Source organism: Janthinobacterium sp. GW822-FHT07A03 (assembly GCF_058798815.1).
The window spans coordinates 393,403-451,073 of sequence record NZ_JBXAKW010000004.1 but is presented as its reverse complement, the minus strand read 5'-3'; the positions used below and the strand labels follow the sequence as shown (position 1 = coordinate 451,073).

Annotated in this window: 33 protein-coding genes (2 of these 33 only partly in view); 25 read left to right on the top strand and 8 right to left on the bottom strand. The window is 61.7% G+C overall.

What is annotated here, in order from left to right:
• Together AC1RJW_RS14295 and AC1RJW_RS14290 are read left to right on the top strand one after the other, a co-directional pair.
• Window positions 1-2,414: the 3' portion of a TonB-dependent receptor gene (locus AC1RJW_RS14295; RefSeq protein ID WP_493045491.1), read on the top strand. The gene continues 457 nt to the left of window position 1, outside the view; the window shows 2,414 of its 2,871 coding nt (coding positions 458-2,871); its start codon lies beyond the left edge, outside the window; the stop codon is at window positions 2,412-2,414.
• Between the two features lie 742 nt (window positions 2,415-3,156).
• On the top strand, window positions 3,157-5,937 hold the full coding sequence (locus AC1RJW_RS14290; protein WP_493045490.1) for a TonB-dependent receptor plug domain-containing protein: 2,781 nt from the start codon (window positions 3,157-3,159) through the stop codon (window positions 5,935-5,937).
• Between the two features lie 109 nt (window positions 5,938-6,046).
• Here the strand turns inward: AC1RJW_RS14290 and AC1RJW_RS14285 are convergent, their stop codons facing one another.
• The gene (locus AC1RJW_RS14285; protein ID WP_493045489.1) at window positions 6,047-6,772 is read right to left on the bottom strand and encodes a 16S rRNA (uracil(1498)-N(3))-methyltransferase; all 726 of its coding nucleotides are present in this window, start codon (window positions 6,770-6,772) and stop codon (window positions 6,047-6,049) included.
• 188 nt (window positions 6,773-6,960) lie between these two features.
• Here AC1RJW_RS14285 and tkt point away from each other — a divergent pair, with 188 nt between their 5' ends.
• A complete protein-coding gene (gene tkt / locus AC1RJW_RS14280) occupies window positions 6,961-8,958 on the top strand; it encodes a transketolase (RefSeq protein WP_493045488.1) in 1,998 nt (665 codons plus the stop codon).
• A gap of 78 nt (window positions 8,959-9,036) precedes the next feature.
• A complete protein-coding gene (gene gap / locus AC1RJW_RS14275; RefSeq protein WP_010395244.1) occupies window positions 9,037-10,047 on the top strand; it encodes a type I glyceraldehyde-3-phosphate dehydrogenase in 1,011 nt (336 codons plus the stop codon).
• Window positions 10,048-10,228: 181 nt separating this feature from the next.
• Here gap and AC1RJW_RS14270 read toward each other — a convergent pair whose 3' ends face one another.
• The gene (locus AC1RJW_RS14270; RefSeq protein WP_493045487.1) at window positions 10,229-10,993 is read right to left on the bottom strand and encodes a YoaK family protein; all 765 of its coding nucleotides are present in this window, start codon (window positions 10,991-10,993) and stop codon (window positions 10,229-10,231) included.
• 13 nt (window positions 10,994-11,006) lie between these two features.
• Entirely contained in the window at window positions 11,007-13,760 is a 2,754-nt protein-coding gene (gene glnE, locus AC1RJW_RS14265) for a bifunctional [glutamate--ammonia ligase]-adenylyl-L-tyrosine phosphorylase/[glutamate--ammonia-ligase] adenylyltransferase (protein WP_493045486.1), read from the bottom strand.
• Between the two features lie 235 nt (window positions 13,761-13,995).
• Between glnE and AC1RJW_RS14260 the strand changes: the two genes are divergently transcribed.
• The 3 genes from AC1RJW_RS14260 to tldD all read left to right on the top strand — a co-directional run bounded on the left by AC1RJW_RS14260 (window position 13,996) and on the right by tldD (window position 20,654).
• On the top strand, window positions 13,996-18,192 hold the full coding sequence (locus tag AC1RJW_RS14260; RefSeq protein ID WP_493045485.1) for a YhdP family protein: 4,197 nt from the start codon (window positions 13,996-13,998) through the stop codon (window positions 18,190-18,192).
• A gap of 43 nt (window positions 18,193-18,235) precedes the next feature.
• Complete coding sequence (locus AC1RJW_RS14255; protein WP_493045484.1) at window positions 18,236-19,036, top strand: carbon-nitrogen hydrolase family protein; 801 nt, start codon at window positions 18,236-18,238, stop codon at window positions 19,034-19,036.
• A gap of 157 nt (window positions 19,037-19,193) precedes the next feature.
• Window positions 19,194-20,654: a metalloprotease TldD gene (gene tldD / locus AC1RJW_RS14250; RefSeq protein WP_493045483.1), complete on the top strand. Its 1,461-nt coding sequence runs from the start codon at window positions 19,194-19,196 to the stop codon at window positions 20,652-20,654.
• A 70-nt stretch (window positions 20,655-20,724) separates the two neighbouring features.
• On the opposite strand, the gene AC1RJW_RS14245 is transcribed toward tldD, so the two are convergent.
• Entirely contained in the window at window positions 20,725-23,571 is a 2,847-nt protein-coding gene (locus AC1RJW_RS14245; RefSeq protein WP_493045482.1) for a TonB-dependent receptor, read from the bottom strand.
• Window positions 23,572-24,081: 510 nt separating this feature from the next.
• Between AC1RJW_RS14245 and aroG the strand changes: the two genes are divergently transcribed.
• The gene (aroG, locus tag AC1RJW_RS14240; RefSeq protein WP_436524461.1) at window positions 24,082-25,146 is read left to right on the top strand and encodes a 3-deoxy-7-phosphoheptulonate synthase AroG; all 1,065 of its coding nucleotides are present in this window, start codon (window positions 24,082-24,084) and stop codon (window positions 25,144-25,146) included.
• An 84-nt stretch (window positions 25,147-25,230) separates the two neighbouring features.
• Here the strand turns inward: aroG and AC1RJW_RS14235 are convergent, their stop codons facing one another.
• From AC1RJW_RS14235 to AC1RJW_RS14220, 4 genes are all read right to left on the bottom strand, one after another.
• Window positions 25,231-27,777: a TonB-dependent receptor gene (locus tag AC1RJW_RS14235; RefSeq protein ID WP_326457494.1), complete on the bottom strand. Its 2,547-nt coding sequence runs from the start codon at window positions 27,775-27,777 to the stop codon at window positions 25,231-25,233.
• 462 nt (window positions 27,778-28,239) lie between these two features.
• A complete protein-coding gene (locus AC1RJW_RS14230; RefSeq protein WP_493045481.1) occupies window positions 28,240-30,909 on the bottom strand; it encodes a TonB-dependent receptor in 2,670 nt (889 codons plus the stop codon).
• 368 nt (window positions 30,910-31,277) lie between these two features.
• Window positions 31,278-34,058 (bottom strand): TonB-dependent receptor, encoded by a 2,781-nt coding sequence (locus tag AC1RJW_RS14225; protein WP_493045480.1) that lies wholly within the window; start codon window positions 34,056-34,058, stop codon window positions 31,278-31,280.
• A gap of 262 nt (window positions 34,059-34,320) precedes the next feature.
• On the bottom strand, window positions 34,321-34,563 hold the full coding sequence (locus tag AC1RJW_RS14220; RefSeq protein ID WP_493045479.1) for a hypothetical protein: 243 nt from the start codon (window positions 34,561-34,563) through the stop codon (window positions 34,321-34,323).
• A gap of 115 nt (window positions 34,564-34,678) precedes the next feature.
• Between AC1RJW_RS14220 and AC1RJW_RS14215 the strand changes: the two genes are divergently transcribed.
• From AC1RJW_RS14215 to AC1RJW_RS14135, 17 genes are all read left to right on the top strand, one after another.
• Window positions 34,679-36,517: an ABC transporter substrate-binding protein gene (locus AC1RJW_RS14215; protein WP_493045478.1), complete on the top strand. Its 1,839-nt coding sequence runs from the start codon at window positions 34,679-34,681 to the stop codon at window positions 36,515-36,517.
• Window positions 36,518-36,545: 28 nt separating this feature from the next.
• Entirely contained in the window at window positions 36,546-37,484 is a 939-nt protein-coding gene (locus AC1RJW_RS14210) for an ABC transporter permease (protein WP_070219240.1), read from the top strand.
• Between the two features lie 9 nt (window positions 37,485-37,493).
• Window positions 37,494-38,609 carry an ABC transporter permease gene (locus AC1RJW_RS14205; protein WP_493045477.1) on the top strand — a complete coding sequence of 372 codons (1,116 nt, stop codon included), beginning with the start codon at window positions 37,494-37,496 and terminating at the stop codon, window positions 38,607-38,609.
• Window positions 38,610-38,618: 9 nt separating this feature from the next.
• Window positions 38,619-40,310 (top strand): ABC transporter ATP-binding protein, encoded by a 1,692-nt coding sequence (locus AC1RJW_RS14200; protein ID WP_493045476.1) that lies wholly within the window; start codon window positions 38,619-38,621, stop codon window positions 40,308-40,310.
• 27 nt (window positions 40,311-40,337) lie between these two features.
• Window positions 40,338-41,300, top strand: coding sequence for a VTT domain-containing protein (locus AC1RJW_RS14195; protein ID WP_493045475.1), 963 nt, complete (start codon window positions 40,338-40,340; stop codon window positions 41,298-41,300).
• A 377-nt stretch (window positions 41,301-41,677) separates the two neighbouring features.
• Window positions 41,678-42,697 (top strand): glucokinase, encoded by a 1,020-nt coding sequence (locus tag AC1RJW_RS14190; RefSeq protein ID WP_493045474.1) that lies wholly within the window; start codon window positions 41,678-41,680, stop codon window positions 42,695-42,697.
• A 398-nt stretch (window positions 42,698-43,095) separates the two neighbouring features.
• Window positions 43,096-43,890 carry an SMC-Scp complex subunit ScpB gene (scpB, locus tag AC1RJW_RS14185; RefSeq protein WP_326457792.1) on the top strand — a complete coding sequence of 265 codons (795 nt, stop codon included), beginning with the start codon at window positions 43,096-43,098 and terminating at the stop codon, window positions 43,888-43,890.
• A complete protein-coding gene (rluB, locus tag AC1RJW_RS14180; protein WP_493045473.1) occupies window positions 43,883-45,955 on the top strand; it encodes a 23S rRNA pseudouridine(2605) synthase RluB in 2,073 nt (690 codons plus the stop codon). The genes scpB and rluB overlap by 8 nt, the downstream gene beginning before the upstream one ends.
• A gap of 345 nt (window positions 45,956-46,300) precedes the next feature.
• Window positions 46,301-46,789 (top strand): ribosome maturation factor RimP, encoded by a 489-nt coding sequence (rimP, locus tag AC1RJW_RS14175; protein WP_035828693.1) that lies wholly within the window; start codon window positions 46,301-46,303, stop codon window positions 46,787-46,789.
• Entirely contained in the window at window positions 46,786-48,351 is a 1,566-nt protein-coding gene (nusA, locus tag AC1RJW_RS14170; protein WP_034782529.1) for a transcription termination factor NusA, read from the top strand. Before rimP ends, nusA begins: the two co-directional genes overlap by 4 nt.
• Before the next feature lie 46 nt (window positions 48,352-48,397).
• The gene (gene infB, locus AC1RJW_RS14165; RefSeq protein ID WP_034760145.1) at window positions 48,398-51,256 is read left to right on the top strand and encodes a translation initiation factor IF-2; all 2,859 of its coding nucleotides are present in this window, start codon (window positions 48,398-48,400) and stop codon (window positions 51,254-51,256) included.
• 114 nt (window positions 51,257-51,370) lie between these two features.
• On the top strand, window positions 51,371-51,787 hold the full coding sequence (gene rbfA, locus AC1RJW_RS14160) for a 30S ribosome-binding factor RbfA (protein ID WP_152253626.1): 417 nt from the start codon (window positions 51,371-51,373) through the stop codon (window positions 51,785-51,787).
• A gap of 2 nt (window positions 51,788-51,789) precedes the next feature.
• The gene (gene truB / locus AC1RJW_RS14155; RefSeq protein ID WP_493045471.1) at window positions 51,790-52,725 is read left to right on the top strand and encodes a tRNA pseudouridine(55) synthase TruB; all 936 of its coding nucleotides are present in this window, start codon (window positions 51,790-51,792) and stop codon (window positions 52,723-52,725) included.
• Window positions 52,726-52,932: 207 nt separating this feature from the next.
• Window positions 52,933-54,765 (top strand): translational GTPase TypA, encoded by a 1,833-nt coding sequence (gene typA / locus AC1RJW_RS14150; RefSeq protein ID WP_076569139.1) that lies wholly within the window; start codon window positions 52,933-52,935, stop codon window positions 54,763-54,765.
• 162 nt (window positions 54,766-54,927) lie between these two features.
• The gene (gene dusA / locus AC1RJW_RS14145; protein WP_493045586.1) at window positions 54,928-55,878 is read left to right on the top strand and encodes a tRNA dihydrouridine(20/20a) synthase DusA; all 951 of its coding nucleotides are present in this window, start codon (window positions 54,928-54,930) and stop codon (window positions 55,876-55,878) included.
• On the top strand, window positions 55,878-56,342 hold the full coding sequence (locus AC1RJW_RS14140) for a hypothetical protein (protein WP_493045470.1): 465 nt from the start codon (window positions 55,878-55,880) through the stop codon (window positions 56,340-56,342). Before dusA ends, AC1RJW_RS14140 begins: the two co-directional genes overlap by 1 nt.
• Before the next feature lie 534 nt (window positions 56,343-56,876).
• On the top strand, window positions 56,877-57,671 hold the 5' end (the start) of the coding sequence (locus AC1RJW_RS14135; protein ID WP_493045585.1) for a methyl-accepting chemotaxis protein. Its footprint extends 951 nt past the window's final position; 795 of the gene's 1,746 nt are visible here — the first part of the coding sequence; its start codon is at window positions 56,877-56,879; its stop codon lies off the right edge, out of view.

Below are 57,671 nucleotides of genomic sequence, written 5' to 3'. Positions count from 1 at the left end.
TCGAGATCCTGAAGGCCGGCGCATCGTCGCTGTATGGCTCGGATGCCGTGGCCGGCGTGGTCAACATCAAATTGAAGAAAAGCTTCCAGGGCACCCGTTTCGCTGCTGAAGCCGGCAAGACTCAGCACGGCGGTGGCGCAACCCAGCGCGCGTCCCTGAGCACCGGCTTTGGTGATCTGGATACCGATGGTTACAACATCTTCGCTACTGCCGAGTGGCGCCATCAGGGCGCCATCAAGATCGCCGACCGCGCCAACAATGACTGGGCTAACCGCGACTGGCGTGGCCGTGGCGGTAACGACCTGACCCTGGGCGTGCCAACCGCGCTGAACAGCTTCCTGACGCAGGGCAGCTCGCCTTTCCTGTATAACCCGAGCGGTGCAGGCGGCGCCAACAATGCAGCCAACTTCACGTTCCTCGATGCGAACTGCAACTTCGCCAAGTACCGTGCAGGTCAGTGCGCAGTGACCGACAATTCGTCCTTCATCCAGCCACAAGTCGATAACATCAACGTTCTCGTTGGCGTGACCAAAAAGCTGGGCGGCGATTGGGAACTGGGCCTCAAAGGCTCGTTCTTCAAGCGCGACAGCACGAATAACCGCGGCGTGCCGCCGGTCTTCTCGACCGCCAGCTTCGCCGGCAACAACGCACTGAGCCCGGATGGCACCTTGCGTCCTGCCGTCGGCGCCATTTCGTCCACCACGTTCGCTCCTGGCGCTGCCGTCGGCGCAGGCATCACCAATACCTTGCCTGGCGCTGCCCGCCTGTACGGTTACATCCCGGGTACGGCTGCTTCGCAGACTTCGGCCAATACCGCCACGGCTACCCGCTTCGCGGCGGACCTGAGCGGCAGTGCTTTCGGCTGGGATATTCGCGCCGCTGGCGGCGTGACCGAGTCCAAGGTCGCCATCGACTACAGCGGTTACGTCGACCGCAACGCTTTGTACAATGCCCTGAAAGCTGGCACGTTCAACGTTCTTGGTGGCAACACGCCACAGCAGATCGCTGCCGTGTCGCCGACGTTCTCGAATACGAACGATTCGAAGCTGAACTACCTGGACGCGACGGCCAGCCGCGAACTGATGCAACTGGGCGCCGGTCCTCTGGTCCTGGCAGCTGGTTTGCACTATCACAAGCGTGAATGGAATGCACCACCGTCGTCGCTGACCGAAAACGGCCAGGTCGGCAGTACCTCGCCTTTCGTGTTCGGTTCGGAAACCAATACGGCGGTCTTCGCCGAGTTGCAGGCAACGCCGATCAAGAACGTGGAACTGGGCGTGTCCGGTCGTTATGACCACTTCGACACCTACGGCAATTCGTTCACCCCGGCCGCCAACATCAAGTGGACGCCGACGAAGCAGTTCGCCGTGCGCGGTAACTTCGCCCGCGGCTTCCGCGCGCCAAACCCGGCCGAGTCGGGCAGTGCCGGTTCGTTCTTCCAGTACCACGCGATCAAGGATCCGGTCCTGTGCCCAACCGGCAGCAAAACCGCCGTCGGCAGCGTGCCAGTTTTCTGTGCTTTCACTCCGGTGTTTGTCCAGCAAACTTCCAAGAATCTGTCGCCGGAAAAATCCAAGTCGTTTGACCTGGGTATCGTCCTGGCGCCGGTCCCTGGCCTGGGCGCAACGCTGGATTACTACAAGATCACGCTGAACAACCAGATCGTCAGCGCCGCAACCAGCGATCCTAACTACGTGCCGGCTTTCGTTCGCGGCGCGCCGGTCCAGATGGACACCGTGCAAGCCGATGGCACGACCAAGTCGGTGCTGTCGCCGGTTGGCCCGATCCTGTACGCAACGTCCGGTTACATCAATGCGGGTGAAACCACCACCAGCGGTATCGAAGCATCCGTCAACTACCGTTTCCGTCTGCCGGGTGAGCTGGGCACGCTGCGCGCCGATCTGAGCGCAGCGCATACCTTCGATTACACCCAGAGCGTGAATGGTGTCAGCTACCAGCTGGCCGGTACCCAGGGCCCGTCGGGCGTGGGCGGCGCAACGGGCAATCCGAAAGATCGCGCCCAGTTCTCGCTGAACTGGACCCGTGGTCCGCTGGACGTCACCGCGAGCATGAACTACACCAGTTCGTTCTCGACGCTGGATCCATCCGTGGATGCCACCAGCTGCGATTCGACCGGTGTCGACGCTGGCGGCCGCAACTACTTTGCCGGCCTGGTTCAGCCTAGCCAATACTGCCACGTACCTTCGTTCACCGTGACGAACCTGAACGTGCAGTACAAGCTGTCGCCGAACCTGACCCTGAAAGGTACGATCCTGAACGTGTTCGACAAGGCTCCACCTATCGACGTCGCTACCTACGGCAATTCGGGCGTGCAGACTTCGTACAACGCATCGCTGCATCAAGCGGGCGCTGTTGGCCGCTTCTTCAGCCTGGGACTGGCATACACGTTCTAATATAGTAAGGCGAACATCGCGGCAGCAATGCCGCTCCGTTCTTCGAAAGGGCGGGATGACTGAAAAGTCATCCCGCCCTTTTTTTGTTCGTATTTCTCCTTCGGCCATCCTCGCCATCTTGCCACCATGCGCGGACCGTCTCCTGGCCTCGTGTTCAGCCATGTCGCTGCAAGGTGGCCGTGCCTTGCCCCGCGTATCTGGCGTCGCCCGCTTGCGGCGGGCAGCCGATTTAACAATTCATCCTGCAAGCATTGATATTTGACGGAAAGCCGGGCAGGGACAGTATTTCATTTCGATAGTTTCCCTGTTATCCATTAAAAATATTGTTTTAAATCAATTCATTTCTTTTTTGCAATTGTCTTGGCGAGATTGCGATGCGCAAGACGGTGTCCCGTACCAGCGTTTTTCAGTGTCTTTTCATTGGAGAAATGGCCTTCGCCGGCCGCTGAAAAACGGCCGGAGCGACGTCGCTGCGGCAGGCCTGTGTTGTCCGCTCGAGGCGGCAGAAATAGCGAAGGAAAGACAAATATTGCCAAATTCCAATGTTAAAAAACAACAGAAAAAAAATATTTGACTGTTTTTTCTTCAATCCATTAAGGATTCGACTATGTTAATTGACAATATTTTTTCTGTTACAGATACTTACTTGTGTCAAAAATTTTGATACAAAAAAGTGCCACATGAGCTGCTGTGATCCAGTTGCCTGGTGTTCATTAAAATTACAAGTTGAGACTGCTAAAACATGATGCTGAGTAAACCAAAATTAAGCCCTATTAGTAAGGCGGTGTTTTTTGCTTTGAGCGCCATTGCTACCTCCGCCCACGCACAAAACACGGGAGCTGCCGCAGAGCCGGTGATGCAACGTGTGGAAGTGACTGGTTCGAACATCAAGCGCCTGGATAGCGAGACTGCCTCGCCGGTGACCGTATTGCGCCGCGATGAAATCAAGGCTACCGGCGCCAATACCGTGCGCCAGATTCTCGATACGCTGACCTCGTTCGACACGGGCGCGATCAAGGATGACGGCAACTCCACCAGTTTTGCGCGCGGTGCGTCCGGCGCATCGATGCGTGGCCTGGGCACCGGCGCCACCCTGGTGCTGGTCAATGGCCGTCGCGTTTCCAATTATCCGTTCGCCGATGGCGCCAAAGATACCTTTGTCAACCTCGATTCCATTCCTGCCGACGTGATCGACCGCGTCGAGGTGCTCAAGGACGGCGCTTCCGCGATCTACGGTTCCGATGCCCTGGCTGGCGTGATCAATATCATCACCCGCAAGAGCTTCCAGGGCGTCAGCACCAGCGCCAACTATCAGCAGGGCATCGACCCTAACATCGGCAAGCAAACGACGGTTGGCCTGCTGGCTGGCTATGGCGATCTGGAAAAAGACCGCTACAACGTTTTCTTCAACGTCGAAGGCTATAAGCGCGAAGGCTACAAGCTCAGCAAGGTGCTGCGCGAGTATCCTGAATGGCACAAAAAATATGTTTCTACCGCCTTCGGCGATCCCAGCCTGACTTCGTTCCCGGGCAACCTGAACGAAAGCGGCCGCAAGGTGCGTCAAGCGGTCAAGGGTTGTACCACTTTCAATGCTTCCGGCCTGTGCGTCAGTGATTTGAACGGCATTAACCCGGTGTCGGATGGCGCCGAACGCGTCAATCTGTACAGCGCATTGCACTTCAAGCTCAGCGACACCACGCGCGGTTTCGCCGAAGTGTCGTATTCGGATACCCGCACCGATTACTCGCCATTGCCATTCGGCATGGCTGCCGGTTCGCCGTGGACCTGGTTCGACGGCAACAAAAAGCAATCGCAAACCGTACAGAAGCCTAAATTGCCGGCCAATTCCGCCTACAATCCGTATAACTTCCCGGTTGGCCTCGACTATCGCTTCATGGATTCCAACCTGGATTGGAAATCGCCGGCAAAAGCGACGCAGTACCGCGTCATGGCTGGCCTGGAAGGCACGATCGGCACCTATGACTGGGAAGCCACCATCGGCCGTACCGGCGGCGAGGGTACGCTGCGCAACCGTGGCGCCCACCGTGACCGCCTGCCTGCCGCGATTGTCAGCGGCGAGTACAAGTTGGGTGGCGGCAACAGCGATGAATTGCTGAACCGCATGTTCCCAGTCGCCGGTACCGATTCCAACCTGTCGACCAACTTCGTCGACGCCAAGCTGACCGGTGACCTGATGGCCTTGCCTGGCGGTCAATTGGCGTTCGCTTTTGGCGCTGAATTGCGTCAAGAAAAGATGTACATCAAGTCGGTCGACAGCGTGATGAATGCCGAAATCATCAATACGGGTTCCCTGTGGATCGATGGTCAGCGCAACCTGAGCGCGGCCTACCTGGAACTGAACGCGCCCGTGCTGAAAGGCTTGGAGTTGAACGGTGCATTGCGCATGGACAAGGCGCCAGGCTTCTCGGCCCACGTGTCGCCTAAACTTGCTGCGCGCTGGACGGTATCGCCGAAGCTGATGTTGCGCGGTACGATAGCCGGTGGATTCCGCGCTCCGAATATCCCGGAAACACTGGGTAAAGTGGGCGTGACCGGTTTTTACAATGGCGAACTTGATCCAAAACGTTGCGATACCGCAACCGCGATCCGCGATATCCTGAAAAGAGGGAATGCCAACGACGTTTCCGATTCGGCTACCGCCTACAACTCGGGTTGCCTGGTATCGGTCCCTGCCATGATTTCGTCGAGCGCGACCTTGAAACCGGAAACCTCGCGCAGTCTGACGCTGGGCTTCGTGGCAGAACCGATCAAGAACGTCAGCGTCGCGGTCGACTACTTCAAGATCGAACGCCGGGACGAGATCTCCACGCGCGACGTCCCGTATGTGCTGGCCCGCGAAGATGTTCCCGGCTACGCTGAAAAATTGGCGCGTAATCCGATCAGCGACACCGATCGTCGTCTGGCAGCGCGTGCCAACGAACTGTCGCCAGGCGCGAACATTGCTTGGGGTGTTGGTACCATTCAATCGCTGTTCCTGGGCTATGAAAACTTCGGCAAGACCGATACCCAAGGCGTGGACATCGACGTGAACGGCCGTTTCTCCGCCGGCGAATATGGTACCGTGACGATGGGCCTGGCGACCACTGTCGCCCTGAAACTGCGTTACTGGGACATCGATGCCAACCAATACCGTCCAAACACCATCGGCTTGCGTGGCAACCCGCGTGTCGTGTCGGTATTCAGCACGGCATGGCGCAAAGGCCCGATCACGGCTGGCGTGCGCGTCAACTACAAGTCGGGAACGGCATTGAACAACAGCGAGACGGATGAAGGGCGCTGGGGCGAGGCTGGTTGCCGCGCTGCGTTGAAAACCGACGACCTGCCATGCCGCGTAGGAAGCGATGTGCGTACCGATCTGAACTTCGCGTACACGGGCTTCAAAAACCTGCGTTTGCTGGCGAATATCAACAACGTCTTCGATGAACAGCGTCCAATCAACGTGCGTGACGGCTACGTGCTGCGTCCACGCACCCTGAAACTGGGTGCCGAGTACACGTTCTGATTAGACAGGCTGGACGGCGCCAACACGGGCTGTCCAGCTGATCTGGCGTGACGTAGCTGCTACGCCGCGTCACTGGCGCAGTGCGGGAAACCGCACTGCGTTTTTTTATTTACATCCCGCCCCACAAGGCGCCCAGGGTGGCCAGCGCCGTCAGGCCTGCCGTTTCCGTGCGCAGGATGCGCGGGCCCATGGACAGGCCGATGGCGCCGGCGGCCAGGGCCGCCTTTTCTTCCGCGTCCGAAAATCCGCCTTCCGGCCCCACCATCACGGTGATCGCCTGCGGCGGCTGGTGACGCGCCCAGTCGGCCAGCGACTGCTCCGCGCGCGGTGTCAAGATGATGCGTTTATGCAAATCTTGCTGGCTGCTCCAGCTATTGAAGTCTTGCAACGGCGCCAGCTGCGCCAGGCGGTTGCGTCCGCATTGTTCCGATGCGGAAACGATGATCGCTTGCCAATGCGCAAGTTTCTTCTCGGCCCGTTCGCTTGACAGGCGCACCACGCAGCGCTGCGCCGCCAGCGGCACGATGCCGGCCGCGCCCAGCTCGATGGCTTTTTCGATGATCCAGTCCATTTTCGACGCTTCCGGCAACGCCTGCGCCAGGGTCACGGCATACGGCAGTTCCGCCTCGCGCGCCACGTGCGCCTGGATTTGCGCCGTCACGCTGCGCTTGGCGACCGCCACCAGGCTCGCCTGCACTTCGCCGCCTTCGCCATTGAACAGGGTGATGACGTCGCCCGGCGCCAGGCGCACGACCTGGATATGGTGGGCGACAGCCTCCGGCAGGGAGACGGTGGCGCCGGCGACGAGCGGCTGGGGGCAGAAAAAACGCGGCATGCAAATCCTCAACGGGGGGTAAGTGGGGTGGAAAGACGTCAAAGTATAGCCATTTGGCGGGCCAGTACGCCGTAATTCTAATTTGCGGCCCCCCCAGTCTGGTAAAATAGTTGACTACAGAAAGCAGCCGGCTTCCCTGTCCGCGCTGTTGCAAACGAATCCCAAACTCGCGACTGACCCACACCATCATGACAACTACGCTCCCGACTACCAAAATGGCCAATGCGATCCGCGCACTGGCAATGGACGCTGTACAAAAGGCCAACTCCGGCCATCCAGGCATGCCGATGGGCATGGCCGAGATCGCAGTTGCCCTGTGGAGTGGTCACTATCGCCACAATCCCGCGAACCCGAAATGGCAGAACCGCGACCGTTTCCTGTTGTCCAACGGCCACGGCTCGATGCTGCACTACGCGCTGCTGCACCTGACGGGCTACGACCTGTCGATGGAGGACATCAAGGCCTTCCGCCAGATGCATTCGAAAACCCCGGGCCACCCGGAAGTCGATGTCACGCCCGGCGTGGAAACGACCACCGGCCCGCTGGGCCAGGGTATCGCCAACGCCGTCGGCATGGCCCTGTCGGAGCAATTGCTGGCCGCTGAATTCAACAAGCCAGGCTACGACATCGTCAACCACTACACCTACGCCTTCGTCGGCGATGGTTGCCTGATGGAAGGTATTTCGCACGAAGTGTGCGCGCTGGCCGGCACCCTGGGCCTGAATAAACTGATCGCCCTGTACGATGACAACGGCATTTCCATCGACGGCAAGGTCGAAGGCTGGTTCACGGACGATACCCCGGCCCGCTTCGAAGCATACGGCTGGAACGTCATCCGTGCCGTCGACGGCCATGACGTGGCCGCCGTCGCTGCCGCCATCGCCGCCGCCAAGACGGCCAGCAAGCCAACCTTGATCTGCTGCAAGACCATCATCGGCAAGGGTTCGCCGAACCTGCAAGGCGGCGACAAGGTCCACGGCGCCGCGCTGGGCGACAAGGAAATCGCTGCCGTGCGCGAATACATCGGCTGGGATGCCGCACCGTTCGAGATGCCGGCCGACGTGTACGCTGCCTGGGATGCCAAGAAACAGGGCGCCCTGCTGGAAGCGGACTGGAACGAGCGCTTCGCCGCCTACACCCGCGAATTCCCGCAGCAAGCCGCTGAACTGACCCGCCGCATGCAAGGCGAACTGCCACAGGCATTCGAAGCGGCCCTGAGCGCCGCCATCGCGTCCTGCGTCGAGAAAAAAGAAAACATCGCTACCCGCAAGGCCAGCCAGAACGCCATCCAGGCACTGGCTTCGTCGCTACCGGAATTCCTGGGCGGCTCGGCCGACCTGACCGGTTCGAACCTGACCAACTGGAAAGAGTGCGTAGCCGTGCGTTCGGGCCAGCCTGGCAACCACATCAACTATGGCGTGCGCGAATTCGGCATGAGCGCCATCATGAACGGCATCACTCTGCACGGCGGCTACATCCCGTTCGGCGCCACGTTCCTGACGTTCTCCGACTACAGCCGCAATGCGCTGCGCATGGCCGCCCTGATGAAGCTGCGTTCGATCTTCGTGTTTACCCACGATTCGATCGGCCTGGGCGAAGACGGCCCGACGCATCAATCGGTCGAGCACGTCTCGTCGATGCGCTTGATCCCGAACCTGGACAACTGGCGTCCGTGCGACACCGTCGAGTCGGCTGCCGCCTGGGGCGCCGCCGTGCGCCGCAAGGATGGCCCGTCGACCCTGATCTTCTCGCGCCAGAACCTGCCGTACCAGGAGCGTAGCGCCGAACAGATCGAGAACATCTTCCGCGGCGGCTATGTGCTGAACGACGTGGCCGACGCCAAGGCGATCCTGATCGCCACCGGTTCCGAAGTGGAACTGGCTGTCGCCGCCGCCAGCGCGCTGGCCTCGGAAGGCATCAACGTGCGCGTCGTGTCGATGCCGTCGACCGACGTGTATGACCGCCAGGACGCCGCCTACAAGGCCAGCGTGCTGACGAAGGGCGTGCCGCGCGTGGCCATCGAAGCGGGCGTGACCAGCTTCTGGTACAAATACGTGGGCCTGGAAGGCGCCGTGGTCGGTATCGACACGTTCGGCGAATCGGCGCCGGCTGGCGTGCTGTTCAAGCATTTCGGCTTCACGGTCGAGAACGTCGTAGCCAAGGTTAAAGCCGTTATCGCTGGCTAATATTGATTTTGAGCAGACCCCGGCAAGGTAGTGCCGGGGGGCTGTGCTGATACCTTTTTTTTTAATCAGGAGCAGAGTATGACGATCAAAGTTGCAATCAACGGCTACGGCCGCATCGGCCGTAATGTGTTGCGCGCTTTCTACGAAGGCGGCAAGAAACAGGATATCCAGATCGTTGCCATCAACGACCTGGGCGATGCCAAATCGAACGCCCACCTGACCCGCTACGACACCGCACACGGCAAGTTCCCGGGCACGGTCACCGTCGAAGGCGACAACATGATCGTCAATGGCGATCCGATCCGCGTGTTCGCACAGCGCAACCCGGCTGAAATCCCATGGGGCGAGCTGGGCGTGGACGTCGTGCTGGAGTGCACGGGCTTCTTCACCACCAAAGAGAAAGCTTCGGCTCACTTGAAGGGCGGCGCGAAAAAAGTCATCATTTCGGCACCAGGCGGCAAGGACGTCGATGCGACCGTCGTGTTCGGCGTGAACCACTCGGTACTGAAATCGACCGACACCGTCATCTCGAACGCTTCGTGCACCACCAACTGCCTGGCACCGCTGGTCAAGCCGCTGAACGACGCCATCGGCATCGAAACGGGCCTGATGACCACCGTGCACGCCTACACCAACGACCAGGTGCTGTCCGACGTGATGCATGAAGACCTGCGCCGCGCCCGTTCGGCCACCATGAGCATGATCCCGACCAAGACGGGCGCCGCTGCCGCCGTGGGCCTGGTGCTGCCTGAGCTGAATGGCAAGCTGGACGGCTTCGCCATCCGCGTGCCGACGATCAACGTGTCGCTGGTCGACCTGTCCTTCATCGCCAAGCGCGACACCACGGTGGAAGAAGTCAACGCGCTGATGAAAGCAGCGTCGGAAGGCGCCCTGGAAGGCATCCTGACGTACCAGACCGAACCGCTGGTCTCGATCGACTTCAACCACAACCCGGCTTCGTCGAACTTCGATTCGACCCTGACCAAGGTCTCGGGCCGCCTGGTGAAAGTATCGTCGTGGTACGACAACGAGTGGGGTTTCTCGAACCGCATGCTCGACACCACCGTTGCACTGATGTCGGCCAAGTAATTTTGTGACCGCATAAGAAAAAACGCCCTTCGGGGCGTTTTTTTTCATTCGTGAATTAGCGACGCCTAACAAAACCGTAGCGAGCGGCAGTGATTTGTGGCCGAGAAGCGCAACCGTACTTTAGTACGGTGAGCATCGCCGGCCGCAAAGCGCGACGCGCAGTAGGTTTTGTTAGGTGTACCTACAGGCGGCGCCGGTAAAAGCGCCACAAGACGCGCAGGTCGCGCAGCACGGGCACGCCCGACAGTAAAGTCAGCACGCCGGCGAGGATGATGGTGGCGGCGGGAAAGCCGATGTGCTTGAAGGCCAATGCGCCGCTGACGCCGCCGATGAAGAAGCAGCTGATCAGCAGGCTGTGCGTTCGCAGCTTGCCCCGGTTGACCTTCACCACGCGGTCCGGCAACTCCCTGCGGTTGTAATACGCCATCTTGCCCAGTTCGATGCCGATGTCGGTCGACAGCCCCGTCACGTGCGTGGTGCGGATGACGGCGCCTGAAATCTTGGTGATGATGGCGTTTTGCAAACCCATGACAAAGCACAGCAGCAGGATGGTGACGGGGCCCAGCACGTCGGGCATGGCCGCCAGGTAATTGCCCGCCAGGCCGAACAGCAGCAATAGCGCCGCCTCCAGCAGCAGGCTGGCGGCGAACTGGCTGTGCAGCCGGCGGCGCTTGCCCCAGTTCACCATGATGGCCGTGACGGCCGCGCCGCTGACAAAGGCCAGCCAGGCGCCCAGCGCGGCTAGCGCCACGGTCACGTTGCCCAGCGCCAGGTCATCCGCCATGCCCGAGACGATGCCCGTCATGTGCGAGGTATAGCCGCCGATGGCGAGAAAGCCGCCCGCATTCACGGCGCCGGCCACCAGCGCCAGCACGCAGCCCAGCTGCAGATTGGCTTGCGTATCGCGCGCCGATCCGCTCAGGCGGGACAGGTAATGGAGCGGCATGCCCGGCCCGGCCTCAGGCTGCGGCGCCGAAGATGGCTTGCCACAGGCGCATGACATTGTCCGCATGCACGCGCACCCGTTCCGGTTCCACCCGGGCCAGGTCTTGCCCCTGCAGGCGCAGCTGGTGCTGCAGCTTGCGCAGTGCGCGGTAGGCGTCGGCGACCAGGGCGGCCAGCTGGGCGTCGATCAGTCCCAGTTCGCCGCACAGGCGCAGCAGGGCGATATTGCCCGAATTGGCCGTCAGCTGCGGATATTGCGCCGCATGCTGCAGCACCAGGTATTGCACCATGAATTCGATGTCGATCATGCCGCCCGGATCTTGTTTCAGATCAAAACTGCCGGGACGGGGCGGATGCGCGTCGAGCATTTTCTTGCGCATGGCCACCACTTCGCCCTTGAGCGGGCCGTTTTCCGGCCTTTCCTTGCGCAAGATCGTGTCGCGGATGCGCTCGAAATGCTTGCCGATGCTGACGTCGCCGGCGCAGAAACGTGCGCGCGTGAGCGCCTGGTGTTCCCATACCCAGGCCGCGCTGCCCTGGTAGCGTTCGAACGCCTGCACGCTGGAAACCAGCATGCCCGAGGCGCCGTCGGGACGCAGGGCGATGTCGATGTCGAACAGGATGCCGGCCGAAGTGTGCGAGGTCATCCAGGTGATGAAACGCTGCGCTAGCTTGGCGTACAGGCCGGGCGCGTCCTGGTCGTCGTCATCGAACAGGAAGATGACGTCGAGGTCCGAGACATAGCCCAGTTCCTTGCCGCCCAGCTTGCCATACGCGATGACGGCGAATTTCGGCACCTCGCGGTGGCGTGCAGGCAAGGTTTGCCAGACGGCTTGCACGGTGGCCGCGACGATGATGTCGGCTAGCTGCGACAGGTAATCGGCCAGCTTTTCCACGCTCAGGTCGCCTGCCAGGTCTTGCGCCAGGCACTGGAACAGCTGCGCGTGGTGCATTTCGCGCAGGATATCCATCTGCCGCTCCGTGTCGCCGGGGGCATCGTCGAGCTGGCGCTGCAGGTCCAGCGCCAGCGCGGCCGGATCGGGCACCGTGTTGCGGATGCGCTCGTCTAACAGTTCATCGAGCAAAATCGGGTGCTGCGTGAGGAAGGTGGCGGCCCAGCCGCTGGCGCACACCATGCGCACCACGCGCTCGAGCGTATGCGGGTATTCCGTCAGCAGCGACAGATAGGCCGAGCGCCGCGCGATGGCTTCCAGGAAATCGAGCAGCCGGCCCAGGGTGGCCAGCTGGCTGGCGTTGCCGTTGGAAACGGAGCAATCGGTGATCAGGGGCAGGGCGGAATTGACGAGGGCCACCAGGCGCGTGCGGCTCGCCTCGGGCAGGGACTGCAGCCGGGGCGCCTGCCACGTGGCCAGCAAACGGCGCGCGCAGGCGGTGGGCTCATGAAAACCCAGGGCGGCAAAGCGCGCCTCGATGGCTTCCTGCTGGTCCGAGGCGGCGCAGTCGTTCGAGGTTTGCGGGTCGATGCCCGTGTCGGCCGGCGGCGTGCCGCTGCTCTTGTCGCTGAACATTTCGTCAAATTGACCGGCGACAAACACGCGGTGCGCTTCCAGCTGGGCCAGCAGGGTGGGCGTGTCGGGCAAGCCCATCATCTGCGCCACGGTGAGACGGTCGGCCTCGTTGGCGGGCAGGGTGTGGGTTTGCGCATCGTCAAGATACTGCAGCCGGTGTTCCAGGTTGCGCAAGAAAGTGTAGGAAGCGAGCAGTTGTTCCACGATGGCCGGTTCCAGCAAGCCCTTGTCTGCCACCGTGCGCAGGGTGGCGCGCGTGGAACGCTCGCGCAGTTCAGCGTCGCGCCCGCCGCGTATCAATTGAAACACTTGCGCGAGGAATTCGATTTCGCGGATGCCGCCGCGGCCCAGCTTGACGTTGTTGCTGCGGTCCGGGTGCAGCCGCTCCTGGCGGTTGACCTCGGCACGGATCTGGCCGTGCATGGTGCGGATGGCGTCGATGACGCCGAAATCGAGGTAGCGGCGAAAGACGAAGGGCCGCACGATGGCGTCAAGCGCGGCGATATCCTCGGGCTTGCCCGTCACGGCGCGCGCCTTGACCCAGGCGTAGCGCTCCCATTCGCGGCCCTGCACGATCAGGTATTGCTCCACCATGCCCAGGCTGGCGGCCAGCGGACCCGAATTGCCGTTCGGGCGCAAGGCCATGTCCACGCGGAACGTAAAACCGTCCTGCGTGATCTCGGCCAGGGCAGCGATCAGTTTCTTGCCCATGCGAATGAAAAACTCGTGATTCGACAGGCTGCGCTGGCCCGGCTGGGTTGCTTGCGTGTCGCCATCTTCCGGGTAGACAAAGATCAGGTCGATATCCGACGAGACGTTCAGTTCGCCGCCGCCCTGCTTGCCCATCGCCAGCACCATCAAGGCCTGTTCCTCGCCCGATTCCTCGCCCACGGGCATGCCGTGCAGGGCCACCATCTCGGCCATGATGGCGTCCACATGCGTGCGGATGGCGAAATCGGCAAACTCCGTCATGGCCGTGACGACTTCGTTCAAGTCCGCCTGGCCGCCAAGATCGCGCGCGATCAGGCCGCACACGAGCAGGTTGCGCAGGCGGCGCATGGCCCGCTCGGGCGGCAGCGGCGGCGTGGCGGCGTTCGCCTGCCCGGCCAGCGCGGCGGCAAAGTCGAGCCCGTCCAGCGGCGCGCGCACCAGTTGCGCTACCTGCGCGGCGCGCTCGGGGGCGGCGTCCAGCCAGCGCTGGTAGAAACGGGAGGCGGAAATCAAAGGCTGTGTGCTCATGGTATCGGTAAGGGTCTCGTGGATGCTGCGTGCATGTTCTTGTTTAACTTGGCTGCGAACGGCGGGGGATGCGGTAAAATTGTGCCGCTGGCGCTAAGCCGCCGGCAGTGCGTGCTCTTCCGAACGATGGTAAGGGAGGCTTTGCTCAGACGCAAGCGCAAGGATGCAGGCGCGCACCACGAATGCAGACGATTTTTGCCATTATTTGACGCCGGGCCAGTTTATTAGCTTATTGATGCAAAAACCGCCAGAAGCAAGCGTGACAGAACATGTGCCATTGGCTCTGCGCTGGCAGCGGCTGCGTGCCGCCTATCGCATGGCCAACCTGGCCACCCACCATGTGCTGGGTTTTACCATCAAACTGGTGCTGCTCGCGTATTTTGCCTTCGCCGTGCTGTTTCTGTTCCTGCGCTACGCGATCCTGCCGAATATCGATTATTACAAAGGCGATATCGAGCGGGCGGCCAGCCGCGCGCTGGGCAACCCTGTCAGCATCGCGCGTATTTATGCCTCCTGGCATGGCGTGCGGCCCAATCTCTTCCTCGGCGACGTGACCCTGCGCGACCAGGCGGGCCGCCAGGCGCTGAGCCTGCCGAGCATATCGGCCACCGTGTCGTGGTGGAGCGTGCTCGGTTCCGTGCGCTTCACTACCCTGGAAATCACGCGGCCCGACCTGGACGTGCGGCGCAGCAAGGATGGCAAGCTGTACGTGGCCGGGGTATTGATCGACAGCACGCAAGGCAGCGATAGCAAGGGCGCCGACTGGCTGCTGTCGCAGCATGACGTCATCATCCGCGACGGCAAGGTGCGCTGGACGGACGAAGCGCGCGGCACGCCGGAGCTGGCTTTGTCCCAGGTCAATCTGCTGCTGCGCAACCGCTGGCGCAGCCACCGGCTGGGCCTGCAGGCCACGCCGCCCGCCAGCCTGGCCGCCCCCATCGATGTGCGCGCTCACTTCACGCATCCGCCTTTCAGCACGCGCATTTCCGATGTGTCGATGTGGAAGGGCGAGCTGTACGCGGACCTGAAAAACGCCGACCTGGCCGCCTGGCGCCGCTACCTCGATTACCCGTTCGAGCTGAGCCAGGGCAAGGGCGCCCTGCGCGCCTGGCTGAGCCTGGATCACGCGCGCCTGGCCGGTTTCACGGCCGACGTGGGCTTGACGGATGTGCAGGCGCAGCTGGGCGAGCATATCGCGCCGCTCGACTTGCTGTCGGTCAGCGGACGCATTTCGGCCAAAGAAGAACTGTCGGCGCAGGTGCCTGACGGCAAGCCAACCTTTGGCGCGAATGGCCATCAGGTGGAATTGACGAATTTCGCGGTGGAAACCCGCGATGGCCTCAGCCTGCCGCCCACGACCTTGTCCGAACGCTTTGTCGCCGCCACGAAGCGCAAGCCGGCGCGCACGGAAATCACGGCCAAGTCGCTCGATTTGCAAACCCTGGCCGCGCTGGCCGACAAATTGCCGCTGGGCGAGCAGCAGCGCCAGCGCCTCGACGCCCTGGCGCCGCGCGGGCGTTTGCAGGATTTTTCAGCGCAATGGGAAGGCGAGATGGCCACGCCCGCCAGCTACCGTCTGCGCGGCAAACTCATCGACCTGGGCCTGAATGCGCAGCCGGCGCGCCTGGCCGTGGCGAAGACGGCGAGCAGTCCCGCGCAGGCGGCCGCGCCCGCCATTCCCGGCTTCGATAAGCTCACCGGCAGCATCGACGCCAGCGACAAGGGCGGCACCATTGCCATCGACGCGCAGGACCTGGTGCTGCAATTGCCCACCTACTTGAGCGAACCGGCCTTGCCGTTCGAACAATTCGCCATGCAGGCCCGTTGGACGTTTGAAGCGGCCAATATGCTGCAAGTCGAACTGGACAAGCTTGATTTCAATCAGCAAGGCTTGCGCGTCGCCCTGCAAGGCACGCACCGTCTGCCGCTTGACGGCAAGAACCTGGGCCAGGTCGACTTGACGGGGACGATCGACAATTTCCAGATCAACACCATCGGCCGCTATCTGCCGCTGCAAACGCCCGAGCACCTGCGCCACTGGCTGACGGGCGCGCTGGAAGGCGGCATGGCGCACGATGTCAGCCTGCGCCTGCGCGGCGAGCTCGAACATTTCCCCTTCAAGGCCGACACGCCCGCCCAGCGCAACCGGGGCGATTTCCGTATCGCCGGCAAGCTCGAGAATGGCACCCTGAACTATGCACCCGGCGAATTCGCGGAAAGCGGCCCGCTGGCGGGCAAGGCGCCCCTGTGGCCGCAGGCGGAAAAGATCAAGGGCAGCTTCGTGTTCGAGCGGGCGCGCATGGAAATTCGCGGCGACACGGCCACCACGGGCGGCGTGGCCTTGACGAATGTCAAAGCCGTGATCCCCGATCTGACCGTCTTCGACACCTTGCTTGATATCGACGGCAACGCGGCCGGCCCGATGCAGGAATTCCTCAAGTATGTGACGGCCAGCCCCGTGCTGGGCTGGATCGAGCATTTTACGGATGAAACGACGGCGACGGGCAACGCCAAACTGGCCCTCAAATTGCACTTGCCGATCGAGCGCATGCTCGAGTCGACCGTGCAGGGCAGCCTGCAGCTGGCGGGCAACGACGTGGTGCTGTTCCACGACATGCCGCCCGTGCTGGGCACGCAGGGCAAGATCGAATTCAACGAAAAGGGCGTCAACCTGAATGGCTTGAACGGCAGTTTGCTGGGCGGCCCGCTGGCCATTTCGGGCGGCACGCAGCCGGACAGTTCCATCCAGGTGAAACTGGCCGGCAACATGACCATCGACGGCTTGCGCAAGACGTATCCGGCGCCCGTGCTGCAGCGCCTGGCGAAACACTTGAACGGCGGCGCGCGCTACAGCGGCCTGATCACGGCGCGCGACCACCAGGTAGTGGTCAATGTCGAGTCGCCGCTGACGGGCCTGGGCCTGGATTTCCCCGCTCCCCTGAAAAAGCCGGCCGGCGACAGCCTGCCCGTGAAATTCACCCTGACGGGCAATGCGGCCAACGGGGCGGGCCTGCGCACGGACGATATCCGCATCGCGCTGGGCTCAGGCATCGCTGCCCGCTACCAGCGCCAGAAGCAGGGCAAGGACGCCTGGCGCCTGGTGCGCGGCGGCATTGGCGTGAACGTGCCGGCACCCGAGCCCGATAGCGGCATGATGCTCAACGTGAATATGAAAACCCTGGACGTGGACAGCTGGATCGCCGCCGGCAGCGAGATCGCCGGCAGCGCCACGGCGCCAGCCGATGCGGGCGGCAGCGCCGACTACGATGCGCCCGATATCGCGCAATACGTGGTGCCGGACATGATGGCGGCGCGGGCCAGCGAACTGATGCTGGGCGAGCGCAAGCTGGAAAACGTGGTGGTCGGCGCCACGCACCAGAAGGATGTGTGGCAAGCCAATATTGATGCAAAACAAGTGTCGGGCTATGTGACGTGGCTGGAAACGCCGTCCGGCCTGGGCAAGATGACGGCGCGCCTGTCGTCGCTGATCATTCCGGAGTCGGCCGCCAACGACGTGAAGAATTTGCTGGAGGGAAAAAGCGGCGCCCAGTCGATTCCCTCGCTCGATATTGTTGCCGAGCAATTTGAACTGTTCAACAAGAAGATCGGCCGGCTGGAGTTGCAGGCGTATAACACCATGGCGGCGGGCGGGCGCGAATGGCGCGTGGGCAAGCTGCAATTGTCGAACCCCGATGGGGCGCTGAGCGGCAGCGGCAAATGGGTCATCAAGGATGGGCAAAGCACGACCAGCCTGCGTTTCGGCCTCGATATCGTCGACGCGGGCAAGCTGCTCGACCGCTTCGGCTTTGCCGACACGGTGCGCCGCGGCAAGGGCCGCCTGAGCGGCGACATCGCCTGGAACGGCTTGCCGTATTCGCTCGATATTCCCACCCTGTCGGGGCAGATCGAAATGAATGTGGAGTCGGGCCAGTTCCTCAAGCAGGACCCGGGCGCGGCCAAGCTGTTGGGCGTGCTCAGCCTGCAAGCCTTGCCCCGCTTGCTGAAACTCGATTTCCACGACGTGTTTTCCGAAGGCCTGGCCTTCGACGGCATCACGGCCAACGCCAGCATCAAGCGCGGCGTGGTGACCACCGACAACCTCAAGATGCATGGCGTGGCGGCCACCGTGCTGATGGATGGCACGGCCGATATCGCCAATGAAACGACGAATCTGCATGTGGTGGTGATCCCGGAATTTAACCTGGGCACGGGGCCGCTCGTGTACGCGCTGGCCGTCAATCCCGTCATCGGCCTGGGCAGTTTCCTGGCGCAATTGTTCCTGCGCGCCCCCGTGATGAAGGCGCTCACCTACCATATGCAGATCGCCGGCCCGTGGAAATCGCCCGTCGTGACCAAGCTCGATGGTGGTAAATTGGAACCTGTCGCCGCTCCTGCCGCTGCCGCGGCGGCGCAGGAGCCTGTCGCTAAATAAATGCCGCACAGTAAGCTGGCAGTGCGCTTGAAGGTAGAGGTGAATGATGCATACAGTTGCAGCAATACAAATGATTTCCTCGCCGTCCGTGGAAGACAACCTGGCCACGGCGCGCCGCCTGGTGGCGCAGGCCGCCGCCGCTGGCGCGCAGCTGGTGGTGCTGCCCGAGTACTGGGCCATCATGGGCAAGCAGGAAACGGACAAGCTGGCCCATGCGGAGCAGCCCGGCAGCGGCCCCATCCAGGATGGCATGGCGCAGATGGCGCGCCGGCACGGCATCTGGCTGATCGGCGGCACCTTGCCCCTGATTTCCGGCCAGGAAGGCAAGGTCTTGAACACCACGCTGGTGTACGACCCGCAAGGCGAGCCGGCCGGCCGCTACGACAAGATCCACCTGTTCGGCTTTACGCGCGGCACCGAGTCGTACAACGAATCGCGCACCATCGTGCCCGGTGCGCAGGTGCGCTCGATCGAGACGCCGTTCGGCCGGGTCGGCCTGTCCATCTGCTACGACCTGCGTTTCCCCGAGCTGTACCGCGCCATGGGCGATTGCGCGCTGATCGTCGTGCCGGCCGCGTTTACCCACACGACGGGCAGCGCCCACTGGGAAGTGCTGCTGCGCGCGCGCGCCATCGAAAACCAGTGCTATGTGCTGGCCTCGGCGCAGGGCGGCCTGCATCCGAACGGCCGCCGCACCTGGGGCCACAGCATGCTGATCGACCCGTGGGGCGAAGTGAAAGCCGTGTTGCCCGAAGGCGAGGGCGTGGTCAGCGGCGAGATCGACCTGGTGTTTTTGGCGGGCGTGCGCGAGTCCTTGCCAGCCCTGGCGCACCGCACTATGTGAGGATACCTGACATAAGCTACTGCGCGTCGCGCTTTGCGGCCTGCGATGCTCACCGTGCTCAAGCACGGCTGCGCTTCTCGGCCACAAATCACTGCCGCTCGCTACGCTTCTGTCAGGTACTGAGAATGAGTTGAATATAATGAGCGAGTGCAAAGCTATGAAGCCATTTGAACCGAATCTGTCCAGCCTTGCCGTGGCGCGCGATATCCTGCTCACGCCGTTCGGCCTGGACGAAGACAAGCTGTTGAAAGCCCTGGGCACGATGTTTACGCACAAGGTCGACTATGCAGACCTGTATTTCCAGTCGACCAAGAGCGAAGGCTGGAGCCTGGAAGAGGGCATCGTCAAGACGGGCAGTTTTTCCATCGACCAGGGCGTGGGCGTGCGCGCCGTGTCCGGCGACAAGACGGCCTTTGCGTATTCCGACGACATTTCCGAGCGGGCCCTGCTGGAAGCGGCGGCGGCCACGCGCACCATCGCGCGCGCCGGCGCCGGCAGAGTCAAGATCGCGGGCCGGATGCAGCCGCAGGGCGGGCGCTCGCTGTACCTGCCCAACGATCCGCTCGCCTCGCTCGATGCCACGGCCAAGGTGCAGCTGCTCGAACGCGTGGAAAAGATGGCGCGGGCGAAAGACCCCAGAGTGGTGCAAGTGATGGCGGGCCTGGCCGGCGAGTACGACGTGGTCCTGGTGCTGCGCAGCGACGGCGTGCTGGCGGCCGATATCCGCCCGCTGGTGCGCGTGTCGCTGACCGTGATCGCGGAACAGAATGGCCGCCGCGAAACGGGCTCGGCCGGTGGCGGCGGGCGTTTCAGCTATGACTATTTCAGCGATGCCGTGCTGGAACAATACGCGACGGACGCCGTCAATTCGGCGCTGGTGAACCTGGAAGCGCGCCCGGCGCCCGCCGGCCCCATGACCATCGTGCTGGGACCTGGCTGGCCCGGCATCCTGCTGCATGAGGCGATCGGCCATGGCCTGGAAGGCGATTTCAACCGCAAGGGTTCGTCCGCGTTTTCGGGGTGCATCGGCGAGCGCGTGGCCGCCAAAGGCGTCACCGTGGTCGATGACGGCACCCTGGCTGGCCGGCGCGGTTCGCTCAATATCGACGATGAGGGCAACCCGACGCAGTGCACGACCCTGATCGAGGATGGCATCCTGAAGGGGTACATCCAGGACACGATGAATGCGCGCCTGATGAAGATGCCCGTGACGGGCAATGCGCGGCGCGAATCGTTCGCCCACTTGCCCATGCCGCGCATGACGAATACATATATGCTGGGCGGCGACAAGGACCCGGGCGAAATCCTCGCTTCCGTGAAAAACGGCTTGTTTGCCGTCAACTTCGGCGGCGGCCAGGTCGACATTACGAACGGCAAGTTCGTCTTTTCGGCCAGCGAAGCGTACATGATCGAAAACGGCAAGCTCAGCTACCCGGTGAAGGGCGCGACCCTGATCGGCAACGGCCCGGACGTGCTCAACCGCGTCTCCATGATCGGCAACGACATGCGCCTCGACTCGGGCGTGGGCGTGTGCGGCAAGGAAGGCCAAAGCGTGCCCGTGGGTGTGGGACAGCCGACCCTGCGCCTCGATGGCATCACGGTCGGCGGCACGGCCTAGGTGCTTGAACGGGCGTTGCAGGCACCGGCGGTTCCTGCAACGCCCGACACGTCCGGCATGTTGACGAATATCAGAACTTGTATTTCACCCCCGCACTGATGAAGCGTCCCGCCGCGCCCGCGTAGTCGAGCGGGTTGTAGCCGGTCGCGCCATAGGTCAGGGGATCGAGCGGGGCGATCTTGTCGAACAGGTTTTGCACCGTGGCAAACACTTCCAGCTTGGGCGTGGCCAGCCAGCGGGCCGTCAGGTCCACCGTGGTGAACGAGGCGATGCGGCAGCCGCGCGGCGCGTCCGTGCCGTCGGCGAAATGCGTGGCGCAGCCGTCGGGATCATTCTTGAACAGCACGTTGTCGAGCGGCGCGCGGTAGTTGACGTTGGCCGTGACCCGCCAGTTCTGGCGTTCCCAGGTGGCGCCCAGGTTGATGCGGTCGTCCGGCGTGCCCATGCAGTTTGATACATCGCAATTGCCATGCGTACCGGCAAAATCGCGCTGCGTGCCATCCTGTTCCGTGCGCAGCCATTTGTACAGATGCGTCCACTTCAAATCGAAGGTCAGGCTGCCGTAGCCGCTGTCCAGGTTGAAGCGCTGGCGGGCGTCGATATCGATGCCGCGCACCGTCGTTTGCGCCGAATTCACATAGTTGGCCAGCACCGCCGTGATGGCGCCGGGATCGCCGGGAATGCCCGTGGCCGTGGACGGGTCGCGCGCCACATGGCCTTCCGCGATGGCGGTGTCCGTTTGCTCCTGGTTGATTTCATTCTTGCGGCGGATTTGCCACAGGTCTACGGAAATGCTGCTGCGTGGCAGCGGGTCCCACACGGCGCCCACGGAATAGCTGCGCGAACGCTCTGGCGACAAATTCGGATTGGGCGAGGTGATGACGGCGATGGAAGCCGGGTCGCAAGCGGCCTCCACGCCCAGTGCACAGCGCAGCGGGTCGCTGGCGGTGGCAAACGCGGCCAGGCCGCCGACGCCGTTTTCCGCCGCGCTGGGCGCGCGGAAGCCCTTGGCGAAGGTGCCGCGCAGGGCCAGTTCGCGCACGGGCGTCCATTTCACGCCCACTTTCGGCGTGTAGGAATTGCCCACGTCCGTGAAATGGTCGGCGCGCAGGGCGCCTGACAGCTCCACGGTTTTCAGCACGGGTGCCAGCACCTCGGCATAGATGGCCGAGGCGTTGCGGCTGCCCTTGTAGGCGGAATAGCCGAGGCCAATGATATTGCCCCGTTCCGTGCCCGTGGTGGGCTTGAGTTCCGTCGATTCGTGGCGGAATTCCGCGCCCACGGCCACGCCCAGGCCGCCGCCGTCCAGCTTGGCCACCTCGCGGCTGGCCTTGAAGTCGATCTGCGCGATATGCGTCTTGGCATCGTTCGAGATGCGCGGCGACAGGGCTGCGTACAGCTCGGGCGAATTGAGGCCCGCGTTTTCCGCGATGCGCCACAGGCTGCCGGCCGGCAGGGCCGCATGCGCGGGGTTCAGGCTGGCCGCCGCCACGTTGGCGGCAGTCGGGTTGAGCAGGGCGAAGGCGACGTCGCGCTGCAGATAGCCGTTCAAGTCGTTCGATACCTTGCTTTGCGAGTACAGCACGGCGCTGTCGATATCCCAGCCCGCCACGCTACCCTTGATGCCGGCCACGAAGCGCGTGAAGGTGGAGTCGACTTCCGACAGGCGCGGCCCCACGTCGGCCGCCAGGTAGCGCAGCCGCGCCGCCGTGCCGAAATACGGGTTGTCCGGGTGGGCGGCACCGAGCGACACGCCCGCATTGCTGACGGGGCCGCCCGGGTAGCCGACCGAACCGCTGACCGTCGAGGGCGTGGTGGCCGAGTTCGATTCGCTGTGATACAGGTTCAATTCGGCATACGTTTGCAGCGCCGGCGTCAGTTGCCAGGCGGCGCGGCCGAAGAAATTGATGTTCTTTTGCCTGGGCTGGATCTGGCCGTATTGCTGCGCGGCATCGGTCAGGCAGCCGCCGCCCGGGTCGCCCTGCGGATGCGTGGTGAAGTTGCCGCAGGCGGCGCCGGGGAAGGTGCGCGTAAAACCCACGCCGGCCAGGTTGCCGCGGTTGTAGTAGTCGAGCGTATCGGGATTGCGCACATTGCCGTTGACGGCGCTGCCGGCCGCGTTGTTGGTGGTGATGGCGCCCGCGCCGCTGAGGGTTTCCTGCGCGCTGAAGCCCAGGTCGCGCAAGTCGCTGCGGCCGACGGCGCCCCGTCCGGCCCGGTCGCGGTTCCAGATGGCGGCCTTTTCGCTGTATTCGAGGTTCAGCAGCACGTTGTAGCGGTCGCTGTCGATGTCGCCGAAGCCGTGCGTGATGGCGGCGCGCGCATCGCGCCCGTCCCACTCCTTCGTCTTGCCGTAATTGCCCTTGATGGCCGTGCCCTGGTAATCGCGCCGCAGGATCACGTTGACCACGCCGGCGATGGCGTCCGAACCGTAGATGGCCGAGGCGCCATCCTTGAGGATTTCCACCCGTTCCACCGCTTCCAGGGGAATGATGTTCAGGTCGGCGAACACTTTCTGGCCATCGTCGGCCAGGCCATACGGCGCCACGCGGCGCCCGTTCAGCAGCACCAGGGTCGAGGCCGTGCCCAGGCCCCGCAGCGACACGCCGGAAGCGCCGGCGGCAAAGCCGTTGCCAAAGGTGGTGGGTACGGAGCCCTGGTTGTCGACGGCCAGGGTCTGCAGCAGTTCGGCCACGCTGGATTTGCCCGATTTCTCAATGTCGGCCGCGTTCAGGGTTTGCACGGCGGACGCTGTTTCCGCCTGCGCGCGGCGGATGTTCGAGCCGGTGATTTCCACGCGGGCAATGGGGGTGGCGTCTTGCGCCAGAACGGGTAGGCTCAGCAATGCACTGGCCAGCGCCAGGCCCAGTCTGGGTGGTGAAAAGGCGGCGGATTGCAAGGATGGTGTAGGGATCATGCGGTTCTCCGGAAAGGTCAGGCAGTCAAAGGTCGTCGATACGTCCTTGAGTTTTGTCCGTGCGTCGATGCCGGGACTAGACCTGGATCAAGGAGTGTCCTGCTTGTCGTCGATAGAATGGCTGGCGTGGCGTGATTGCCACGACGGGCACAGCGGTGGCGCCCCGTATGCTGAGTCACGGCGAGATTCACAGCGCGCAACTTTTTATGCTTTTTGACGTATTTTTCAGTGCAAAAGGGCGGCGACATGCGGCTTTGCCGACAAATATGCTTGCCAACCCGCGTAATTTAGGTTTATAGTCGTTCATCACTTACGGATGACTCGCATGTTCGCTCGCCACTTTTTTACCGCTTATTTTTACTTTAGCAATTCCAACCCAAAGGCGGTGGAGTAGCGGTCGGTTCACGTAGCAGCAAAAAACGAGATCCCAGCAAATTCTAAAAAACCGCCACTGATGGCGGTTTTTTTTTACCCAGATGTTTTACCCTTCCTTAAATTTTGGAGAAAATGATGCCCCGCACCGATGATTTGCGTATTCGCGAAATGAAGGAATTGACCCCGCCGTCCCACCTGATCCGCGAATTCGCCTGCTCGGAGCAAGCCGAACAGACCGCCGCCAGCGCCCGCATTGCCCTGCACCGTATCCTGCACGGCCAGGACGACCGCCTGATGGTGGTGATCGGGCCTTGCTCGATCCACGATACCAAGGCGGCGATGGAGTATGCGCGCCTGCTGGTCAAGGAGCGCGCGCGTTTCGCGGGCGAACTGGAAATCGTCATGCGCGTCTACTTCGAGAAGCCGCGCACCACGGTGGGCTGGAAGGGCTTGATCAACGACCCGTACATGGACAACAGCTTCCGCATCAACGACGGCTTGCGCATGGCGCGTGAACTGTTGCGCGATATCAATGAGCTGGGTTTGCCGGCCGGTACCGAGTTCCTCGACGTTATCAGCCCGCAATACATCGCCGACCTGATCAGCTGGGGCGCCATCGGCGCGCGCACGACGGAATCGCAGGTGCACCGCGAGCTGGCGTCGGGACTGTCGTGCCCGGTCGGTTTCAAGAATGGCACGGACGGCAATGTCAAAATCGCCGTGGAAGCCATCAAGGCCGCCTCGCAGCCGCACCATTTCCTTTCCGTCACGAAGGGCGGCCACTCGGCCATCGTCTCGACCAACGGCAACGAGGATTGCCACATCATCTTGCGCGGCGGCAAAACGCCGAACTACGACGCGGCCAGCGTGGACGAGGCCTGCAAGGCCATTGCGGCACAGGGCTTGGCGGCGCGTTTGATGATCGACGCCTCGCATGCGAACAGCTCGAAGAAACCGGAAAACCAGATCCCCGTGTGCGCCGACATCGCCAGCCAGGTGGCCGGCGGCGACAGCCGCATCGTCGGCGTGATGGTGGAATCGCACCTGGTGGCAGGGCGCCAGGATTTGATCCCGGGCAAGGAATTGATCTACGGCCAATCCGTCACGGACGGCTGCATCGACTGGAGCGCCAGCGTGGCCGTGCTGGAAAACCTGGCGGCGGCCGTCAAGCAGCGCCGCTTGCAGGGCGACGCGGAATAAGGTAGCGCGCAGCATGAAAAAAAGCCCGGAAAGCTGAGCTTTCCGGGCTTTTCAGTTTTCAGCTGGTATCAGTTGCGCAGCAGCTTAGAACTTGTACGTGGCGCGCACGTAGAAAGTACGGCCCAGCGGATCGGCGTAACGCGGATCGTAGCCGGACTGGAAGGTGCCGATCTGGTTACTGAACGGTGGATCTTCGTTCAGCAGGTTTTTCACGCCCACGGTGACTTCGGTGTTCTTGAAGCCCGAGTACGCGCCCGACAGCGACCATACCGAGTAAGCCTTGACGCTTTGCTCGAATTGCGGATCGACATAGTTCTGGTCGCGGTAGCCGCTCATGTACTTGTTCGACAGCGTGGCGTTCCATTTGTCCAGATTCCATTGCAGGGAGGCATTATGTCTCCAGCGGAATACCGGTGCATTGTCGCCATACACGCCCACGTTTTGCACGAATTCGCCGCCGCGTTCGTTCTGGTACTCATACTTCTGTACCCAGGTGCCGTCGAAGTTGAACGTGAAGTTGCCATACTGGCTGCGTGGCAATTTCCAGTTCAGGCCCAGGTCGATGCCCGAGGTGTGCATTTCGCCCAGGTTGCCCAGGGTGGCCAGCACGTAATCGAGCTTGCCGTCAGCGGTGTAGATGAAGTTGCTTTGATACTTGGCATAGTTGTCGAACAGGGTCTGTTCGGCCACGGTGCCGATCTTGTCGCGCAGCTTGATCTGGAAGTAATCGAGCGAGACGGTCAGCGATTTCGTTGGCTCGATGACGATACCGGCGCTGAAGGTCTTCGATTTTTCCGGGCCGACGTCCGGATTGCCGCCCGAACGGATGTATTGCTGCGCGCCGCAGGCCACGTTGCTGTTGGCGCCAGGAATCGGTACGCCGCCTGGGCACAGGCGTGGATCGTCGTACTTGTTGGCCGTGAAAGTCTTGGTTTGCGGGCCATGCAGGTCATACAGCGTTGGCGCGCGGAAACCTGTGTTATAGGAGCTGCGCAGCAGCACCTGGCTCGTTGGCTGCCAGCGTACGCCGACTTTCGGGTTGAAGCTGCCGCCGACGTCGTTGTAGTGGTCATAACGGGCTGCCAGCGACAGTTCCAGGTCTTTCACGACAGGAATGCTCAGTTCCGAGAAGATGGCGGAGATGTTGCGGCTGCCCGACTGGTTCTGCGCTTCGGCGTAGCCGGAGCTCGATGCCTGGCCGGCCAGGTCGCGGTTCACGTTGTATTCGGCCTTGTCGTTGCGGAATTCCGTACCGACGGCGAAACCGACTGCGCCAGCCGGCAGGTTGAACAGCTCACGGCTGATCTTCGCATCGACCGCGGTGCTGGTCATCTTCGCGCTCAGGTATTCGCCTTTCAGGACGGAATCCTTCAGGTACGCTTCGCCGGCGGCGCTTTGGTCGCCGAACGGGTTCAGGATGCCATTGCCGATGCCGTCGATGATGCGCTGGTCATTCAGGTAGCCGCCCGTGAAGGCGCTGGTGGCCTTGCTGACGGAGTAGCTCAGGCCGACGTTGTAGTCCCACGCGCCCAGGACGCCTTCGGAAGCCAGTACCAGGCGGTCCGAGGTGCTGGTGTCGAAGCCGCTGCGCTGGCCCGACGCCACTGGACGCCAGCTGATGTCCAGCGGCTCGCCCGACAGGCCTGCCACGGCTGGCACGCCGCCGCTGCCGCCCGGGTAGTACGGCGAGCTCGACGACATGAGGATGCCGATGTTCGACATCGGCGGCGGCGAGATGCGCGCTTCGTTGGTGCTGCGCGAGTGCAGGTATTCGATGGTGGCCAGGTGATCCTGGTTCAGCTTGAAGCTGGCCTTGCCCAGGAAGGATTCCTGCTGGGTTTTCGGAATGGCCTGGATGAATGGCGTGACATCCATGGCGCAGGTGCTCTTGCCCGAGGTATTCTTGTACAGGTTTTCACCTACGCAACCGCCGGCGAAGGCCGGGTTGCCGATCAGGCCATTGCCCGTATCGTAGAAGTTGGCCGGGAAGGTGGTGCCGCTCAGGTTATCCACGCCCTTGCTCGGGATGTAGCCGCTCTTCGAGAAGGAGCGGTCGGCCGTGCTCAGCGCCGCCTGGCGATGCACGTCGACAACGCCGAAGACGTTGAAGCCATCCTTGTTCAGGTCGCCATAGCCGCCGGACAGGTTCAGGCGCGACTCGTCGCCGCCGCCCGCTTTCTGTGGCTCGTAATGTTCGACCGTGACGGAACCGCCTTTGACGGAACGCTTGGTGATGAAGTTGATCACGCCGCCGATGGCGTCCGTGCCGTAGATCGCGGAGGCGCCGTCACGCAGCACTTCGACACGTTCCAGGGCAGAAATAGGGATGATGTTCAGGTCGACGGACGAACCGTTGAACGGGTGGCTGGCGATGCGGCGGCCGTTCAGCAGGACCAGGGTCTTGTCGCCGCCGATGCCGCGCAGGTCGGCGACGGATTGGCCGCCCGTGCCCGAACCGACGGATTGCGAGCTGCTTTGCGAGCTCTGATTCATGGAAATGGTGGACAGGACTTCCTGCGCCGTCGTCAAGCCTTGCTTGGCGAAATCGTCAGCCTTGATCGAGGTGATCGGCAGCGCTGTCTCCGATGCCAGGCGCTTGATGCTCGAACCCGTGACTTCCACGCGTTGCATGGCGCCATCTGTTGTTTCTTGTGCATATGCGGCGTGCATGCCCAGGGCCAAACTGCCAGCAAACATCAGGCGCAGCGACCGCGATATTACATTTTCTATCATCATCTGAAATTCCTTGTTATTGTGATAAAGGCGGCAATTATTTTGAAATAACTTGTTGCTTACTAACAATTTATTTGCCTTTTTACAAATCCACCAATGAAAATTCTGTAAATTTTCTGGGCCCTCATCAAAACATTCATGATTCAGATTGTCAATTTCGCGCGGACTTTTTGGACGAAATGCAACATATTGCTATTTTTTTTGCATTACTTCAGGAATAAAATATCGCCAACCCTTGTCAGGCGCACTCATGCGCGTAAAATAAAACGGCGCACAGCATCGCTGCTGGCGCCGTCTTTCGTGCTGCAGGCAAACGCCTGTCAGCGCTGCCCCGTTGATCCCTGTTTCAGCCCCTCGCCCTTAAAACGTATAGCTGCCGCGCAAGTACCAGGCGCGTCCGAGCGGGTCCGTGTAGCGCGGGTCGTAGCCTTTCTGGAACAAGGTGCCCTGGTTCGAGAACGGCGGTTCCTTGTCGAACAGGTTTTTCACGCCGGCCGTCAGCAGCAAGCCTTTCCACGCGTAGCTGCCCGACACGTTCAGCAGGCTGTACGACGGCACATCGTGGCGGAACTGCGGATCGACCTGGTTCTGGTCCGTGTAGCCGGACTTGAACGATTGCGACACGGTGGCGCCCCAGTTGCCCATGCGCCAGTTCAGGGCCGCCGTATGTTTCCAGCGGAACACAGGATTGTTGTCCGCGTAGCGGCCCACGTTGGCGATGAATTCGCCGCCGCGCTCGTTCTGGTAGTCATACTTGTGCGTCCACGTGCCATCGACCGACACGCTGAAATCGCCATACGCGCCACGGCCCAGGCGCGCATTCAGGCTGACGTCGATGCCGTCGGTTTTCACTTCGCCGAGGTTGTCGTTCAAGTCCAGGATGGCGTAGGGCGAACCGTCGGGATTGCGCAGGAACAAGGCCTTGTATTTTTCGTAGTTGCCGAAGATGGATTGCTCGGGCAAGGACGAAATCTTGTCCTTCAGGTGGATGTTCCAGTAATCGATGGCAAGCGTGACTTCCTTGACGGGTTCGAGCACGAGGCCGAAGGCGAAGGTGGTGGATTTCTCCGGTTTCAGCTTTTCATTGCCGCCTTGCAGCTTGAATTGTTGCAGGTCGCAATCGCGCAGGGGATTGGCGCCCGGTTGCGGCACGCCGCCCGGGCAGAGGATGGGGTCGTCGTAGGAATCGTTGGTATCGTTCTTCGACGGCGGCGCATTCTTTTCAAACAGGGTGGGCGCGCGGAAACCCGTGCTGGCCGAGCCGCGCAGCACCAGCGCGCTGCTGGCCTGGTAGCGCAGGGCCAGCTTCGGATTGGTGGTGCTGCCCACGTCGCTGTAATGGTCGAAGCGGGCGGCCAGCTGAACTTCCAGGTCCTTGATCAGCGGCAAGTTAACTTCGCCGAAGACGGCCTGGATCGTGCGCGAGCCGCTCTTCGACAGCGAGCCGGACAGGCCGGAACTGGTGGCCTGGCTGGCGATATCGCGGTTGACGTTGAAGTCGGCTTTTTCACGCCGCAGTTCGCCGCCCAGTGCGATCGCCAGCGGGCCGCCGGCCAGCTGCATCAGCTCGCGGCTGCCCTTGACGTCGAAGCCCGTGGTGGTGACCTTGGCATTCTGTACCTCGCCGCGCAGGGCGGTGCTGTCCAGGTAAGCCTTGCCGGCCGCATCCTGCATGCCGAACGGGTTCAGGATGCCATTGAGCACGCCAGCGGCAAAGCCCGCATCCTGCACATAGCCGCCCGTAAATTTCTCGGACGATTTGCTGATGGCGTGGCTCAGGCCCGTCTTGTAGTCCCAGCCGGCCAGCTCGCCTTCGAGGGCCAGCACCAGGCGGTCCGCCTTGCCGTCCGAATCGATCTGCCGCTGGCCCGCTTCCACGGGACGCCAGTTGACGCTCAGCGGCTGTCCCGACAAGCCTGGCTGGGCCGGCACGCCGCCTGCATTGCCCGGATAATATTTGCTGGTATTGGGCAAGATCAAGCCCGTTTGCGGCGGCGGCGCCGTGCGTGCCTTCACCTTGTTTTCCGAATGCAGGTATTCCAGCGTCGCCAGGTGGCCGCCGCCCAGCTTGAAGGCGCCCTTGCCGAAGAAGGCCACTTGCTCCTGCGCCGGCAAGTCGTCGATCTGCCGCGTGTAGTCCTGGCGGCAGGTGCCGTTGGCCGCCGCCACTGACAGGGGCGGGTTGCAGCCCGTGGCCGCGTAGGGATTGCCGGCCAGGCCCGCGCCGCCGTTGGCCGCCGCATCGAAGTAGTTGCCGGGGAAGGTGGTGCCGCTGGTCAGCGACAGGCCCCGCTCGGGAATGATGCCCGTCTTGGAAAAATCGCGGTCCTGCGAGGTGAGCACATTTTGCTTGTGGTAGTCGACCACGCCGAAGATATTGTAGCCGTCGGTGTCGAGCTTGCCGAAGCCCGTCGACAGATTGATGCGGTGCTCGCCGCCGCCCTTGTGTTCGGGTGCGATGACCTCGGCGGTGATATTCGTGACGTTGACGGAGCGCTTGGTGATGAAGTTGATGACGCCGCCGATGGCGTCCGTGCCATAGATGGCCGAGGCGCCGTCGCGCAGCACTTCGACGCGCTCCAGGGCGGCGATGGGGATGATGTTCAGGTCGACGCTGGCGCCGTCATACGGATGGTTGGCGATGCGCCGGCCGTTGAGCAGCACCAGGGTCTTGTCGCCGCCCAGGCCGCGCAAGTCGGCGCTGGCCTGGCCGCCCGTGGGCAAGCCGCTGGTATTGCCGCCGACAGCATTGCCGCTGCCCATGCTGGAGGAATTCGAGGGTATCTTGCTGAGCACTTCCTGGGCCGTCGTCAGGCCCTGTTTGGCGAAATCCTCGGCCTTGAAGATGGACAGCGGCGTGGCCGTTTCCGAGACGAGGCGCTTGATGGAGGAACCGGTGACTTCGACGCGCTGCATGGTGCTCGTATCGCTGACTTCTTGTGCCAGCGCCTGCTGGCTGAACAGGCTGGCGGCAAGGCCGCCGGCGCAGATCAAACGGATGGAACGGGACAAGCGTGTTTCTCTGATCATGTTCAAGACTCCTGGAAAAGCGGTTGGCTAAAAGGGCAAGAACGGCCGCGCTGGTTGGCGCACCGAGAATATTAAAAAGTATTTATATCTTTTCAACCGAGCCACTGTAATGATCCGCAAAAGTCCTTGTCAACATGGCAAACGGCTTTGTGTGCTTAAACAACGTAGTGCGTCATTGGTACTGATTTAAAACAAAGAAGGTGCATTTTGTGCCGCATTGCTGAGGAAAACGGCCGTGCCCGATGGGGGCTTCGGGTACGCAAAATAAAACGCCCGCTGCAGTGCAACGGGCGTTGGCGTGGCTGGCATGGCGATAGTGACTCACGCCTGCCGGATGCGCAGGCTGCGCGTGGCAGCCTGCGCCGGGCTTAGAAGAACTTGTAGCTGGCGCCCAGTTTGAAGTAGCGGCCGATGGCGCCGCTGGCGTCCATCGGATTGTAGCTCATGCCGCCGTAGGTCAGCGGGTCGAGCGGCGCGATCTTGTCGGTCACGTTGTTGATCGAAGCAAACAGTTGCAGCTGTTTGTTGACGTTCCAGCGGCTCGACAGGTCGAGCGTGGTGAACGAAGCGAGCTTGCAACCGTTCGGCGCCGCGGTGCCGTCGGCCAGCTTGGACGCGCATGGCTTGCCTTCAAACAAGATGTTCTTCATGTCCGAACGGTAGTTCAGCACGCCGCTGACGTTCCAGTTGCCCAGGTCCCACGAGCCGGTGAGATTGATCTTGTCCTTCGGCGTGCCGGCGCAGTTTGAGGTATCGCAATTGCCATGCGTGCCGGCGAACTGGTAGCGCACGGTGGCCGACTCGGCCCGCACCCACGAAGCGATGTGGGTCCAGGTCAGGCCGAACGTGGCGCGGCCGTAGTCGCCCAGGCGCACGCGCTGCTTGACGTCCAGGTCGATACCCTTGATCTCCGTGTAGCTGGAGTTGCGGTACGGCGCCTTGGTAATCAGCAAGGTGCCCGTGTTCGGCACCACCACGCCATTGATGGTCAGGTTGTTGTCGGCGCGCACGGCCGTCGGCAGGGCGGCCGCTTCGTTATACGGCAGCGGGTTGATCTCGTTTTCGCGCTTGATCTTCCAGGCATCGAGCGACAGGCTGGTATCGTTGAACGGATCCCACACGAGGCCCAGGGTGTAGCCCTTGGACTTTTCCGGCTTCAGGCTCGGATCGCCGATCTTGACGGCCGCCACCTGCAGTTCGCAATCGCTGGCATTGGCGCCCGGCAAACGGGTGCCGCCGGGGCAGCGCACGGGATCGCTCACGGTCGAGGTACCCGTCGATTGCGAATTGGCATTGCTTTCCGCCGGTCCTGGCGCGCGGAAGCCTTCCGAATACGTGCCGCGCACGGCGAAGGTCTTCAGCGGCGTCCACTTGGCGCCCAGTTTTGGCGTGGTCGACGAGAAACGGTCATATTTGTCGTAACGCAAGGCGCCCGACAATTCCACCGTCTTGATGACGGGTGCCAGCACTTCGAAGAACACGGCCGAGACCTTGCTGTCGCCCTTCGCCGCCACATAGCTGGAGTTGATGGAACCGTCCTGCGTGCCCGACAGCGAAGGATTGTCGAGCTTGTCGCGGCGGTGTTCCGCGCCCACGGCCAGGCCCATGGCGCCGCCCGGCAACTGCATCAGCTCGCGCGATGCCTTGAAGTCGATGATGTCGAGCTTGGTGGTGGAATCGGAGGTGGCGTTCGTCACCATCGCCGCGTACAGCGAGGCGGGATTCTTGTTTGCCTGCGCGCCGATGTAGTACGGGAAATACTTGCTGTTCGGATTGCCCAGCGCATCCTTGACGACGGCCATGTTCAGCATGTTGCTGTAATCGAGGTGCAGCTTCGATTCCGAATGCGTATAGCCGGCATCGTAGTCCCAGCCCATGGCGTTGCCCTTGACGCCCAGCACGATGCGGTTGAACTCGTTGTTGGCCTGGCGCGTGCTGGCGCCCACGTCGAAGGCCTGGTAGCGCACGCGCACCGGCACGCCATACGGATTTTGCGGATGGTTGGCGGCCAGCACGATGGTGGTGCCGGCGCCGGAACCGTAGTTGACGACGCCAGTCGGGCTGGTGGCATTCGGCGGGAAGGCGATGGTCGGCGTGATCGAGGGCGGGATCAGGGTGAAGGCCGTATCGCGCTTCGAGTAGCCCGCTTCCGCATACACCTGGGTATCGGCATTGACTTGCCAGGTGCCGCGCGTGTACAGGTTGATCGATTCGATCTTCGGCTGCATCGAGCGGAACTGGTCGTGGTGCCACAGGCAGCCGCCCTTCGGATCTTGCGGCGAGGAAACGGACAAGCTGGAGCAGCCGGGCAGGGACACATAGTTGTTGGTGACGGGGTCGCGGATCAGGCCCGTCGGCGCGGCATTCGCATCGTTGTTGCCATTGATGTAGCCGCCGGCGAACTGGGTGTTGATCGCATAGCCATACGGTCGCAGGTCGGCCTTGCCTATCCATTTGCGGCCGGCGCGGTCATTGTTCATCAGCATGTCCGATTTGCTGTACTCGGCATTGAGGACGAAGTTGAATTTATCCGTATCCAGGTTGCCCTTGCCGAAGGTCAGCGAGGCGCGGTGCTGCTTGGCGTCGCTGTCGCCGGAGATGCCCGTGTCGCCTTTCAGGGTCAGGCCTTCGAAGTCCTTGCGCAGGATGATGTTGACCACGCCGGCGATGGCGTCCGCGCCGTAGGTCGACGAGGCGCCGTCCTTGAGGATTTCGATGCGCTCGACGATCTGCATCGGCACCGTGGACAGGTCGGTAAAGCTCTTCTGGCCGTCATCGGCGCGCGCGAACGGCGCCATGCGGCGGCCATTCAGCAAGACGAGGGTCGAGGTGGCGCCCAGGCCGCGCAGCGAGATGGCCGTGGAACCGGCGGCAAAGCCGTTGCCGAAACCCGTCGGCAGGGAGCCCGCGCCATCGGCGGTCAGGGTTTGCAGGTATTCGGCGACGGTAGCCTTGCCCGATTTCATCAAGTCGTCGCGGGTGATGACCTGTACCGGCGATGCGGTCTCGGCCGTGGCCCGTTTGATGCTCGAACCTGTAATTTCCACACGTTGTACATTGGCGTCCTGCGCCATTGCCGGCACAGCCATCATGCCCAGGCTGACCGCTGCTACGCTGCCCGAAAAAATCAGGCGTACGGAGCGGGACATAACTGTTTCCATCATCATTCTCGAAACTCCGAAAAAAGCGAGGTTGGCGTTTTTAAGGCACAACGTCGCTAGTCTAAAAAAGATTGCTGCGTCGGCAATCGCTGTGGGTCAAGCGGCAAATTGTGAATTGCCGCCACTGATAAGACCATTTGCCATGAAACATTGTCAACGCGCACATGTAACCTTTCAGCATGGAAACAACAGTGTTTTTTATAATGTTTGGATGTTTTTATATTGGCAATTATTTTAATGTTGCGCTGCGTTATGCGTTTTCTGCCGCCTGATCGAAAACCCGCTCATTCATGGACGTAAGGGTTTCTACCAATGCGCTTTTGCGCGGCATCGTCCAGGCGATGTTGCGATGCGGAAAATTTCGCCGGTGGTGCGGGTGGGTGTTGCTGCGCACGCCAGAAGTGCCGCGGCTTTTCGCCCGGCATGCAAAATATGCGTTATCGTTACGCGTTTTCCAGCTCGTCAATTCATCGGCGCGGCTGGTGGCGAACAAGGCATAGATCTTGCGAGGATGGACTGGTTTTGGCGGTGGAATCCTGTATCCCAGGGGGAAGCCAGTACAAGCGCACCAATACGGTGCGACAGATAATCGAGATGAAGGGTATTACATGAAGTCACCATGGATGCGGCGCATGGCGCTGCTCGCCTGCCTGGCCACCCTGCCGCTGGCGGCCGTTGCCATTGACGCCGCTCCCGCAGCTGCGCCCGTGAAAACCTTGCGCTATATCTTGCCGGCCGCCGAGACGGGCTTCGATCCGGCCACCGCGCGCGACCTGTATTCGAACCACATCACGCAGGCTGTCTTCGACACCCTGTACACCTATGATTATCTGGCGCGCCCCGTCAAGGTGGTGCCGGGCGCGGCGGCCGCCATGCCGGAAGTGTCCGCCGATGGCAAGACCTACACCATCCGCCTGAAAAAAGGCATCCTGTACACGCCGGACGCCGCGTTCGGCGGCAAGCGCCGCGAACTGACGATGGCCGACTATGTGTATTCGTGGAAGCGTTTGTTCGACCCGCGCCTGGCGTCGCCGCACAGCTGGCTGTTCGAAGGCAAGGTGGTGGGCCTGGACGACCTGGCGAAGGACGCGGCCAAGTCGAACAAGCTCGATTACAGCAAGAAGGTGGCGGGACTGGAAATCCTCGACCCGTACACCCTGCGCATCTCGCTGACCAAGACCGATTTCAATTTCCCCATGATTCTCGCCTACGTGCCGACGGCCGCCGTGGCGCGCGAAGTGGTGGACAAATACGGCGACGTGAAGGGCGAAGTGGGTTCGAATCCCGTCGGCACCGGCTATTACACCCTGGGCGAATGGACGCGCGGCAACCGCATCGTCCTGAACCGCAACCCGCAGCACTTGCCGGAAACGTGGAATTTCATGGCCGGCGACGACCCGGACGACCAGCGCATCGTGCGCCAGATGCAGGGCAAGCGCATTCCCGCCATCGACCGCATCGAAATTTCCGTGATGATCGAAGACCAGTCGCGCTGGCTGTCGTTCCAGAGCGGCGGCACGGACGTGTTCTGGCTCGATGGCCCGCTGGCGCCGAAGGCATTGCTGAACGGCAAGCTGCGTCCCGAGCTGGCGGAGAAGGGCGTGCAACTGTCGCGCCTGCTGGATCCCGAGATCAGCTATTACTACTGGAATATGGAAGATCCGACCCTCGGCGGCTTCAGCAAGGAAAAGATCGCCCTGCGCCGCGCCATTGCCATGGCGCACAATATTGATGAAGAAATCCGCATCATCTGGAATGGCCAGGCCAAGCGCCTCGACTATCCGATACCGCCCGGTGTCGTCGGCTACGACCCGCACTATAAATCCCTGCTGCAATACGATCCCGTGCTGGCGAACAAGCTGCTCGATAAATTCGGCTACAAGAAGGGCGCCGATGGCTGGCGTACCTTGCCGGATGGCAAACCGCTCTTGATCCGCTACGCTTCGCGCAACGAAGCCAACGGCGTGCTGCAGGCGGAAATGTGGCGCAAGACGTACAACTCGCTGGGCATCCGCATGGAAAACGACCGCATGATCTTTTCCGATATCTTGAAGACGGAAAAGCAGTGCAAGATGCAGACGCGCACGGCGCCGTGGCTGGCCGACTATCCGGACGGCGACAACTTCATGCAGCTGTTCTATGGCCCGAACACGCACCAGAACAACAACGGCTGCTACCAGGACCCCGAGTACGACAAATGGTACGCGGCCAGCCAGGCCATGCCGGCCAGCCCCGAGCGCGACGAGCTGTTCCACAAGATGGCGCGCCGCCTGGAAGTCAATGCGGGCGCCCTGATCGGCTACGCGCGCTACCGCAACATGCTGGCGCAAAAGTCGGTGCTGGGCTACAAGAAGCACCCGATCCTGTTCCAGGAATGGGCGTACATGGATATCGACAGCACGGGCGCGCCAGCGGCGCCAGCCTCTGCGGCCTCGGCCAATAAATAAGCGACGCTTATAACAACAAGGAATCATTATGTTTGCTTATATCCTGCGCCGCTTGTGGCAGATGCTGCCCACCATGCTGGGCGTCGTCCTGCTGGTGTTTATATTGTTTAACTGGGTGGGCGGCGACCCCGCCTACATCCTGGCCGGCAAGATGTCGAGTGCGGAAAGCATCGCCAACATCCGCCGCCAGCTGGGCGTCGACCAGCCGTATTACGTGCAGCTGTGGATCTTCATCAAGCAGATCGTCACCTTTGATTTCGGTCAAAGCTGGGCGACCGGCGAGTCCGTGTCGCACATCATCACCTCGCGCCTGGGGCCGTCGATGATGGTGCTGATCCCGCTGACCGTGCTGGAAACCTTCTTCGGCGTGGCGCTGGCGCTGGCCATCGCGTTCGTGCGCGGTTCGCTGACGGACCGCATGGTGATGATCGCCTGCACGGTGGGCATGTCGATTTCCATCCTCGTCTACATCATCGTCTTCCAGTACGGCTTTGCCTACAAGCTGGGCCTGTTCCCCGTGCAGGGCTGGGGCGACAGCTTCTGGGAAAACCTGCTGCGCTATTCGACCCTGCCGATTCTGATCGGCCTGGCCGTGTCCATCGCGCCGACCCTGCGCCTGTTCCGCACCTTCGTGCTGGACGAGGCCAACCAGGATTACGTGCGCACGGCACGCGCCAAGGGCTTGAAGGAAGGCCGCATCATGTGGGTCCACGTGCTGCGCAATGCCGGCATTCCCATCATTACCTATGTGATGTCGAACTTGCCGGCCCTGCTGATCGGCGCTTTCCTGCTGGAACGTTTCTTCGGCATCCCCGGCATCGGGCGTGAAGTGATCCTGGCCGTCGAGCGCAGCGACTTTCCGGTGATCAAGGCGATCACCGTGTATGTTGCCGCCGCCACCATGCTCTTCAACCTGCTCACCGACCTGCTGTACCAGGCGGTCGATCCTCGCGTACAACTGAAGTAGAAAGAGACGATGTCGAAACCTCATACATCGCCCGGCCTGTGGGCCCTGGCGTGGCGCCGTTTGCGCGGCGACAAGATTGCAATGGTATCGCTGGCCGTGGTCGGCGCATTTTTCCTGCTGGTGCTGGCGTCCGCCAGCGGCCTGGTGGCGGCGAACTGGGAAGACGAAGTGGCCGTCAGCTATGCGCCGCCCACGTTTGTCGGTGCCGACAAGGATGTGGCCGGCGCCGCCGACGGCGCCATTCCCCTGGCCGACGAGCGCAGCGCGCCGACACCCGTCAACGTGCTCGACCCGCTGGCCGACGATATCGCGGAACTGCGCGCGCAGATGGGCAGCAATCCATCTGCCGGCGTGGAGATGTACGGCGTCACCGACCCGCTGGCCGACGACTTGACGGCCTTGCGCGCCGGCATGGGCAAGACGAAGAAGCTGATCGCGCACAAGGCGGCAACCTTGCCGTTCGGCGCCGACAAGTGGGGCCACGACATCCTGCAGAAAACCATCAAGGGCGGCGAGACGTCGATCGTCGTGGGCCTGGTGGCAGCCTTGCTGGCCGTGGTGCTGGGCACCCTGTTTGGCGCCGTGTCCGGCTACTTCGGCGGCATCGTCGATGACTTTTTTAATTGGTTCTACAGCATCTTCACGTCGATTCCGTCGATCCTGATGATCTTGACGGTGGCGGCCGTGCTGCAGCAGAAGGGCGTGCTGACCATCGTGCTGATCCTCGGTTTGACGGGCTGGACGGGGCCGTACCGGCTCATACGCGCCGAATACATCAAGCACAAGGCGCGCGAATACGTGATGGCGGCCGACGCCATCGGCGCTTCGCACTGGCGCAAGATGTTCTCGCACATCTTCCCGAACGTGAGTCACGTTGCTCTGGTGCAAATGTCGATCCTCGTGGTGGGCTTCATCAAGGCGGAAGTGATCCTGAGTTTCCTCGGCTTTGGCGTGCCGGTGGGCACCGTTTCGTGGGGCAGCATGCTCAACGAGGCACAAAATGAACTGATCCTGGGCAAATGGTGGCAGCTGACAGCGGCCGCCACGGCGATGGCCGTGCTGGTGACGGCGTTCTCGCTGTTTACCGATGCCTTGCGCGATGCGCTCGACCCCAAAGTGAAATAGGAGTTGCTCATGGACCAGAATAACCTGTTGGAAGTGCGCGACCTGCGCGTCACCTTCCGCCTGGACAAGAAGACCACGTTCGAGGCCGTCAAGGGCATCTCGTTCAACGTGCCGCGCAACAGCACCGTCGCCCTGGTGGGCGAGTCGGGCAGCGGCAAGTCCGTCAGCTCCCTGGCCGTGATGGGCTTGTTGCCGCCGGATAACACCATCATCGATCCCGCATCGAGCATCCATTTCGGCGGGCGCGATTTGCTGCAATTGTCGATCGCCGAGCGCCGTACCATGTGCGGCAAGGATATCTCGATGATCTTCCAGGAACCGATGTCGTCGCTCAACCCCGTGTTCACGGTCGGCTTCCAGATCGCCGAAGTGTTGCGCCAGCACATGGGCATGAACCGCAAGCAGGCGCGCGCGCGCACCCTGGCATTGCTCGAGGAAGTGGGCATACCCGATCCCGCCACCAAGATCGACGCCTACCCGAGCCAGATGTCGGGCGGCCAGCAGCAGCGCGTGATGATCGCCATGGCGATCGCCTGCGAACCGAAACTGCTGATCGCGGACGAACCGACGACGGCGCTGGACGTGACGATCCAGAAGCAGATCATGGACCTGATCGCGGCGCTGCAAAAGAAACACCAGATGTCCGTGCTGTTCATTACCCACGACCTGGGCCTGGTGGGAGAGATCGCCGACCAGGTGATCGTTATGCGCCACGGCGAAGTGCGCGAAACGGGGGAAGTGCGGCAAGTATTTGAATCCCCGCAAGACAGCTACACCAAGGCGTTGCTGCATTGCCGCCCCTCGCTGGACGAGCGCCCGTGGCGCCTGCCCGTCATTGCCGACTACATGGAGGGCAAGGCCGGACCCGGCGTCGAGGTGAAGCAGCGCACGCGCGGCTACACGCCGGGCGACGAACCGGTGCTGGTGGTGAATAATCTCAGTAAAAGTTTTTATACGCGCGAGGGCCTGTTCGGCAAGCGCGAATTCCAGGCCGTCAAGGATGTGTCGTTTACTTTGCCGCGCGGAAAAACCCTGGGCGTGGTGGGCGAATCCGGCTCCGGCAAGACGACGGTGGGCCTCACCCTGCTGCGCCTGCACCAGGCGACGGGCGGCACCGCCATGTTCCACGGCAAGGATCTGATTGCCATGCCGAACAAGGAGTATTTGCCCTATAAACGCCGCATCCAGATCATCTTCCAGAATCCGTACGCCTCCTTGAATCCCCGCTTCACGGTGGGGCAGATTTTGCTCGAACCCATGCGCATCCACAAGATCGGCGCGACCGACCAGGAACGCATCGCCAAGGCCTATTGGCTGCTCGACAAGGTGGGATTGCCGGAACAGGCTTTCCACCGCTATCCGCACGAGTTTTCCGGTGGCCAACGCCAGCGTATCGCCATTGCCCGCTGCCTGACCATGCAGCCGGAAATTCTGGTCTGCGACGAATCCGTGTCGGCGCTGGACGTCTCGGTGCAGGCGCAAGTGCTCAACCTGCTGCAGGATTTGCAGGATGAATTCGGATTGTCCTACATCTTCATCTCGCACGATTTGTCCGTCGTCAAATACATCGCCGACCAGGTGATGGTGATGCACAAGGGGCAGGTGGTGGAGCTGGCCGATTCGGACGAGCTGTACCGCAATCCCGTGCATCCGTACACGCGCACCCTATTGAGTGCGATACCGAAGGGCGTGCAAATCTAAACACGCTTTTACGGTAAGATAGCGCCCATGCCCAACCTCATTTATCTGCTCGAACATTACGGTGTCCTGATTGTCTTTGGCATCGTGCTGGTGGAGCAGCTCGGCCTGCCGATTCCCGCCTTTCCCATCCTCGTGGTGGCGGGGGCGCTGGCCGTCGACGGCGACATGAATGGGGCGCTGGTGCTGGCTGCCGCGCTGGGCGCCTGCCTGATCAGCGACTTCACGTGGTTCCGCGCGGGCCGGCATTTCGGCAAGCGCATCCTGCGCCTGCTGTGCCGCATCTCGCTGTCGCCCGATTACTGCGTCAGCCAGACGGAAGACAAATTCAAGCGCTGGGGCCCGAAAGCCCTGATCGTGTCCAAGTTCGTGCCGGGATTCAATACCGTGGCCGCGCCCATGTCGGGCGCGCTGGGCACGCCGCCGCGCCTGTTCTTCCTGTACGCGGGCCTGGGCGCCTTGCTGTGGAGCGGCACGGGCATCGTCGTCGGCGTGATCTTTCACGCCAGCGTGCAGCAGGTGCTCGACTTGCTCAGCACCATGGGCAGCACGGCCTTGCTGATGCTGGCCGCCTTGCTGGGCTTGTTCCTGCTGTACAAATTCCTCGAACGCCGGCGTTTCCGCCAGGCCTTGCAGATCGAGCGCATCGGCATCGATGAATTGCTGGAACTCATCGAGCAGGGCGAGGAGCCGCTGATGGTCGACGCGCGCAGCGCCACGGCGCAGGCGCTGGAACCGGCCGTGCCGGGCGCCTTGTTCTTCAATGGCAAGGAACCCGTGCCCGCCATGATCGCCATGGACAAGGACCGCCACATCATCGTGTATTGCAGCTGTCCCAACGACGTGACGGCCGCGCAAGTGGCCAAGCTGCTGCACCAGCACGGCTTTCACCGGGCCAAGCCCCTGCATGGCGGCCTCGATGCGTGGAATGCCGCCTACCGCTCGGACCAGCCGGCGCCCGCCAGCCTGCTGGGCGAAGGCTTGCCCTCCTGATTTGCGCATGCCGGCCGCATCGCCGGCGGGCAGTAAAACCGGTAGTAATAATACGAAAACACCTTCGCGGGGCGGCCAGGACGGCAGCGCCGCCCCAGCGCCGCACCATACAAGGCGGCTTTGCGCAAACTGCGGCATACTCTGTTTTCACGGTGACTCCTGCTGCTGTGCAGCATGCTTTTGGCGCGCCTGATGAGTGCGAGCACTTACTATAAATCATTGCTTTTGAGTAACTTTGGCCTTGCCTGTTGCATTTGGAGTGGAACTACCAATAAAGGCTTGTTTTGATGTACTTAAACTACAAACTTTGCTTGCCTCCGGGCGCATTCATCCTTTAAGCTTGGCGTCCCATGCGTCCCACTTCATCATTTAAAATCATGAGCGCTTCGTCTTCCCCTGTACTGCCGACTTCCGCCTTTGCCGATGGACCGCGCCTGCTGGCCGACGTGGGCGGCACGAATGCCCGTTTCGCCCTGGAAGTGGCCGCCGGCCACATCACCCTGGTGGAAGTGCTGCCCTGTGCCGACTACCCGAGCCTGTCCGCCGCCCTGCAAGCCTACCTGGCCTTGCCGCACGTCGCTGCCGCAGGCGGGCAAGCCGTGCGCCATGCCGTGATCGCCATTGCCAACCCCGTCGACGGCGACTTCCTCAGCATGACGAACCACCACTGGTCGTTCTCGATCCGCGCCATGCGCGAAGAGTGCGGCTTCACGACCCTGGACGTGGTCAACGATTTCACGGCCCTGGCGCGTTCCTTGCCGCAGCTGTCGAGCGAGCAAAAGCACCAGGTGGGCGCGGGTACGGCCCGACCGAACACGGCCATCGGCCTGATCGGCGCCGGCACGGGTCTGGGCGTGTCGGGCCTGATTCCGTCGCACGGCGGCTGGATCGCCCTGCAAAGCGAAGGTGGCCACGTCAGCTTTGCGCCGTTCAATGAAACCGAAGTGAGCATCCTGCAATTCGCCTGGCGCGAATACGAGCACGTCTCGGCCGAGCGCCTGATTTCCGGCGATGGCCTGGAACTGATCTACCGCGCCCTGGCCGACCGCGCCGGCGTGCCGGCGGAAGACTTGCCGGCGGCGGAAATCACGCGCCGCGCGCTGGCCGGCGAATCCCAGCTGTGCGACGACGTCATCGAAGCATTCTGCTGCATGCTGGGCACCGTGGCGGGCAACGTCGCCGTCACCCTGGGCGCGCTGGGCGGCATTTACATCGGCGGCGGCATCGTGCCGCGCCTGGGGGCGCGTTTCGACCGCTCCGGCTTCCGCGCCCGCTTCGAGCGCAAGGGCCGCTTCGCCAATTATGTGTCGCAAGTGCCGACCTTCGTCATCACGGCGCAATACCCAGCTTTCCTGGGCGCATCGGCCATTCTCTCGGAGAAACTCGCCTCCCAGTGATGCGGGCAGCGGGCGATGTGTCGTGCCAGGACCGGGTAAAACGTGTGTTTTGCCCGGTTTTGCGCTTTTCCGCTTTTTATCAGGTACAATTGGCATCGTTGGATGAAACGACGACTGTCGCTCTCCTGTCTGGCTGTTTCGTCGCCACGGGAAAAGCAGCTGCTCCGGAGTTCGTTTCATTGCTGGTTATTTAAGGCCAGCACCATGGATGGCAGGACTTTCACTGCATCCGCTTTAATCCCGCTTTGCGCGCATCGGCCAAGGCGTCGGAAAAACAGCCTCAACTAGTAACCCAGCATGGCGTCATCATCGATGTCTGCCACCTGTTACGTTGAAATGAACGTTTTTGATTTCTTTCTCTGCATACGAATTGCAACACACATCCGCACAGAATTGCTATGAATACAATTGAGGCTAAAAAAGTCCTCGAAACCGCGTTGCTGTGCGCTCGTGAATCGTTGACGATCCACAGCTTGAAGAAGCTGTTCGTCGATGCGGACGAGAACGGTCGCGTGCGCGGTGTCGGCGTCGGTGCCGACACGATCAAGCAGTTGCTGGAAGAGTTGCGGCAGGAGTGGGAAGGGCGCGGCATCGAGATCGTCAGTCTGGCTTCGGGCTGGCGCTTTCAAAGCCGCCCGGAAATGAAGATGTATCTCGATCGCATGACGCCCGAGCGGCCGCCCAAGTATTCGCGGGCGACCCTGGAAACCCTCGCCATCATCGCCTACCGCCAGCCGGTGACGCGCGGCGATATCGAGGAGATTCGCGGCGTTGCCGTCAATTCGCAGACGATCAAGATGCTGGAAGACCGTGGCTGGGTCGATGCCATCGGCTACCGCGACGTGGTGGGACGGCCGGCCTTGCTGGCCACCACCAAGCAGTTTTTGGATGACCTGGGTTTGCAATCGCTGTCCCAGCTGCCGCCTTTGCAGCAAATCAGCGAGATGCAGGGCAATGGGCTCGAAGCCCTGGAAGCGGCCCTGCAGGAAAATTTTGATAAAGCAACGAATGACGTTGCCCACCAGCTTGGTGCAGGTAGCAATACGGCTGTGACAGATGTAGATGTGACAGCAAGCCTTGATGCCGGCCCCGATGCTTCGCCCACGGACGAAGCCTACACTCACGACCCTGCGCCAGAACTAACGGTTGACGCTGCGCCAGGTCAGCACAGCCAAGAAACGAAGAATGAATAATCCGAACACACCCGAGACAGTAACCGCCAGCGACGAAGCCATCGTTGCCAAGCCCAAGCGCCGCACCAAGGCCCAGATCGAAGTCGATACGGCCGCTGCTGCCGTTGCTGCCGCCGCCGGCGATGCCGCCGCGGCCAAGCCGAAGCGCCGCACGAAAGCCGACGTGGCCGCCGATGCGCCCGTCGCCGCTGCCGATTCTGCTGTAGAAGCTGCGCCTGCCGTCAAGAAAACCCGCGCCAAGCCGGCCCTGAAGGCCGTGGCCGACGCCGCGGAAGCCGCAGCCGAGGCGGTTGCCGCCCCGGCGCCGCGTCCGCCGCGCGCCCGCGCCGCCGCCAAGGCCGCCGCCGCCGTCGCTGAAACGGCGCCGGAAGCCGTCGCCGACAAGCCGGCCGAAGCGCGCCCGACCCGCGGTCCGCGCCAGATGCGTGGCGTGCAGGCGGAACGCGCGCTGCGCCAGCCGCCGCGCGCCGAAGCGCCGCAGGGCGCCGAAGCCGTTGCAGCAGCGCCGGCCGCAGAGCAGGCTGCCGCGCCGGTCGCCGATGTGTTCGATGCCGAAGGCAACCTCGTTTCCGGTCCACGCCTGCCGCGCGGTCCGCGCAACGACGTGCCGGGCGCCGGCAAGAATGCGGGCAAGAGCCGCAAGAAGGGCAAGGGCCGCCAGGCTGCGCCTGGTAAACTCAGCGACGCTGATGCCGTCTTCTCGTTCGTTACTTCCGACGCGTTCGACAGCGAAGAAGGCGGCACGGGCCGCATGCAGAAAGTGGCCGTGCGCCGCGACCTGACGTCCGACGACGACGCGCCGAAGCTGCACAAGGTGCTGGCCGAAGCCGGTCTCGGTTCGCGCCGCGACATGGAAGACCTGATCATTTCGGGCCGCGTGTCCGTGAATGGCGAGCCGGCCCACATCGGCCAGCGCATCCTGCCGAGCGACCACGTGCGCATCAACGGCAAGTTGATCCAGCGCCGCGTCAGCAAGAAACCGCCACGCGTGTTGGTGTATCACAAGCCTGCCGGTGAAATCGTCAGCCATAATGACCCGGACGGCCGTCCATCTGTCTTCGACCGCCTGCCGACCATGAAAGCTGGCAAGTGGCTGGCCGTCGGCCGCCTCGACTTCAACACGGAAGGCTTGCTGCTGTTTACCACCTCCGGTGACCTGGCCAACCGCCTGATGCACCCGCGCTACGGCATCGACCGCGAGTACGCCGTGCGTACCCTGGGCGAGCTGGAAGAGGGCATGCGCCAGAAGCTGCTGGCCGGCGTCGAGCTGGAAGACGGTCTGGCGCAGTTCTCGAAGATCGCCGATGGCGGCGGCGAAGGCATCAACAAGTGGTACCGCGTGGTGATCGGCGAAGGCCGCAACCGCGAAGTGCGCCGCATGTTCGAAGCCATCGGCCTGACCGTGTCGCGCCTGATCCGTACCCGCTACGGCGCCATGACCCTGCCGAGCGGCCTGAAACGCGGCCGCTGGGAAGAGATGGATGAAAACACCGTGCGCGACCTGCTGGCCGCCTACGGCATCGAAAAGAAAATGCCGCCTTCGGGCGATCCCCGTGCCGCCGGCGCCGCCAAGGGCCGCGAAGCGCGCAAGGCCGGCCGCGATGACGAGCCAAATGGCAACCGTATCGATGTGAGCAACCGCAACGCCGATCCGTTCCCCGTCGCGCCGCGCCGTGGCCAGCCGCAAGGCCAGTTTGCCCGTCCGCAAGGCCAGGGCCGCCCAGGCGGCGCCGGCCGTCCAGGCGACGCGCGTGGTCCTGGCCGCGGCCAGCCGCAAGGTCCGTTCCAGGGCGGCCAGCCCCGCTCGTCGGCTTCGTTCGAAGGCGCGCCGCAAGGCCAGGGCCGTCCGCCGCGTGCGGCAGGCCAGGGTCAGGGCCGTCCGGGTGGCGAAGGCCGCGCACCGCAGCGCGGTCCGCGCCAGCCCGATCCGCTGCAAACGGCATTCGGCTTTGCTAATACGGGGCCGCGCCGCAATGCCGGCGGTGGTGCCGGTGGGCAAGCGCGTTCCGGTGGCCAGCCGCGTGGCGGCATGGATGGCATGCCGCGCCGCCGCAGCAAAGGTTAATCGGGAAGAGATTCTTCTTGCGCGCCCGCCCATCTGCGGCGGGTGCGCGCTCTTGTAACTGTTGTAAGCCGGGCCGCTCCGCGTGTGCGGCATTGCGGCGAAGTTAATAAGAGGTTATAATCTGCAGCCTAATAAAAGTTCTCCGCAGGGTTGTTTGGTGGGGAGTGCTTTCATCTGGTTGGGGAAATACAAGAAGATGGGCAGATGCCCATTTTTTTTTTGTTGAACCGTTTGTAATGGCGCCAACAAGGGGCCATATATGACTTGAATGCGTGTTTTTGCATGTTGTCGGCGCTCAATGCGGCGCTCGCATGCCGAAAACGGGCCTTATTTCTGGAGAATTTCTTGCAGCAGTTGGGATTAATTGAAAAGACGGTTACAGGTCTGGGCTATGAGCTCGTTGATGTCGAACGTGCCGAGCGCGGGCTGCTGCGCGTCTTTATTGATTTCAGCGCCGCCGATGCCGCTGAAAAAGGTCCGATCACGGTCGAAGACTGTGCCACGGTGAGTCACCAGTTATCGCATGTGTTGACGGTAGAGAACGTTCCTTACGAGCGTCTCGAGATTTCTTCCCCGGGTCTCGATCGTCCGGTGCGCAAGCTGGAAGACTTTGTCCGTTTCGCAGGCCAGGAAATCATCGTCAAGCTGATGGTGGCGATGCCGGGTACGAACAACCGGAAATCGTTCCAGGGGATCTTGCAAGAACCCGTGGGCGATAAATTGTCGTTGGAATTTGAAGGTAAGGATGGTCCGGCGATGTTGGAGTTTACGCTCGCGGATGTGGATAAGGCACGCTTGGTGCCGCAGGTGGTTTTTAAGGGACGCAAAGCATGAGCCGCGAAGTTTTATTATTGGTTGACGCGCTGGCGCGCGAAAAAAACGTCGATAAAGATGTCGTCTTCGGCGCCCTCGAATTCGCGTTGGCGCAAGCCACGAAGAAACGGTATGAGGGTGAAGTAGACATCCGCGTTTCGATCGACCGCGAAACGGGCGAATTCGAATCGTTCCGCCGCTGGCACGTGGTGCCCGATGAAGCGGGCCTGCAATTGCCGGATCAGGAGATCCTGCATTTCGAGGCAAAAGAACAGATTTCCGATATCGAAGTCGATGACCACATCGAAGAACCGATCGAATCCGTTGAATTCGGCCGCCGTTTCGCCCAGGATACCAAACAGGTGGTCCTGCAGCGCGTGCGTGACGCCGAGCGCGAACAGATCCTGGTCGACTTCCTGGAGCGCGGCGATTCGCTCGTCACCGGCACCATCAAGCGCATGGAACGTGGCGACGCCATCGTCGAATCGGGCAAGATCGAAGCACGTCTGCCACGCGACCAGATGATTCCGAAAGAGAATCTGCGTATCGGCGACCGTGTGCGTGCTTTCATCTTGCGCATCGACCGCAATATGCGCGGCCCGCAGGTGATCCTGTCGCGTACCGCGCCAGAATTCATTATGAAGCTGTTCGAGCTGGAAGTGCCGGAAATTGAACAAGGCATGCTGGAAATCAAATCCGCAGCCCGCGATGCCGGCGTGCGCGCCAAGATCGCCGTCTACACGGCCGACAAGCGCATCGACCCGATCGGTACTTGCGTCGGCATGCGCGGTTCGCGCGTGCAGGCCGTGACCGGCGAGCTGGGCGGCGAACGCGTCGACATCGTGCTGTGGTCGGAAGATCCGGCGCAGTTCGTCATCGGCGCCCTGGCGCCGGCGAACGTGTCGTCGATCATGGTCGATGAAGAAAAACACGCGATGGATGTCGTCGTGGACGAAGAAAACCTGGCAATCGCGATTGGCCGTTCCGGCCAGAACGTGCGCCTGGCCTCGGACCTGACCGGCTGGAAGATCAACATCATGACGGCCGAAGAATCGGCTGACAAAGCTGCCCAGGAAACGGCTGCCGTGCGCATCCTGTTCATGGAAAAGCTCGATGTCGACCAGGAAGTGGCCGATATTCTGGTGGAAGAAGGTTTCGCCAGTCTGGAAGAAATCGCTTACGTGCCAATTTCCGAAATGCTGGAAATCGAATCGTTTGACGAAGATACCGTCAATGAACTCCGTACCCGTGCGCGTGATGCGCTCGTGACCGAAGCGATTGCTTCGGAAGAGGGTCTGGAAGGCATGGACGAGGCGTTGGTGGGTCTGGAAGGCATGGACCGCATTACCGCCGGCAAGCTGGGTCTGGCTGGTATCAAGACCGTTGAAGCATTTGCAGCACTGGCATACGACGAATTTGGCGCAATCCTGGCCTTGTCTGCGGACCGTGCGCGTGAACTGATTACAAGTGAATTTAAAGATGTGACCGACGATGAGATGAAGTTGGTTGACTCGAAATACGACGATCGTGCCAAGGCGTTGCAAGCCAAGGCATGGAGTCTGGCCGAATCCGCAAAGGCTTAATTTGAGTATCTTTATCATCTCCGCGACACATAGAAAAGAGGACTGAATGGCGAGTAACAACGTAGCCCAATTTGCCACCGAACTGAAGATGCCTGCAGATTTGCTGCTGACGCAGCTGCGTTCTGCCGGCGTCGAGAAAAGTTCGACGTCAGATCCATTGTCGAAAGATGATAAGGACAAGCTTTTGGATCATCTGCGCCGCACACACGGCGCAGCGGCTGACACAGAAAAGAAAAAAATCACCGTGACCCGCAAGGAAACGACTGAGATCAAGCAAGCTGACGCCACCGGCAAATCGCGCACCATCCAGGTGGAAGTGCGCAAGAAACGCACTTTCGTCCAGCGTGACGAAGCTGCGCCGGTCGCAGCAGAGCCGGTCGCGCCTGCCGCACCGGTGATCGATCCCGCCGACGTGGCGCGCCGTGAAGAAGAAGCCCGTAAACAGGCTGAACTGATCGCCCGCCAGGAAGCCGATCTGCGCGAAAAGCAAGAACGTCTGGCCAAGCTCGACGCGGAAAAAGAAGCCCAGGCGAAAGCCACGCAACAGGCTGAACTTGCTGCGAAGAAAGAAGCTGAAGCGGAAGCGAAGAAAGCGGCTGCCAAAGCTGCTGCCGCGCCTGCCGCCAGCGCCGCTGCGCCTGTCGTTGACGACGCCGCCGCCGAAGCGAAAAAAGCCGCTGCCGCTGAAGAAGCGAAAAAGAAAGCCGCTGCCGCTGCTGTTGCCGCCAAGGAAGCCGCTGACAAAGCGGAAGCCACCGAGCGTGCACGCAAGGCCGTTGCCGACGAAGTCGCCCAGATCAAGGCCATGATGAACGCGCCACGCCGCGCCATCAAGGCACCGGAACCCGTACCGGTTCCCGTCAAGCCGAAGGCGCCGGAAGGCACCCTGCACAAGCCTGCTGACAAGAAACCTGGCGACAAGCCGGGCGACAAGAAGCCTGCTGTTGCAGACAAGAAATCCATCAAGTCGGCGAATGTGTCGTCCACCTGGTCCGATGACGCGAAAAAACGCGGCACCACCGGTGGTCCGAAGCCACGCGGCAATAGCGGCCCAGGCGGCCGTGACAGCTGGCGCGGTGGCGCGAAGGGCCGTCGCCCGACGCACCATGACGACCGTGAATCGAACTTCCAGGCGCCGACGGAAGCCGTCGTCAAGGACGTGCACGTACCGGAAACGATCACCGTGGCCGAACTGGCGCACAAAATGTCCGTCAAGGCATCCGAAGTCATCAAGCATTTGATGAAATTGGGCCAGATGTGCACGATCAACCAGGTGCTGGACCAGGAAACCGCCATGATTCTGGTGGAAGAAATGGGCCACAAGGCGTTCGCCGCCGAACTGGACGATCCGGAAGCGCTGCTGGCCGACGTGGGCGAACACGCACACTTCGAAACCAAGCCACGCGCACCGGTGGTCACCGTCATGGGTCACGTCGACCACGGCAAGACCTCGTTGCTCGATTACATTCGTCGCGCCAAGGTGGCATCCGGCGAAGCGGGCGGGATTACGCAGCATATCGGCGCTTATCACGTCGATACGCCACGCGGCATGATCACCTTCCTCGACACCCCGGGCCACGAAGCGTTTACCGCCATGCGTGCCCGTGGCGCCAAGGCAACCGACATCGTCATTCTGGTGGTTGCCGCCGACGATGGCGTGATGCCGCAAACGAAAGAAGCGATTGCCCATGCGAAAGCAGCCGGCGTACCGCTGGTGGTGGCGATCAACAAGGTCGACAAACCAGGCGGCAACGTTGACCGCGTGACGCAGGAACTGGTCGCCGAACAAGTCGTGCCGGAAGAATACGGTGGCGAATCGCCATTCGTGCCGGTATCGGCCAAAACGGGCCAGGGTATCGACGATCTGCTGGAGCAAGTGCTGTTGCAAGCCGAAGTGCTGGAACTGACGGCACCGGTCGATGCGCCAGCGCGCGGCCTGGTAGTCGAGGCGCGTCTGGACAAGGGCCGTGGTCCTGTCGCGACGATCCTGGTGCAGTCCGGTACCCTGAAGCGCGGCGACGTGATTCTGGCTGGCTCTTCGTATGGCCGTGTTCGCGCCATGCTGGACGAGAACGGCAAGTCCATCGCTGAAGCGGGTCCATCGATTCCGGTCGAAATCCAGGGTCTGACGGAAGTGCCGGTTGCCGGTGAAGAAGTCGTCGTCATGGCTGACGAGCGCAAGGCGCGTGAAATCGGTCTGTTCCGTCAAGGTAAGTTCCGCGACGTGAAACTGGCGAAACAGCAAGCTGCGAAACTGGAAAACATGTTCGACCAGATGGCCGAAGGCGAAGTGAAAAACTTGCCGTTGATCATCAAAACCGACGTGCAAGGTTCGCAAGAAGCGCTGGTCGGTTCGCTGCAGAAACTGTCGACCTCCGAAGTGCGCGTACAAGTGGTTCACGCGGCCGTCGGCGGCATCACGGAATCGGACGTCAACCTGGCAGTTGCCTCGAAAGCGGTCATCATCGGCTTTAACGCCCGTGCTGATGCCCAGGCACGCAAGCTGGCCGAGTCGAATGGCGTGGACATTCGCTACTACAACATCATTTACGATGCGATCGACGAGATCAAATCGGCGTTGTCGGGCATGTTGGCACCAGAGAAACGCGAAACCGTCATCGGCCAGGTCGAGATCCGCCAGGTTATCCTGGTCTCGAAGGTCGGCGCGATTGCCGGCTGTCTGGTCACCGATGGCGTGGTCAAGCGTGCTTCTTCCGTCCGCCTGTTGCGCAACAACATCGTGGTGTGGAGCGGCGAGATCGACTCCCTGAAGCGCTTCAAGGACGATGCGAAAGAAGTTCGCGCCGGTCTGGAGTGCGGCCTGTCGCTGAAGAACTACAACGACATTCAGGTTGGCGACACACTGGAAGTGTTCGAAGTCCAGGAAATCGCTCGTACCTTGTAATCACAGCAGTAATGGCGCGGACATATCTTTGTCCGCGCAAACACGTGGGGCGCATTGGTCAACGGGCAACCGTTTGACCCATGCGCCCTGCGGCACTTAGGACAGCATAAAATCATGGCTAAACATAGCAAAACCATGCCAGCGCGCGGCTTGCGCGTGGCCGACCAGATCCAGCGCGATCTGGCTGAAATCGTCGCCTACGAATTGAAAGACCCGCGCGTGGGCACGATGATCACCATCACCGAAGTGCAGATCACGCCCGATTACGCGCATGCCAAGGTGTTTTTCACGATGTTGAAAGACAGCAAGGAAGCCATCAAGAACACCACCGAAGGCCTGATGGCCGCGTCGGGCTTCATCCGTGGCTTGCTGGGCAAGCGCCTGCACATCCACACCCTGCCGATGTTGCATTTCGTGCACGACAGCTCGACCTCGCGCGGCATGGAAATGTCCTTGCTGATCGACAAGGCCAACGCCACGCGCGCGGCCGACGCCGAGCCGGACGCGAAACCTGAGACGGACGAGCAATAACAGTGGCCGGTCCGAAGAAACCACCGGGCATCAAGCGGGTGCGCGACCTGGTCGACGGCGTCTTGCTGCTCGATAAGCCCGTGGGCTGGTCCAGCAACGATGCTCTGATCAAGGCCAAGCGCGTCTTGAACGCGAAAAAAGCCGGCCATACGGGCACGCTGGATCCGTTCGCCACGGGCTTGCTGCCGCTGTGCTTTGGCGAGGCGACCAAGTTCTCGCAGGACTTGCTGGAAGCCGACAAGACCTACGAAACCCTGGTGCACCTGGGGCAGACGACGGATACGGGCGACACGGAAGGCGAAGTGCTGGAAACGCGCGACGTGAATGTGACGCCGGAGCAGATCGAAGCCGTGCTGGCGCAGTTCCGCGGACCGATCCTGCAGACGCCGCCCATGTACTCGGCCTTGAAAAGGGACGGCAAGCCCTTATATGAGTATGCAAGGGCAGGCATCACGCTGGAGCGCGAAGCGCGCCCGGTGACCATCCACAAGCTCGAGTTCCTCGGCTACGAAGCCCCGTTCCTGAAATTGTCCGTGATGTGCAGCAAGGGCACGTATATCCGCGTGCTGGGCGAAGACATCGGCCATGCCCTCGGTTGCGGCGGCCATCTGAACGCCTTGCGCCGCACGCAGGTGGGCAACCTGACGCTTGACGGCGTCGTCACCCTCGATGAGTTGACGGCGCATGCCGCGCCGCTGAGCCTGCTGGCGCCCGTCGATGCATTACTGTCGAGCTTTCCCGCCGTGCAGCTGACGGAAGAATTGGCCAAGCGTTTCCTGCATGGCCAGCGCATCGCGCTGAGCAAGGAAGACGTCATCGTACCGGCCGAGCCGGGCAGGGTGCGCGTGTATCACGACAGCAAGCTGCTGGGCACGGGCCAGTTGCAGGAATACAGCATTCTGGCCCCGGAGCGCCTGATTGCGACTGCGCATCAATAAGTCACAGCAACGTCATATTACCCAGCGACACTCTTCAAACAGTGTCGCTTTTTTAAACAATCCGTCCCCGACTGCGGGAGCCGCCAGCATTTTTAGATAGCGTTGCAACGCAACATGCTATACTACGCGGTTCCGGAAATAGATTAGCATTCGGGTATCTCGTACACCTTGTACGCACTCCGCAGTTTTTCAGTAACTACTACGACCATGTCAAATACAAAACGCGCAATTCGTAATATCGCCATTATCGCCCACGTTGACCACGGCAAAACCACGCTGGTGGATCAGCTGCTGCGCCAGTCCGGCACCTTCCGTGAAAACCAAGCGGTCGACACCCGAGTCATGGACTCGAACGACCTGGAAAAGGAGCGCGGCATTACGATTCTGTCGAAGAACTGCGCTGTTGAGTACGAAGGCACCCACATCAATATCGTCGACACCCCAGGCCACGCCGACTTCGGCGGCGAAGTGGAACGTGTTCTGTCGATGGTGGACTCGGTTCTGCTGCTGATCGATGCACAGGAAGGCCCGATGCCGCAAACCCGTTTCGTCACGCGCAAGGCGCTGGCACTGGGTCTGAAGCCTATCGTGATCGTCAACAAGATCGACCGTCCAGGCGCGCGCCCGGACTGGGCCATCAACCAGACGTTCGAACTGTTCGACAAGCTGGGCGCTACCGACGAACAACTGGACTTCCCTATCGTTTACGCTTCGGGCCTGAACGGCTATGCCGGCCTGACCGAAGACGTGCGCGGCGGCGACATGAAGCCGATGTTCGACGCCATCCTGGAACACGTTCCAGTACGCGACGACAATCCGGAAGGCCCGCTGCAAATGCAGATCACCTCGCTGGACTACTCGTCGTACGTCGGCAAGATCGGCATTGGCCGCGTCAACCGCGGTACCGTTAAAGTTGGTCAAGACGTGCTGGTCATCAATGGCCCAGGCGCCACGCCAATCAAAGGCCGCATCAACCAGGTGCTGAACTTCAAGGGCCTGGAGCGCGTGCTGGTGGACGAAGCTGTTGCCGGCGACATCTGCCTGATCAACGGTATCGACGAAATCGGCATCGGTTCGACCCTGTGCGCCGTGGACACGCCTGAAGCGCTGCCGATGCTGACCGTCGACGAGCCGACCCTGACCATGAACTTCATGGTCAACAACTCGCCACTGGCTGGCCGCGAAGGCAAGTTCGTTACCTCGCGTCAACTGCGTGACCGTCTGGAAAAAGAATTGAAAGCCAACGTTGCTCTGCGCGTAGCGCCGACCGACGACGACACGATCTTTGAAGTTTCGGGCCGCGGCGAGCTGCACCTGACGATCCTGATCGAAAACATGCGTCGCGAAGGCTTCGAGCTGGCCGTATCGCGTCCTCGCGTGGTGTTCAAGATGGTCGATGGCGTGCGCCACGAGCCGTTTGAAAACCTGTCGGTCGACGTGGAAGAAGCCAACCAGGGCGGCGTCATGGAAGAACTGGGCCGTCGTCGCGGCGACCTGCAAAACATGGAATCGGATGGCAAGGGCCGCGTGCGTCTCGAGTACCTGATCCCGGCGCGTGGCCTGATCGGCTTCCAGGGCGAATTCATGACCCTGACCCGCGGTACCGGCCTGATGAGTCACGTGTTCCATGAATACGCACCAGTCGACAACACCCGTGGCGAAATGGCTGGCCGTCGTAACGGCGTGCTGATCTCGCAAGACGACGGCGCTGCCGTTGCCTACGCTATCTGGAAACTGCAAGACCGCGGCCGCATGTTCGTGTCGCACAATGACCCGGTCTACGAAGGCATGGTCATCGGTATCCACTCGCGCGACAACGACCTGGTCGTCAACCCGATCAAGGGCAAGCAGCTGACCAACGTGCGTTCGTCGGGTACCGACGAAGCAGTGCGCCTGGTGCCGCCAATTCAGATGTCGCTGGAATACGCAGTCGAATTCATCGAGGACGACGAACTGGTGGAAATCACGCCTAAATCGATCCGTCTGCGCAAGCGCTTCCTGAAAGAGCACGAGCGTAAAAAAGCGTCGCGTGATTCGTAATCTGTTGTAGAGCATGGCCTGCGGGCCATGCGCTCCCGGCCCGCTGCGCCGCGTCACCGTTACTGGTGGTGCGCGCAGCGGGTTTGTCATTTGCAGTCCCTGTATTTTTTAGACACCATGACTTCCTCCTCTTTGCCTTCCCGCCGCCTCTCCGTCGCCCCCATGATGGACTGGACCGACCGCCATTGCCGCAAGTTCCACCGCGAAATCACGCGTCACACCTGGCTCTACACCGAGATGGTGACGACGGGCGCGCTCGTGTACGGCGACGTGGAGCGCCATCTGCGCTTCAACGAGGAAGAGCATCCGGTGGCGCTGCAGTTGGGCGGCAGCGATCCGACAGACCTGGCCACCAGCGCCAAGCTGGGCCAGCAGTGGGGCTATGACGAGGTCAACCTGAACTGCGGCTGCCCGTCCGAGCGCGTGCAGAAGGGCGCGTTTGGCGCCTGCCTGATGGCCGAGCCGCAACTGGTGGCCGACTGCGTGAAAGCCATGCGCGACGTGGTCGACATCGACGTCACGGTGAAACACCGCATCGGCATCGATGACAGCGAATCGTACGACTTCGTGCGCGATTTCGTCGGCACCGTGGCCGATGCCGGCTGCAAGACATTTATTGTGCATGCGCGTAACGCCATCCTGAAGGGCTTGAGTCCGAAGGAAAACCGCGAAGTGCCGCCCCTCAAGTATGACTATGCCTACCGTTTGAAGCGTGATTTTCCGCAATTCGAGTTCATTATCAATGGCGGCATCAAGACCCTGGACGAGATCGACCTGCATTTGCAGCACCTGGACGGCGTGATGCTGGGCCGCGAGGCGTACCACAACCCGTACGTGATGGCGCAGTTCGACCAGCGCTACTACGGCGACGACACGCCCGTGAAAACGCGCGAACAGGTGCTCGAAGCGATGATTCCGTACATCAGCGCGCAACTGGAGAAGGAAGCGGGGCGCTTGAAGTTGAACAGCGTCACGCGCCACATGCTGGGCCTGATGCAAAACCTGCCCGGCGCGCGCGGCTTCCGCCAGACCCTGTCCGATTCCAGGAAGCTGGCGTCGGGCGACCCGCGTTTGCTGCTGGAAGCGGCGGCGCGCCTGTCGCTGCCCGCGTAATGAGCGGCGGCTGCCACGCCCATGCGCAGCAGCTGCATGGCTACCTGCAAGCCGTCAGCGCCCTGAAGGATGATGGTAGCCTGTTTCTTTGCGAGTACCTGGGACCCGTCGCGCCGCAGGCATCGCTCGACGCGCTGTGCCGCGCGCTGCGGATTGCGCCGGCGGGCTTGTCCTTGCAGCCGCTCGAGAGCGTGGTGTGCAGCGGCATCGCCTGCACGCCGCGCCAGTGGCTGCTGGAACGGTTTCGTCCCATGAGCGAGGCGGACCGCCAGCCGCTCGATGCGCGTTTATATGACGGTTTCGAGCGCGAACTGGCCGAACTGCTGCACGGCGAGCCCCGCTGGTATCAACTGGTATTGTCCAGCCAGCGCAGCCTGGCCGGACAATTGGGCGCCATCTGGAGCGTCTTTGTCTTCGGCACAGAGTGCCACGCCTATGTGATGCATTGCAGCTGGGACAGCTGATTCAACTTGTCTATACCGCTGCCCCGGCGCAGTGGTATTGTCCGCACGACCCCTTCCTCTGAACACCTCTCCCCAAACGATGCAATATGGCTACGCCATGTGTTGTAAATGCGCTGTTTCGGCGCACGCCCGCACTGTCGTGGGGCGTTTCTAGGGGGCAAGAATCGGCGTTGTTGCCATTTCCCCGAAGAAAGTTAATCTGCCATTTATTCAGGTACTTATTGCTTGCTTTGAGGCAAAATTTACACCTATAATTGATTATAGACAAATATTTCTCATATGAATGTTTGATGTTGATCTCACATCAACGGTGTCAAAAATTCAGCGTGTGGAACAAGTTTGCATTCGCAGTCACTGGCTGTTTCAGGGCTGGTGAAGACCAGGAAGTACCCCAGGCTGCGTGCAGCCGGATACCGCCAGCATACCAATAGGTCAAGGCGGATACCGGTGTACCGCAGCCTTCGTCTTGTCGTGCCGGGCAAAAATCCTTATCAATAGTTTCATTTACGAAGAGCCGAAATGAATTTAGCAAAAATGAAGGTTGGTACCCGCCTGGGCCTGGGTTTCGCCCTGGTACTGGTTCTGCTGGTGGCCGTGACCGTCCTCGGCATCGCGCGCATGGCGCAAATCCAGGAACGTCTCGATCACGTGATCAATGTCAACAACGTCGTCACCCGCCTGGTGATCGATATGCGTGGCAACGTCAGCGACCGCATCACCTCGCTGCGCATCCTTACCCTGATGACCGACGCGAGCGATATGGAGCCGGAAATGGCGCGTATCAAGACGCAGACCAGCACCTATCAGGAAACGCAGAAAAAGCTCGAAGAGAAATTCGCCATCGAGTCGACTGCCGAAGAAAAGACCCTGCTCGCTTCGATCAAGGAATACGAAGCGGCCGCCATGCCGGCCATCGCCAAGGCATCCGCACTGTGGATGGCCAACGATGCGGAAGGCGCCACGCGCGTGATGATCAAGGAAATCCGCCCGGTACAGAAAAAATGGATGGAAGCGCTGGAACAGCTGGCCACCCTGGAAGACAAGCTCAATGAACAGATGCAATCGGATGCCCGCAAGGCTTTCGACAGCGCGCGTTTGTTCATGATCATCCTCGGCGTGCTGGCCGTGGCGATGGGCGTGGCGGCGGCACTGGTGATTACCCGCGGCCTGCTGAAACAGCTGGGCGGCGAGCCTGACTACACGGCATCGATCGCCGGCAGCATCGCCAATGGCGACCTGTCGATCGGCATCCACACCCAGCCATCGGACAATTCCAGCCTGCTGGCGGAAATGAAGGAAATGCGCAACAGCCTGGTGGGCATCGTCGGC

Bases quoted from the DNA above. Each gene is read 5' to 3' on its own strand.
- AC1RJW_RS14290 (WP_493045490.1), top strand. From the start codon at position 3,157: ATGATGCTGAGTAAACCAAAATTAAGCCCTATTAGTAAGGCGGTGTTT.
- AC1RJW_RS14285 (WP_493045489.1), bottom strand. From the start codon at position 6,772: ATGCCGCGTTTTTTCTGCCCCCAGCCGCTCGTCGCCGGCGCCACCGTC.
- tkt (WP_493045488.1), top strand. From the start codon at position 6,961: ATGACAACTACGCTCCCGACTACCAAAATGGCCAATGCGATCCGCGCA.
- gap (WP_010395244.1), top strand. From the start codon at position 9,037: ATGACGATCAAAGTTGCAATCAACGGCTACGGCCGCATCGGCCGTAAT.
- AC1RJW_RS14270 (WP_493045487.1), bottom strand. From the start codon at position 10,993: ATGCCGCTCCATTACCTGTCCCGCCTGAGCGGATCGGCGCGCGATACG.
- glnE (WP_493045486.1), bottom strand. From the start codon at position 13,760: ATGAGCACACAGCCTTTGATTTCCGCCTCCCGTTTCTACCAGCGCTGG.
- AC1RJW_RS14260 (WP_493045485.1), top strand. From the start codon at position 13,996: ATGCAAAAACCGCCAGAAGCAAGCGTGACAGAACATGTGCCATTGGCT.
- AC1RJW_RS14255 (WP_493045484.1), top strand. From the start codon at position 18,236: ATGATGCATACAGTTGCAGCAATACAAATGATTTCCTCGCCGTCCGTG.
- tldD (WP_493045483.1), top strand. From the start codon at position 19,194: ATGAAGCCATTTGAACCGAATCTGTCCAGCCTTGCCGTGGCGCGCGAT.
- AC1RJW_RS14245 (WP_493045482.1), bottom strand. From the start codon at position 23,571: ATGATCCCTACACCATCCTTGCAATCCGCCGCCTTTTCACCACCCAGA.
- aroG (WP_436524461.1), top strand. From the start codon at position 24,082: ATGCCCCGCACCGATGATTTGCGTATTCGCGAAATGAAGGAATTGACC.
- AC1RJW_RS14235 (WP_326457494.1), bottom strand. From the start codon at position 27,777: ATGCAACGCGTGGAAGTCACGGGTTCGAGCATCAAGCGCCTGGCATCG.
- AC1RJW_RS14230 (WP_493045481.1), bottom strand. From the start codon at position 30,909: ATGATCAGAGAAACACGCTTGTCCCGTTCCATCCGTTTGATCTGCGCC.
- AC1RJW_RS14225 (WP_493045480.1), bottom strand. From the start codon at position 34,058: ATGTCCCGCTCCGTACGCCTGATTTTTTCGGGCAGCGTAGCAGCGGTC.
- AC1RJW_RS14215 (WP_493045478.1), top strand. From the start codon at position 34,679: ATGAAGTCACCATGGATGCGGCGCATGGCGCTGCTCGCCTGCCTGGCC.
- AC1RJW_RS14210 (WP_070219240.1), top strand. From the start codon at position 36,546: ATGTTTGCTTATATCCTGCGCCGCTTGTGGCAGATGCTGCCCACCATG.
- AC1RJW_RS14205 (WP_493045477.1), top strand. From the start codon at position 37,494: ATGTCGAAACCTCATACATCGCCCGGCCTGTGGGCCCTGGCGTGGCGC.
- AC1RJW_RS14200 (WP_493045476.1), top strand. From the start codon at position 38,619: ATGGACCAGAATAACCTGTTGGAAGTGCGCGACCTGCGCGTCACCTTC.
- AC1RJW_RS14195 (WP_493045475.1), top strand. From the start codon at position 40,338: ATGCCCAACCTCATTTATCTGCTCGAACATTACGGTGTCCTGATTGTC.
- AC1RJW_RS14190 (WP_493045474.1), top strand. From the start codon at position 41,678: ATGAGCGCTTCGTCTTCCCCTGTACTGCCGACTTCCGCCTTTGCCGAT.
- scpB (WP_326457792.1), top strand. From the start codon at position 43,096: ATGAATACAATTGAGGCTAAAAAAGTCCTCGAAACCGCGTTGCTGTGC.
- rluB (WP_493045473.1), top strand. From the start codon at position 43,883: ATGAATAATCCGAACACACCCGAGACAGTAACCGCCAGCGACGAAGCC.
- nusA (WP_034782529.1), top strand. From the start codon at position 46,786: ATGAGCCGCGAAGTTTTATTATTGGTTGACGCGCTGGCGCGCGAAAAA.
- infB (WP_034760145.1), top strand. From the start codon at position 48,398: ATGGCGAGTAACAACGTAGCCCAATTTGCCACCGAACTGAAGATGCCT.
- rbfA (WP_152253626.1), top strand. From the start codon at position 51,371: ATGGCTAAACATAGCAAAACCATGCCAGCGCGCGGCTTGCGCGTGGCC.
- typA (WP_076569139.1), top strand. From the start codon at position 52,933: ATGTCAAATACAAAACGCGCAATTCGTAATATCGCCATTATCGCCCAC.
- dusA (WP_493045586.1), top strand. From the start codon at position 54,928: ATGATGGACTGGACCGACCGCCATTGCCGCAAGTTCCACCGCGAAATC.
- AC1RJW_RS14140 (WP_493045470.1), top strand. From the start codon at position 55,878: ATGAGCGGCGGCTGCCACGCCCATGCGCAGCAGCTGCATGGCTACCTG.